Annotated in this window: 42 protein-coding genes and 1 pseudogene; 26 read left to right on the top strand and 17 right to left on the bottom strand. The window is 41.1% G+C overall.

Annotation, left to right across the window (positions count from 1 at the left end):
- Window positions 1–222: 222 nt before the first annotated feature.
- The 3 genes from FTV09_RS07585 to FTV09_RS07575 all read left to right on the top strand — a co-directional run bounded on the left by FTV09_RS07585 (window position 223) and on the right by FTV09_RS07575 (window position 5,096).
- On the top strand, window positions 223–1,422 hold the full coding sequence (locus FTV09_RS07585) for an MFS transporter (protein ID WP_180057694.1): 1,200 nt from the start codon (window positions 223–225) through the stop codon (window positions 1,420–1,422).
- A gap of 186 nt (window positions 1,423–1,608) precedes the next feature.
- Entirely contained in the window at window positions 1,609–4,017 is a 2,409-nt protein-coding gene (locus FTV09_RS07580) for a YgiQ family radical SAM protein (RefSeq protein WP_180057692.1), read from the top strand.
- Window positions 4,018–4,550: 533 nt separating this feature from the next.
- Window positions 4,551–5,096 (top strand): DUF2726 domain-containing protein, encoded by a 546-nt coding sequence (locus FTV09_RS07575; RefSeq protein WP_067763226.1) that lies wholly within the window; start codon window positions 4,551–4,553, stop codon window positions 5,094–5,096.
- Window positions 5,097–5,189: 93 nt separating this feature from the next.
- Here FTV09_RS07575 and FTV09_RS07570 read toward each other — a convergent pair whose 3' ends face one another.
- The 6 genes from FTV09_RS07570 to mdtD all read right to left on the bottom strand — a co-directional run bounded on the left by FTV09_RS07570 (window position 5,190) and on the right by mdtD (window position 11,614).
- Entirely contained in the window at window positions 5,190–5,546 is a 357-nt protein-coding gene (locus tag FTV09_RS07570; RefSeq protein WP_067763224.1) for a RidA family protein, read from the bottom strand.
- Between the two features lie 28 nt (window positions 5,547–5,574).
- Window positions 5,575–6,891: a shikimate transporter gene (gene shiA, locus FTV09_RS07565; protein WP_180057690.1), complete on the bottom strand. Its 1,317-nt coding sequence runs from the start codon at window positions 6,889–6,891 to the stop codon at window positions 5,575–5,577.
- Between the two features lie 260 nt (window positions 6,892–7,151).
- Window positions 7,152–8,207, bottom strand: a complete 1,056-nt coding sequence (gene dinB, locus FTV09_RS07560) for a DNA polymerase IV (RefSeq protein ID WP_180057687.1) — start codon at window positions 8,205–8,207, stop codon at window positions 7,152–7,154.
- A 22-nt stretch (window positions 8,208–8,229) separates the two neighbouring features.
- Window positions 8,230–9,270, bottom strand: coding sequence for an MBL fold metallo-hydrolase (locus FTV09_RS07555; protein WP_180057681.1), 1,041 nt, complete (start codon window positions 9,268–9,270; stop codon window positions 8,230–8,232).
- A gap of 91 nt (window positions 9,271–9,361) precedes the next feature.
- Window positions 9,362–10,144 (bottom strand): GH25 family lysozyme, encoded by a 783-nt coding sequence (locus FTV09_RS07550; protein WP_180057678.1) that lies wholly within the window; start codon window positions 10,142–10,144, stop codon window positions 9,362–9,364.
- A 78-nt stretch (window positions 10,145–10,222) separates the two neighbouring features.
- Window positions 10,223–11,614: a multidrug transporter subunit MdtD gene (gene mdtD / locus FTV09_RS07545; protein ID WP_180057675.1), complete on the bottom strand. Its 1,392-nt coding sequence runs from the start codon at window positions 11,612–11,614 to the stop codon at window positions 10,223–10,225.
- 174 nt (window positions 11,615–11,788) lie between these two features.
- Here mdtD and FTV09_RS07540 point away from each other — a divergent pair, with 174 nt between their 5' ends.
- The gene (locus FTV09_RS07540; protein ID WP_180057672.1) at window positions 11,789–13,690 is read left to right on the top strand and encodes a choice-of-anchor I family protein; all 1,902 of its coding nucleotides are present in this window, start codon (window positions 11,789–11,791) and stop codon (window positions 13,688–13,690) included.
- A gap of 158 nt (window positions 13,691–13,848) precedes the next feature.
- Window positions 13,849–14,823, top strand: a complete 975-nt coding sequence (locus FTV09_RS07535) for a hypothetical protein (protein WP_180057670.1) — start codon at window positions 13,849–13,851, stop codon at window positions 14,821–14,823.
- Between the two features lie 93 nt (window positions 14,824–14,916).
- Here the strand turns inward: FTV09_RS07535 and FTV09_RS07530 are convergent, their stop codons facing one another.
- Window positions 14,917–15,537 carry a TIGR00730 family Rossman fold protein gene (locus FTV09_RS07530; protein ID WP_218950155.1) on the bottom strand — a complete coding sequence of 207 codons (621 nt, stop codon included), beginning with the start codon at window positions 15,535–15,537 and terminating at the stop codon, window positions 14,917–14,919.
- Between the two features lie 317 nt (window positions 15,538–15,854).
- Here FTV09_RS07530 and FTV09_RS07525 point away from each other — a divergent pair, with 317 nt between their 5' ends.
- The 6 genes from FTV09_RS07525 to FTV09_RS07500 all read left to right on the top strand — a co-directional run bounded on the left by FTV09_RS07525 (window position 15,855) and on the right by FTV09_RS07500 (window position 24,365).
- Window positions 15,855–17,426 carry a TerC family protein gene (locus tag FTV09_RS07525; protein ID WP_067763202.1) on the top strand — a complete coding sequence of 524 codons (1,572 nt, stop codon included), beginning with the start codon at window positions 15,855–15,857 and terminating at the stop codon, window positions 17,424–17,426.
- 82 nt (window positions 17,427–17,508) lie between these two features.
- Complete coding sequence (locus tag FTV09_RS07520; protein WP_180057664.1) at window positions 17,509–17,976, top strand: YchJ family protein; 468 nt, start codon at window positions 17,509–17,511, stop codon at window positions 17,974–17,976.
- 59 nt (window positions 17,977–18,035) lie between these two features.
- A complete protein-coding gene (locus FTV09_RS07515) occupies window positions 18,036–18,680 on the top strand; it encodes a trimeric intracellular cation channel family protein (protein ID WP_067763198.1) in 645 nt (214 codons plus the stop codon).
- A gap of 150 nt (window positions 18,681–18,830) precedes the next feature.
- Window positions 18,831–20,150, top strand: a complete 1,320-nt coding sequence (locus FTV09_RS07510; RefSeq protein ID WP_180057661.1) for an MFS transporter — start codon at window positions 18,831–18,833, stop codon at window positions 20,148–20,150.
- Between the two features lie 165 nt (window positions 20,151–20,315).
- A complete protein-coding gene (gene parC / locus FTV09_RS07505; protein WP_180057660.1) occupies window positions 20,316–22,535 on the top strand; it encodes a DNA topoisomerase IV subunit A in 2,220 nt (739 codons plus the stop codon).
- A gap of 150 nt (window positions 22,536–22,685) precedes the next feature.
- Window positions 22,686–24,365, top strand: coding sequence for a long-chain-fatty-acid--CoA ligase (locus FTV09_RS07500; protein WP_180057658.1), 1,680 nt, complete (start codon window positions 22,686–22,688; stop codon window positions 24,363–24,365).
- Window positions 24,366–24,421: 56 nt separating this feature from the next.
- Here FTV09_RS07500 and FTV09_RS07495 read toward each other — a convergent pair whose 3' ends face one another.
- Entirely contained in the window at window positions 24,422–24,811 is a 390-nt protein-coding gene (locus tag FTV09_RS07495) for a hypothetical protein (protein WP_180057655.1), read from the bottom strand.
- 108 nt (window positions 24,812–24,919) lie between these two features.
- Between FTV09_RS07495 and FTV09_RS07490 the strand changes: the two genes are divergently transcribed.
- A complete protein-coding gene (locus tag FTV09_RS07490) occupies window positions 24,920–25,318 on the top strand; it encodes an MAPEG family protein (RefSeq protein WP_067763188.1) in 399 nt (132 codons plus the stop codon).
- 117 nt (window positions 25,319–25,435) lie between these two features.
- Window positions 25,436–25,972, top strand: coding sequence for an inorganic diphosphatase (ppa, locus tag FTV09_RS07485; protein ID WP_005233448.1), 537 nt, complete (start codon window positions 25,436–25,438; stop codon window positions 25,970–25,972).
- 90 nt (window positions 25,973–26,062) lie between these two features.
- On the opposite strand, the gene FTV09_RS07480 is transcribed toward ppa, so the two are convergent.
- On the bottom strand, window positions 26,063–27,403 hold the full coding sequence (locus FTV09_RS07480; protein ID WP_180057653.1) for an OprD family outer membrane porin: 1,341 nt from the start codon (window positions 27,401–27,403) through the stop codon (window positions 26,063–26,065).
- A 753-nt stretch (window positions 27,404–28,156) separates the two neighbouring features.
- Here FTV09_RS07480 and FTV09_RS07475 point away from each other — a divergent pair.
- Window positions 28,157–28,924: a TorF family putative porin gene (locus tag FTV09_RS07475; protein WP_180057651.1), complete on the top strand. Its 768-nt coding sequence runs from the start codon at window positions 28,157–28,159 to the stop codon at window positions 28,922–28,924.
- A gap of 399 nt (window positions 28,925–29,323) precedes the next feature.
- Window positions 29,324–30,061 (top strand): TorF family putative porin, encoded by a 738-nt coding sequence (locus FTV09_RS07470; protein ID WP_180057649.1) that lies wholly within the window; start codon window positions 29,324–29,326, stop codon window positions 30,059–30,061.
- A 43-nt stretch (window positions 30,062–30,104) separates the two neighbouring features.
- Here the strand turns inward: FTV09_RS07470 and FTV09_RS07465 are convergent, their stop codons facing one another.
- Together FTV09_RS07465 and FTV09_RS07460 are read right to left on the bottom strand one after the other, a co-directional pair.
- Window positions 30,105–31,595 carry a YifB family Mg chelatase-like AAA ATPase gene (locus FTV09_RS07465; RefSeq protein WP_180057646.1) on the bottom strand — a complete coding sequence of 497 codons (1,491 nt, stop codon included), beginning with the start codon at window positions 31,593–31,595 and terminating at the stop codon, window positions 30,105–30,107.
- 66 nt (window positions 31,596–31,661) lie between these two features.
- Window positions 31,662–31,889 carry an accessory factor UbiK family protein gene (locus tag FTV09_RS07460; protein WP_078189551.1) on the bottom strand — a complete coding sequence of 76 codons (228 nt, stop codon included), beginning with the start codon at window positions 31,887–31,889 and terminating at the stop codon, window positions 31,662–31,664.
- A gap of 278 nt (window positions 31,890–32,167) precedes the next feature.
- Here FTV09_RS07460 and glnK point away from each other — a divergent pair, with 278 nt between their 5' ends.
- The 7 genes from glnK to FTV09_RS07425 all read left to right on the top strand — a co-directional run bounded on the left by glnK (window position 32,168) and on the right by FTV09_RS07425 (window position 38,312).
- Complete coding sequence (gene glnK / locus FTV09_RS07455; RefSeq protein WP_067763174.1) at window positions 32,168–32,506, top strand: P-II family nitrogen regulator; 339 nt, start codon at window positions 32,168–32,170, stop codon at window positions 32,504–32,506.
- 61 nt (window positions 32,507–32,567) lie between these two features.
- On the top strand, window positions 32,568–33,944 hold the full coding sequence (locus tag FTV09_RS07450) for an ammonium transporter (RefSeq protein WP_180057643.1): 1,377 nt from the start codon (window positions 32,568–32,570) through the stop codon (window positions 33,942–33,944).
- Between the two features lie 133 nt (window positions 33,945–34,077).
- Window positions 34,078–34,536 carry a transcriptional regulator NrdR gene (gene nrdR, locus FTV09_RS07445; protein WP_067763170.1) on the top strand — a complete coding sequence of 153 codons (459 nt, stop codon included), beginning with the start codon at window positions 34,078–34,080 and terminating at the stop codon, window positions 34,534–34,536.
- Between the two features lie 35 nt (window positions 34,537–34,571).
- Window positions 34,572–35,672, top strand: a complete 1,101-nt coding sequence (ribD, locus tag FTV09_RS07440; protein ID WP_180057640.1) for a bifunctional diaminohydroxyphosphoribosylaminopyrimidine deaminase/5-amino-6-(5-phosphoribosylamino)uracil reductase RibD — start codon at window positions 34,572–34,574, stop codon at window positions 35,670–35,672.
- Window positions 35,669–36,961, top strand: a complete 1,293-nt coding sequence (locus tag FTV09_RS07435; RefSeq protein WP_067763166.1) for a DNA adenine methylase — start codon at window positions 35,669–35,671, stop codon at window positions 36,959–36,961. Before ribD ends, FTV09_RS07435 begins: the two co-directional genes overlap by 4 nt.
- 33 nt (window positions 36,962–36,994) lie before the next feature.
- Complete coding sequence (locus tag FTV09_RS07430; RefSeq protein ID WP_180057637.1) at window positions 36,995–37,654, top strand: riboflavin synthase; 660 nt, start codon at window positions 36,995–36,997, stop codon at window positions 37,652–37,654.
- Between the two features lie 112 nt (window positions 37,655–37,766).
- Window positions 37,767–38,312 carry a VTT domain-containing protein gene (locus tag FTV09_RS07425; protein WP_067763161.1) on the top strand — a complete coding sequence of 182 codons (546 nt, stop codon included), beginning with the start codon at window positions 37,767–37,769 and terminating at the stop codon, window positions 38,310–38,312.
- Window positions 38,313–38,367: 55 nt separating this feature from the next.
- Here the strand turns inward: FTV09_RS07425 and FTV09_RS07420 are convergent, their stop codons facing one another.
- The 4 genes from FTV09_RS07420 to FTV09_RS07405 form a co-directional block, all read right to left on the bottom strand.
- The gene (locus FTV09_RS07420) at window positions 38,368–38,586 is read right to left on the bottom strand and encodes a hypothetical protein (protein WP_180057634.1); all 219 of its coding nucleotides are present in this window, start codon (window positions 38,584–38,586) and stop codon (window positions 38,368–38,370) included.
- Between the two features lie 134 nt (window positions 38,587–38,720).
- Window positions 38,721–39,347 (bottom strand): hypothetical protein, encoded by a 627-nt coding sequence (locus tag FTV09_RS07415; RefSeq protein ID WP_180057631.1) that lies wholly within the window; start codon window positions 39,345–39,347, stop codon window positions 38,721–38,723.
- 37 nt (window positions 39,348–39,384) lie between these two features.
- Window positions 39,385–39,792 (bottom strand): DNA polymerase III subunit chi, encoded by a 408-nt coding sequence (locus FTV09_RS07410; protein ID WP_180057628.1) that lies wholly within the window; start codon window positions 39,790–39,792, stop codon window positions 39,385–39,387.
- On the bottom strand, window positions 39,785–41,233 hold the full coding sequence (locus FTV09_RS07405; RefSeq protein ID WP_180057625.1) for a leucyl aminopeptidase: 1,449 nt from the start codon (window positions 41,231–41,233) through the stop codon (window positions 39,785–39,787). The genes FTV09_RS07410 and FTV09_RS07405 overlap by 8 nt, the downstream gene beginning before the upstream one ends.
- A 159-nt stretch (window positions 41,234–41,392) precedes the next feature.
- Here FTV09_RS07405 and lptF point away from each other — a divergent pair, with 159 nt between their 5' ends.
- The 4 genes from lptF to FTV09_RS07385 all read left to right on the top strand — a co-directional run bounded on the left by lptF (window position 41,393) and on the right by FTV09_RS07385 (window position 46,429).
- Window positions 41,393–42,493, top strand: coding sequence for an LPS export ABC transporter permease LptF (gene lptF, locus FTV09_RS07400; protein ID WP_067763151.1), 1,101 nt, complete (start codon window positions 41,393–41,395; stop codon window positions 42,491–42,493).
- 2 nt (window positions 42,494–42,495) lie between these two features.
- A complete protein-coding gene (lptG, locus tag FTV09_RS07395) occupies window positions 42,496–43,566 on the top strand; it encodes an LPS export ABC transporter permease LptG (RefSeq protein ID WP_180057622.1) in 1,071 nt (356 codons plus the stop codon).
- Between the two features lie 122 nt (window positions 43,567–43,688).
- The gene (gpmI, locus tag FTV09_RS07390; RefSeq protein WP_180057619.1) at window positions 43,689–45,236 is read left to right on the top strand and encodes a 2,3-bisphosphoglycerate-independent phosphoglycerate mutase; all 1,548 of its coding nucleotides are present in this window, start codon (window positions 43,689–43,691) and stop codon (window positions 45,234–45,236) included.
- 17 nt (window positions 45,237–45,253) lie between these two features.
- The gene (locus FTV09_RS07385) at window positions 45,254–46,429 is read left to right on the top strand and encodes a S41 family peptidase (protein WP_180057616.1); all 1,176 of its coding nucleotides are present in this window, start codon (window positions 45,254–45,256) and stop codon (window positions 46,427–46,429) included.
- Between the two features lie 18 nt (window positions 46,430–46,447).
- On the opposite strand, the gene FTV09_RS07380 is transcribed toward FTV09_RS07385, so the two are convergent.
- On the bottom strand, window positions 46,448–47,878 hold the full coding sequence (locus tag FTV09_RS07380) for a sigma-54 dependent transcriptional regulator (RefSeq protein ID WP_067763143.1): 1,431 nt from the start codon (window positions 47,876–47,878) through the stop codon (window positions 46,448–46,450).
- A 17-nt stretch (window positions 47,879–47,895) separates the two neighbouring features.
- Window positions 47,896–48,111, bottom strand: a pseudogene (locus tag FTV09_RS07375) (ATP-binding protein); the annotation flags it as partial.
- Window positions 48,112–48,258 lie beyond the last annotated feature (147 nt).

The following is a 48,258-nucleotide window of genomic DNA, read 5'->3' as shown; positions in this document are numbered from 1 at the left end:
CCGAACTCAGAAGTGAAACCTCTTAGCGCTGATGGTAGTGTGGGGTTACCCATGTGAGAGTAAGTCATCGCCAGCTCATTATTCAAAATCCCCCTAACTCTTATGAGATAGGGGGATTTTTTTATGCCTTAAAAAAGGATAAGGGGAGTAGGCATTATACAAATACATCCTCTATTCAATTCTAGAGAGGGGTATACTGTTTCCATCTAAAATGGAAAGCTTATGTCTACTTCAGCCGATGAACAAGGCTATATTGAGTATGGTTCACGTTCATTTCTTGCTATTTTATTCTCCTTATTCTTAGCTGGTTTTGCCATTTTTTCATCTTTGTACTGTGTACAACCGATGATGCCGATTTTTGCTGACTTTTTTAAAGTGAGTCCGACCCATAGTAGTTTTCCACTCTCTTTTTCGACTATTGCACTCGCTATAGGGCTGCTATTTACGGGATTGATTTCAGATCGCTATGGAAGAAAGTCTGTAATGGTTTGTGCTTTATTTCTAGCAGCACTACTTTCAGTTTTAAGTTCGCTGCTTCCTATTTGGGAGGTGTTTTTAGCTAATCGAATCCTGATTGGTTTAAGTGTAAGTGGTGTTGCAGCTGTTGCGATGACCTATATCGGTGAAGAAATTGCACAAAAAGATATTGGTTTTGCGATGGGCTTGTATATCTCAGGAACAGCTATTGGTGGGATGGGTGGACGACTAATTGCTGGTGTATTGATTGACTATATTTCTTGGCAGTCGGCAATGATGATCATCGGTCTATTAAACCTATGTATTGCTATCGCATTTTTACGATTGCTGCCAGCTTCTAAGCACTTCATTTCCTATCCAATACGCTTAGATCGGTTCTATCATTCTTTTATAAAAAATATTCAAGATAAAAAACTCAGAATCCTATTCATGCAAGGATTCATTTTGATGGGCTGTTTTGTTTCGGTCTTTAACTATATGAGCTATCGACTCATAGATGCTCCGTTTAAATTGTCACAAACATGGATTGGTTTGATTTCAATTGCTTATTTGGCTGGTATTTATAGTTCACCACGTGCTGCACAGTGGGGAAGACGTTTTGGGCGTGAATATGTACTTATTGCAATGTTCTTTTTAATGCTAATTGGAATCAGCATTATGCTCATACCGTTATTAATATTTGTTTTAATTGGATTGTTGATATCTACATTCGCATTTTTTGCAGCGCATTCGACCTCTAGTAGTTGGGTTGCCGTGCAATCTTTGCAATATCGAGCGGTAGGTTCATCTTTGTATCTATTTAGCTATTACATGGGATCAAGTGTACTCGGTAGTGGCAGTGGAATGGTTTGGGAAAAAACAGGTTGGATTGGATTAAGCATATTTATTGGCTGTATTTTAATCATTGGTCTCTATTTAGCACTTAGACTTAAATCAATTAAATAATCTAATTTTGAAATGAATGGTATTAATTGGTCCGAATTCCAAGGTATATAAAAGATTTGAATTACTTAGTTAGATTTGTATAAATTATAATCAAGCAAGATGAATGGAATTCATGGTAAAATGATCGGCTTTCATCTTTGATCTAATTTAGATCTCCTATCATCTGCCAGCCGAGAATTGCTAGCCATGTCTACTGCTTATACTATGCAGACAGCGCCTAAAGCGTTGTTTGATTACGACAAATATTGGGCGTCATGTTTTGACCCTGCGCCATTTTTGCCGATGTCACGCGAAGAAATGGATCAACTCGGTTGGGACAGTTGTGACTTTATTTTAGTCTGTGGTGATGCGTACATCGATCATCCATCTTTTTGTTCAGGCATTATTGGTCGTACTTTAGAAGCGCAAGGCTTCCGTGTCGGTATTATCGCCCAGCCTGATTGGACTGATGTTGAAGCCTTCCGTGTATTGGGGAAACCCAATATTGCTTGGGGTGTGACCGCAGGTAACATGGATTCGATGATCAACCGTTATACGGCTGACCGTAAAATTCGTTCAGATGATGCTTATTCTCCAGATAACGTTCCAAATAAACGTCCAGACCGTGCGGCAACTGTGTACTGCCAACGTGTGCGTGAAGCCTATCCAGATGTTCCTGTATTACTTGGCGGTATTGAAGCATCACTTCGTCGTATCGCGCACTATGACTATTGGTCTGATAAAGTGCGTCGTTCAGTATTGATGGATTCTAAAGCAGATCTATTAATGTATGGTAACGGTGAGCGTTCAATCACTGAAATCATGCACCGTTTGGCACGTGGTGAAAAAATCCACGAGATCACAGATGTACGTGGTACAGCGTTTATTGTCAATAAACATAATCGTGCCTCAAAAGCGAAGTTCGTAGAAATTGCATCGAATGATGTGGATACGGTTGGTCGCGTTGATCCAATCATCAATCCATATGTAATGACTGAAGACTTAGAAGGCTGTGAAATTGAGCAAGGTAAAGACCTAAGTCAATATCAAGGTTTCCAAAAAGAGCATGTGGCGAATCCAATTGTACGTGAAGGTGACAATTTAGATAATGACACGCAAATTGTACAATTACAGCCTGCATCAAAAGCCATTAAACACAAATTACCACCACGTGAATTGGCTGTAATTCGTTTACCTGCATTTGAAGAAGTATCGCAAGATCCTGTTTTATATGCTCATGCCAACCGTATTTTGCATTTAGAAACTAATCCGGGAAATGCCCGTGCCATGGTGCAAAAGCATGGAGAACGTGATGTTTGGTTGAATGCACCGCCGATTCCGTTAACCACGGAAGAGATGGATTATGTGTTTGATTTGCCATATGCACGTCTGCCACATCCAGCTTATGGCCAAGCACGTTTCCCTGCCTTTGACATGATTAAATTCTCTGTGAACATCATGCGTGGTTGTTTCGGTGGTTGTACCTTCTGTTCGATTACGGAACACGAAGGTCGTATCATTCAAAACCGTTCAGAAGAATCAATTTTACGTGAAGTAGAAAAGATTCGTGATACTGCACCTGGCTTTACCGGTATTATTTCTGACTTAGGTGGCCCTACAGCGAACATGTACCGCTTGGCATGTAAAGATCCTGAGATTGAAAAGAACTGTCGTAAGCCATCGTGTGTATTCCCAGGTGTATGTCAAAACCTACATACCGATCATGCTCCGTTGACGCAGTTGTATCGTAAAGCACGTGCATTACCAGGTATTAAAAAGATTTTGATTGGTTCAGGTTTACGTTATGACCTTGCTGTACTTAACCCTGAATATGTGAAAGAGTTGGTAACCCATCACGTCGGTGGTTACCTCAAGATTGCACCTGAGCATACTGAGAAAGGTCCACTCAATAAAATGATGAAGCCGGGCATCGGTACATATGACCGCTTCAAACAAATGTTTGATCGCTTCAGTAAAGAAGCAGGCAAGGAACAGTACTTAATTCCTTACTTCATCGCAGCGCATCCGGGAACGACGGATTACGACATGATGAACCTTGCAATTTGGTTGAAAAAGAATGGTTTCCGTGCCGATCAGGTACAAACCTTCTACCCATCACCAATGGCTACAGCAACCACGATGTATTACACCGGTAAAAACCCACTGGCGAAAGTGGCACGTTACACCGAACAAGTGGATATTGTGAAAGGTGAGAAGCGTCGTCGTTTGCATAAAGCCTTCTTACGTTACCATGATCCAAATAACTGGCCTATGCTTCGTGAAGCTTTGAAAGAAATGGGTCGCCAAGATTTGATCGGTAACTCAAAACAGCATTTGATTCCGACTTATCAACCTGCGGGTAGTGCTGAAGGGCAGTATCAGTCTGCGCGTAAAAAGAATTCGACACTTGCAGGTGATTCTGCAAAACGTACAGGCGAACAAGGCAACCGCGGTAAAGCTGCGCAATCACGTCCTTCAAATACCAAGAAGCGTCCTGAGCGTGGTCAAACCTTAACTCAGCATACGGGTTTGCCACCGCGTGAAACTGGCGATGCTAAAAAACCATTTGGTGGCCCGAAACCCAAAGGGAAATCAAAACCGAAATCGCGTGCTTAAAAAGGCATAGAAATAGATAAAAAGAGACACTTCGGTGTCTCTTTTTTATGGTGGATATGAGTATAAAAGCTAATTGTGGTGGATTTTGTCAGCGAAAGTTCTGTATAAAACGATTTGTTGGCGAATAAACTAGATAGGTGAGTGACGAGATCATCCTGAATTTTTAGCTGAAATAATATTGTGTTACAAGGATAAATGTATATTTAATTTTAGTATCTTACTGAATTGCTAGCATAAAATTACAGCTTATCGGAATTGTCGGACAGTGATACTAAATGCACTTGCTGAGATTTTATTGAATGATCTAAAGTAACAATAAACAGGCGGGATACTGTTTTGACTCTGAACTGAAGTGGCATGAGATGTTGGCTATTAAAGCATTTGCAACTTTTTGTCAGATTAAACACGCATTGTGTGAAAGTTAGAGTTATTTTTTTTAATAGGACATTAAAAAAATAATAGAGGCTATATACTACTTCCCGATAAGAAGTATGTTTAATACCAAAAATATAAGAAATATAAAGGATTATGAGATGACTATATACATAGTAATTGGGAGTATCTTACTCTTCTGCATGCTCATAATGGCTTGGAAAAGCCTTGAGAATGATAGTAGACAACAAGATAGCGCACTCAAGCAACGTGCAATTTTCAATATTAATGAGCAGCTGACGTATACGCGTTTAAAAGAAATATTGCCGAAACATACGATATTGGCACATGTCTCATTTGATGCGTTGTTAACCACAAAGTATTACCGTACACGTAATAAATATCGCAATATGGTGGCGGATTTTGTTGTATTAGATGAACAACACCAGATTCAAGCTATTGTGGCTTTGGATGATCCAATGGTATTAAAACGCCTGCAACAATCCCAATATCAAGATGCGTTGTTGTCTTTGGCTGGTTACCGCGTGATTCGTTATGATGATGTTCCTGAGTATGTACAGCTACGTGAAGATTTCCTTCATGATCAAGCTGTAACTCGACCATTGGTTGTGGTAAATGATTTAAAAAAGTACCACTTGTATTCGGATCTTGAGCGTAAAAAAATCAAAATTATGGGTTCAAATTGATTTTTTATTCGAATATCTCTGTATGTTGAACGCATACAGCCCAAATAAAAAAAGCATGTCTTCGAGCATGCTTTTTTTATTTTAGATTTTATTTTATTCAGGTTTTATTGCGACAACGGTTAGTTCAACGAGTACACGTGGATCATATAATTTAGCTTCAACACATGTGCGTGGAAGTGCTTGAATGTCAGCCACCCAAGCGTCCCAAACTTCATTGAAAGCAGCATAGTCTTGTGTAATATCTTTGAGGTAAATCGTCACAGACATGATATGGCTTTTATCTGTTCCTGCATCGGCAAGAAATTGATCAATGATGTCTAAGGTTTGCTTCGTCTGACCGCGGATATCGAGCGCTAAGTCAGATGCTAATTGACCAGCCAAATGTACCAATTGTCCTGAAATTGCAATTTCAGAAAAGCGTTGTGAGACATGGAGGCGTTGTATGGTCATCTAAGAGATCCTGATTAGCGTTAAGTAATTAATCTTGTGTTTTAGGCATGATGGCAGCAACTGCCGCAGTCAGCAAGCAGCCAATGGCTAAATAAATAGCGACATATTGCCATGAACCATTACCCCAAATGACCAATGCTGCAGCAATCATCGGAGTAAAACCTCCCCCAATAATACTTGCGACTTGATAGCCTACACCTGCACCGCTGTAGCGATAGGCTGTACCAAACAAAGAAGTAAAAATTGGCTGATGTACACTGACTACCATATCATGAGCAATATTAGCCAATAAAATCGCGCCAATAATAATCATCCATGTATTTTGTGCATCGAGTGCCATAAAGAATGGGAAGGCCGATAAAGCACCAATTAACCCGCCTAAAACACACATTTTTCGATGGTCAAAACGGTCTGCAAGCCAAGCAAAAAGGGGAATGCTGAAACAGCTAATTGCACCCACCATTAAGGTAATATTGAGGAAGAATTGCTTGTCCATACCTAATTGGGTGGTGGAATAATTCAGTGCAAAGTTGGTGACCAAATACATGGTCAATAATTCTGTTAAACGTAGAGCAATAATGTAGAAGAACGCTTTAGGATGCTGTGTGATGGCTTGCACAATCGGCAGTTTTTTCGGCTTAGCATCAGCTTCTATCACCTGTTCTACAAATTCAGTTGATTCATCTTGATCACGTCGAATCCACATGGCAATAGCAATCAGTACAATGCTAGCAATGAACGGAATTCGCCATGCCCATTCAGCAAACGCTTGTTCACCCAGAGTGGCAATAATAAGCGATACTGCACCTGTGGCTAAAACTAGTCCTACGCCATAACCAATCTGTACGCCACTGCTATAAAATGCTTTCTTGCCTTTAGGGGCATTTTCTACTGCCATCAGGGCAGCGCCACCCCATTCACCACCTACCGCAAAGCCTTGGATTGCTCTTAGCGTGACCAGTAAAATGGGTGCCCACCAACCAATTGCATCAAAATTCGGTAATAACCCGATACCAACGGTTGAAATCCCCATAAGCACAACCGTTAACACCAACATCTTTTTACGTCCGAGTTTGTCACCGAAGTGTCCAAACACAATGCCGCCTAATGGGCGGAATAAGAAGCCGACTCCAAAAGTGGCAAGCGCAGCAAGTGTGCCCATATTGTTGCCAATACTGGGGAAAAATTGATCTTTAAAGATGAGTGCAGCAACAATGCCGTAGAGGAGAAAGTCATACCAATCAACAACAGCACCAACAAAGCTACTTAGGGCTGCTTTACGTGCACGTTGTTCTTGAGATTGTGAAGTATTTTGAGAGGGTGTAGCAGAGTTTGCAGAACGCATACAGCGGATTATTCCATGATTGACAACAGAGTTGCCCTGTAATATTCGGATTTGATCGTCACGCCAATCACAGGACAGCATGCTAAAAGTAAAGGTGATTTTTAGCATCTCAGCGCATACACGGATAATGTATTGCGCTGATAGAGTACTCTAATTTTATGTTTTGTGAATAGTAAATTGATTTAAATTTGTTCTTATGGCTAAAACTTATGCAATGTGGCGAGGCTGAACTAAATGTAGGTCAAAATAAAATGAGCCTTTCAAAGTAGTGAAAGCTGTGTTTCAGCATCATGTGCGGCCAATTGATAGACACCGACCCCAATCAGCCGAAATTGTAATTCTGGGGGAATTGACATCTCATTTAATAATTGTTGGATGACTTGTACCAAATCATCTCTTGAGGTGAGCGGGGTTTTAAAGCTTTTACTATGCTGTAGAACTTGGAAATTTTTGAGCTTTAATTTTGCAGATACCCCACGTGCAGTAAGCTGCTTTTTCTCCAAACTGTGCCAGACTTGGTCAATTAATTTAGGCCAATAGCTATGGCATTGTTCGAGAGTAAAATCATCATCGAAGGTGGTTTCTTTAGAAATTTGCTGACGTTCGCGTTCGGCTTGAACAGGGCGTTCATCTATACCTTGGGCATATAAAAACAGCTGCCGCCCATATTTACCAAAATGATGAATCAATATGGATTCATCAATTTTTTGCAAATCTCCCAATGTGGCAAGATCTAATGTTTTGAGCTTTTCTTGCATGACTTTTCCTACACCCGGTATCTTTTTTAGGGGTAAATCATGAATAAAGTTTAAAACTTGCGTGGGTTTAATCACACAGATGCCATTGGGTTTGTGCCAGTCGGAGGCCACTTTGGCTAGAAACTTATTTGGCGCAACACCGGCTGAAGCTGTTAAGCCTGTGCTTTGAAAAATTTCAGCTTGAATCCGCATTGCAACTTCTGTGGCACTCGGCACATGTTGAAAGTTTTCAGTGACATCCAAATAGGCTTCATCTAATGAAAGCGGTTCAATCGTATGTGTGTAACGGCGAAAAATTTGATGAATTTGAGCAGACACAGCCCGATATTTTTCAAAATTGGGTTCAATTACCACCACCTGTGGGCAGAGTTTGCGTGCCTGTGACATCGACATTGCAGAACGCAAACCAAATTCACGTGCAGGGTAAGATGCTGCACAAATCACTGCACGTGGATGATGTGAGGACACCACCACAGGGAGGTGTTTCAAATCAGGCCGGTCACGTAGTTCGACTGACGCAAAAAAAGCATCCATATCGATATGTATGATTTTCCTCATGCTCACTTTATGTTTGGTTTAACTAACACAATTGAGTATCGCATAGAATGATCTTGCTCAATAGCTCGTGCTTCAGCCCAAACGACACAGGTTGACTCAGTAAAACGACTTGTACATGTTGTTGTTCTGCTGCTTGAATTAATCGATTTAAACTCTTTGGCGTGTTATCGGCGAAGCGAGGTAAAAACTCAAGTTCCGGTTCAATTGGAGTAAAAAAGTTATCCCAATGTATTGGAATCACTGTTTTGGGTTGTAGCGTTGCCAAGGTTTCCTTTAAATAATTTTGTTGAAATTGTTCAGATTGCTTGGAAAGTTGCGCAATGCCTAAAAACAAGGTATCGACTTTTAAATGTTGAAATTGCTTTGGTATTGCTCCGGTACTGGCTTTGACCAAACTCACATGTTCGCCATGTTGAATTAAATAATCAAAGGAGCCACCTTCTTTAAAACTGGGAAAACGGGTCGGTAACGTTAGCGGTGTAGTAATTTCTTCTCCAAGATCATTATTTACCACTGTAGGAGGTGTGTGTTGAGACGGAATGGCAGTGACTGTGAATGCACCAAACTTCATCGGCTGCCAAGCTTGAACCCGTTGTAATTGTGTCTCGGGGATATTGGCGCCACGGGCGATATTGAGTGTACTGTTAGAGCCCACAATTTTGGCCTGACTCAGTTGATGTGCGAGAAATGGGACATCTAGCGCATGATCATAATGTGAATGTGTGACCAGAATGGCTTGCGTACGTTTTAAATTGTGTGATTGGATGATCTGATCCACTTTGGACGCATCACTGTCAATTTTTTTTAAAAAGGTTGTTGCCAAAGATGGGCGACTAAAGAAACCATCCACTAAAACCTGCTGCTTGCCATCATCAAATAATAATGTCGAAACACCGAAAAATTTAACCTGATAATGAGGCATTTTATGGTCTTGATGCGCTTGATAGATCCAAGGTTCAAAGGTCTTGAGCTGCCCTGATGGTTGAACCAAATACAGCAGTGCAAGGCTTAAACTCACGATGATGCTCAAGATGCAATAAGCCCATATTTTTCTTTTCCCCATATTGAATCGTCCTTAATTTTCTATTTTTTCTTCATTTTCGTGCTGATTTTTATGCTTTTATCTGCAGCCGTTTATTTAAACCGTCAGAGTGTTATTTTTCAGTTTGAATGGCATGCTCCAGACCATTGGCTTTTAAAAAGCTATTCCATTGGCTTTGTGAACCATAAAACACATTTAAGTCGACCGTTGTTGGGATGCCGCTGATCTCACCTTGATTGCTATGTTGCCAAAACAACCATTTTGGATTGTTTTTTAAATCTGGCAAACTCTTATATTCGCGTACCCACAACGGTGTTTTTTGAAACTCACCAGCTAAGACAATGTTATAAAATGATTTTGAGGTATAAAAAATAGGTTGCTTACCATAGTGCCGATGTAACCGGTCATGCATGTAATTAATTTCTTTGAGTAATTGTTCTTTGCTATAGGTGTTGATGCAATTGCTATCATATTCTAAGTCAATGACTGGGGGCAGGGCATCGGCTTTATTGGGGACAGAGTCAATAAAATTGTCGGCTTGAATTTTACCATCGCGACATAAGCGATAAAAATGATAGGCGCCAACAAGAAACCCTCTTTCACGTGCTTTTAGCCAATTTTCTTGAAACTTGGTGTCTTTAAAATCACCGCCTTCTGTAGCTTTTAAATAGACAAATTGATAGCGTTGCGGAGAGATCTTTGACCATTGAATCTCTTTTTGATGATGGGAAACATCAAAACCTTTGACAGGATATTCCTCAGCAGATGCAGGTCGATGAGGCATTAGCGCGAGATAACTGAGACCTGCAATCACCACGACACCCACACCGCCAATCACTGGACTGTATTTTTTCAAATCAAATTTTTTATGTTTGGCTTTGGTTTTCTTAGGCATGGAAATGTGTCCGGAACTCAGTTTTGATCATAACGCGCACCTACCTGTGTTGTCATCTAGATCGCTTCAAAGAGCAGCTTAGACGGCTACATCTTTTGGAATTTGCCAGAAAATTGCAGCAGTAATTAAATTGATACAGCCCAATAAAATCAGCGTGGTATGGAAAGCAGAGACCACCTGATCTGCACCGTAGTAAGCAGTAAATAGGTTCACCAAAGTACCTGCAAGCGCTACACCAATACTCATTGAAACCATCATAATCATGGATAAAAAACTATTGCCGCTGCTGGCATCTTGTTGCGGTAAGTCTTTCAACGTCAGCGTATTCATCGAAACAAATTGGAGGGAATTTAAGATACCAAAAATAAAGAAATGTAGAGCTCGTAACCACGTTGGCGTTTCCGCAGTAGATAAAGCAAAACTACAGATACAGGCACCCACTAAAAAGGTATTAACCAACAGGACTTTGCGATAACCAAAGCGCTGAATGATTTGGCGAATAATCGGCTTGGAGGCCAATGACCCGAGCACAGTCGGGATCATCAATAAACCGGTAATGAACGGTTCGAAGCCAAAAGCCACTTGCAGCATGAGTGGAATTAAAAAAGGCATGGCATTGCCACCGAGACGGGCAAAGAAATTGCCAACAATGCCAATGGCATAAATTTTATTCTTAAATAGTTTACTTCTAAATAGGGCATTGGCATGGGTGTGTGCATGAAAAGCATAAATGGTACATGCCGCTATGCCAGCAAAAATTAAGCTTAAACTCCACCAGAGCGGCAGGTGAGGGCTGGCAAAATTTTCAATGCCGAGAGATAAGCCCACCATGGCGACCACCAGTAGAATAAAGCCCCAGAAGTCAAAACGCTGCACACTTGGCTCGGTAACATTAGGCATGGCTTTAAAAGTAATGAGCACACCAAGAAGTCCCATCGGGATATTAATCAGGAAGATCCAGTGCCAACTTGCGACTTCGACCATCCAACCGCCGAGTGTCGGTCCAATCAAAGGCCCCATTAAACCCGCCAGACTCATCAGGCTCATCGCTGATAAAAACTGCGTGCGTGGTATGACTTTAAGCATGGCCAATCGCCCAACGGGTAAGAGCAGCGCCCCGCCAATACCTTGTATTACGCGATAAAACAGCAGTTCATTCAGGCTATTGGCCATAGCACAGCCCAATGACGCAAGGGTAAAAATAATAATGGCACTGAAATAGGTATTTCGTACCCCAAAACGATCGGCCAACCAACCACTTAAAGGAATACATGCTGCAACTGACAACACATAGGCCACCACCACACTGTGCATTTGTAGCGGATCTTCGCCTAAGCTACGTGCCATTGCTGGAATTGCAGTGTTGACAATGGTGGTGTCGAGCCCTTGCATGAAAAAACCAATGGACACCAGCAAAACCAAGAGTCTGAATTCGGGTTGTAAAGCCTGATGAGTTGGCGTGCTATTCATATATTTATAAAGTGAAGGTTTTGAAACAGTTTAAAGGAATATTCAGTTCGGGTTGTAGTAAAAGCTTTTCATCATTGCATTGATCCCTTGCAAGAAAACTGTAATGAAAGCTTCATGATGATGCAATCTAGTGTTTATAAATTGTTCATATTTTTATAAAAGATGAACTAAAACATGAAAATACAGTTTTCAGCATTGATGTTGGCAATGCTTTCGGTGGGATTGGTCGCATGTAATGATAGCAATGATGATAACAAAGTCGTCGCTCCCCCTGTAGTGGAAGAAACCACGCCAGATAGCATTGAACTAATGAAAATTGGGCGTTATGAATCTGGAGTATTTGGAGCAAGTGCGGCAGAAATTCCTGCTTATGATGCAAGTAGTCAGCGTCTATTTGTGGTAAATGCTCAAAAAGGCATGGTGGATGTTTTGGACTTAAAACAACCTTCAACACCTCAATATTTGCAGTCATTGGATGCGAAAAAATATTTAGCCAATTCTGAAGTAAATAGTGTCGCCGTACACAATGGTATTGTGGCTTTAGCAGTACAGGCAGAGGATAAAACACAAGCAGGGATCGTGGCCTTTTTCAAAGCACAGGATTTAAGCTTTATTAGCCAGGTTAACGTCGGTTCACTACCTGATATGCTGACCTTTAGTCCCGACGGCAAAAAGGTTTTAGTCGCGAATGAAGGCGAACCGAATGAAGGTTATGCAGTCGATCCTGAAGGTTCTGTGAGTATTATTAATATTCAAGACATCAATAAGCCAACCGTGAAGACAGCGAACTTTCAAGCATGGAATAGCCAAAAACAAAGTTTAATTGATGCGGGGGTACGTATTTTTGGCCCCGATACCAACAGTTATGCAGATCTAGCGACAACGGGATTGCAAACCACCAGTGTGGCACAAGATTTGGAGCCGGAATATATCGCGATTAGTGCAGATGCTAAAACCGCTTGGGTCAGTTTGCAGGAAAATAATGCCATTGCCGTTTTGGATTTAGTCAAAGATGAATTCATCGATATTTTTCCGATGGGCTATAAAGATCATGGCTTACCTGAAAATGCTCTAGATGCGAGTGATCGTGATTGCTTAGTTGGGGCGATGGATAGTCATGGTCAGACCATTACGAACTGCGACAAAGATGCAGGCATGATAAATATTAAATCTTGGCCTGGGCTGTATGGGATGTATATGCCAGATGCGATTGCTCAATATCAAGTGAACGGTAAGCCTTATTTGGTCACGGCGAATGAAGGTGATGCACGTGAATGGCTTAAAGATGAAGATGCCTATTTTAAAGGAAATGACCTCACTCAAGGCTATGCTGAAGAAATTCGGGTGAAGCACCTATTTAAAAAAGTGGGTTTTGATCTTAAAGGGGATTATGCCGCGCATTTACGTCATATCGTGCCGGGTGTAATGGGTGCAAAATTAGATTCAAGCATATTTAAGCCTTGTGTTACGACAGATGCGAACGAAGTATGTGCAGAGAATTTGATTAAAGATACACAAATTGGTCGTTTAACCATAAGTTGGACACAAGGCTTTAAACGAGATGCCTCAGGTCAGCCTTTACTTGAAGATGGTAAATTGGTGTATGACAAATTGTATGCCTATGGTGGTCGCTCATTCAGTATTGTTGACCCGACGACGCGTCAAATCATCTGGGATTCTGGTAGTGAGTTTGAACGTAAAATTGCGGAGTTATTTCCAAAGCAATTTAATAGCAACCATGAAACCTTTAAATTTGATGATCGTAGTGACAACAAAGGCCCAGAGCCTGAAGGGATTACATTAGGTCAAATTGGTAAAAAAACCTTTGCTTTTATTGGTCTTGAACGTGCTAGCGGTATTATGGTGTATGACATTAGCAACCCTCAGAATGCACAGTTTGTACAGTACTTTAATGACCGTGATAACAACCAAACAGACATCACACAACAAGGTGATTTAGGCCCTGAAGGTCTCATCTTCATTGCAGCCAAAGACTCACCAAATGGTCAGCCCTTATTGGTTGTGGGTAATGAAGTGAGCGGATCTACAGCTGTTTATCAGATCAAACTAAAATAAATAAAGATTAACTACATTGTTTTATTTAGATTTTTTATTTTAGTAAACAGAAAAGTACAGCACTAAATTGTATGAACACAAGATAAACTGTCATAATGCGGCCGAGTCCTTCAGTTACTGGGGGACTTTTTTCATTATGGCAAAGGTGTATTGTTTTCATGACAATCGAAATTTTGATGGTCATAGGCTTCTGTCTCGCGGCCTATTCAATTGTCGGTAATGACGTACCTCAGACTTTGGGTACATTTATTTCATCCAATGCGCATCGTCCATGGTGGGTATTGTGGATTTATGTCAGCAGTATTTTAGCAATTGTTTTGGTCTACGGTTGGTATGCCTCAGGGGTGGGGGACGCCTCTTATGGTCGTTTGGAAACCATTCCATTTCCAAAAGAAGGGGTAACCTGGCTGTATATTGTGCCGCCAATTCTGTTAATTATTTTGACTAAATATGGCATTCCAGTCAGTACGACCTTCTTGGTGCTTACAATTTTCTCGCCGAGTAGCTTGGGGTCGATGTTGACCAAATCCATGATGGGTTATGCGGTGGCATTTGTTGTGGCGATCGTGGTTTATCGCTTCGTCATCAAAGGAATTTCAGTTTATTTCAGTAAAACCCGTGATGAAACACCATCTAATATTTGGATTGGTTTACAGTGGGTGTCGACAGCTTTTCTATGGAGTCAGTGGCTGATTCAAGATTTGGCCAATATCTTTGTGTATGTGCCACGTCAGGTACCTTTAGAGTTTCTGATTTTTGCAATTTTGGTCTTTGTTGTACTACTTGGCTTGATTTTGTATCAACGTGGCGGCGCAATTCAGGGCATTATTGATACCAAAACCGGTGTGGCAGATATTCGCTCCGCGACCATTATTGATTTTATTTATGCCTTGATTTTATTGGTATTCAAAGAGTGGAGTAACATCCCGATGAGTACGACATGGGTATTCTTGGGCTTATTGGCAGGACGTGAATTTGCGATGTCGATGCACTTACATGAAGTGAATAAATATCGAACTTCACGTAATGTGAGTAAAGATGCCATGAAGTTGATGTTAGGTTTGTTGATGAGTATCTTCTTGGCGACCACATTGCCATGGTTCTATCGTGTGGTGTCCGGTCTCGGAAGTTAAGTTGATCGTTAGGTTTAGCTCATATTCCTGATGAAAGAAAAAACGGGGAAATGTCCCCGTTTTTTTATACTTAAAATATTTTGGCTTTAGTCGTTACACCACAAAATGTTTTGGGCAATCCAAGTTTTTCAGCGCACTAAAGATTTGTTTAGATGAATTACACACAATGAGTTTAGCGCGGTGCTGAGGTGGTAAAAAACCTTCTAACACAGCATGGTCAAGTTGGGCGATTAAGGCATCATAAAAGCCATTAACGTTATAGAGCATCATCGGTTTTTGATGTTGATTAAGTTGGCCCCAAGTCGCAATTTCTAAAATTTCTTCAAATGTACCTAATCCACCTGGTAGGGCGACAAAAGCACTCGCACGTTCAGCCATCATCGCTTTACGTTCATGCATCGTGCGTACCACATGCAGTTCAGTTAAATCATTATGGGCGATTTCATAGTCCAACATAAACTCTGGAATGACGCCGACAGCTTCACCACCATGCTGCACTACTGCATTGGCGACTTGTCCCATCAAGCCAATACTGGCGCCGCCATAGACCAGTCCAAAACCATTTTCAGCAAGACCTTGGGCTAAAGCGATGGCTTTTTCTTGATAAATTGGATTATTACCGGAACGGGAGCCACAATAGAGTGCAATGAGTGGTTGAATTGTTTGGGGAGAGGGATTGCTTAATTTTTCTGTCATTTTTAATCCGCTATTCATTCGGTTCAATTTTACCTTAGCATGTTATTTTTTATGACTCTACAGTGGCATGCAAATATGACAGTTTAATGTCTAACAATATCGCATACTGATTTTTCCAGATTGGACTTTGGTAAAAAAAGATGAATTTTTAATGCAACTTGCTATACTAAAAACCTCATTTTTAGCTAAAGAACCGTCATGGGCAGTGGTTGTTGTCACTCGGCACACATACATCTATTAGAAATAACGCCATCTCAAGCGTTGACATTTATTCCTACAATTTGCATTTCACGACACGTTAATGTGCTCACATCCACCCTTAAGGAGATACAGTCATGATCTTTGAGTGGATGTCAGATCCATCAGCATGGGTTGGCTTATTAACGCTGGTTATTTTAGAAATTGTTCTGGGTATTGATAACCTCGTATTCATTGCCATTCTTGCGGAAAAATTACCGCCGGAGAAGCGTAATACTGCTCGTATTGTCGGCCTACTTTTAGCGCTGTGTATGCGTTTGGTGCTGTTGGCTTCAATTGCATGGGTTGTTACCCTTACTAATCCGCTCTTCCATATTTTTGATCACGCCTTTTCAGGTCGAGACCTGATTCTGCTGTTTGGTGGTGTATTCCTGTTATTTAAGGGCACCATGGAACTTCGAGAGCGTCTTGAAAATAAACCAATGCTGAAGGAAGAGAACCCTGTACATGCCACTTTCTGGATGGTGATCGTACAGATTGTGGTATTGGATGCGGTGTTCTCACTGGATAGTGTCATTACTGCTGTCGGTATGGTGAAAGAGCTATCGGTCATGATGGTGGCTGTGATTATTGCAGTCGGTATTATGCTGTGGGCATCTAAACCATTGATGAACTTCGTCAACCGTCATCCGACGGTGGTGATTCTGTGTTTATGCTTCCTGATGATGATTGGTTTCTCATTATTGGTCGAAGGTTTTGGTTTCCATATTCCAAAAGGCTACTTGTATGCGGCGATTGGTTTCTCTGTACTCATCGAGTTCCTCAACCAAACTATGCGTCATAATCAGGAAAAATTAGTGACCACAACCGACTTGCGTTATCGCACAGCGTCCGCAGTGATGCGTATGTTGGGTGGGAAGAATGTGGCTGATCATCCGAATGAAAATGAAGATGTCTTAGCGACACGTGCCTTTGCTGATGAAGTCTTTGATGAAGAAAACGGGGCTTATCACAGTGTGATGGTACAAGGTGTACTTGGCTTGTCTGAGCGCCCTGTGAAGTCAGTAATGACACCGCGGCCTGAGCTTGAGTGGATTGATTTAGATGAAGAACCGGAAGCCATTCGGGCGCAATTGCTTAGTACCACACATTCACGTTTAATCGTGGCACATGGTGAGTTAGACAACATTGCAGGTGCCGTATTGACCCATAAAGTCATGAATGACTACATCGAAACAGGAGTGTTAGATTTTGAAAAACATCTACGTGAACCTGTTGTTGTACATGAAAATGCGCAAGTGTTGATGGTGATGGAGCAATTACGTCAAGCCCCATTACAAATGGCGATTGTTCTGAACGAATACGGTTCAATTGAAGGGATTGCTACCCCGATTGATGTATTAGAAGCGATTGCCGGTGAATTTCCCGATGAGGATGAACCAGAAACTGCTGCGGAAAGTTTAGATGATGGTACCTTATTGCTAGATGGATCGACTGATATTCGTCATGTATCGTTGCTGTTAGGCCGTGATCTGGTAGATGAGTCTGAACAGTACTCAACTTTGTCGGGTTATATCTTATTCCATTTAGGTCGCTTGCCAGCTAATGGCGAAAAGCTCACAGCAGATCAGCATGTCTTTGAAGTTGTTACCATGGACGGACATAAAATTGAAAAAGTGCATGTGATTCCAGTACCCAACCAAGATTAATCTGCTAAAGATTGCTTCAACATTCTGTTGATAGATCCATTAAAATAGTCCGCAATGTCGGGCTATTTTTTTTGGAATATTCATGTCGAATACAGATTGTCCTTGTGGTCAGGGAAACTATGCAAACTGCTGTCAGCCTTTGCATTTAGGTGTGGCAATAGCGGCAACAGCTGAACAATTAATGCGTTCTCGTTATAGCGCCTTTGCTCAACACGAAATTGATTATATTGTGCAAACGACAGCCAAAGGCCAACAACAGGCATTGGATGTTGCTGCTATTCGGGATTGGAGTGAGTCCAATCAATGGCTTAAATTAGAAGTAGTACAAGCACAGGAAAAGCTTGATAAAAATCATGCACAGGTTGAATTCAAAGCACATTATCACGATGGTCAGCAAGAACAGGAACATCATGAAATTTCACATTTTGTGAAGTATGCAGGGGCGTGGTATTTTCTTGATCCGACCACAGAGATGAAAATCACCATGAAGCAGCCGTGTATTTGTGGTTCTGAACGAAAATTTAAACAATGTTGTGCGCAATTTTTATAACATTTGAGCAGATTTAGCTTAGAATAGCGCGCATCTTAACCCTCAGTGGAAGAAGGGCGATGTTACTTACAGTTATTTATATTATCGCAATTACGGCAGAAGCAATGACAGGTGCATTGTCGGCGGGTCGGCGGAGTATGGATTGGTTTGGGGTAACACTGATTGCCTGTGTCACGGCACTGGGAGGTGGTTCAGTTCGTGATGTGCTACTCGGGCATTATCCACTGACTTGGGTCAAGCATCCTGAATATTTAATGCTGACCTGTTTTGCTGCATTCGTTACCATCCTGATTGCAAAATGGATGCGTCATCTTCGTAATATCTTCTTGGTACTTGATGCCCTTGGTTTGATTGGCTTTACCATTATTGGCTGTCAAATTGCCTTAGAAATGGGGCATGGCTTTGTAGTTTCTGCGGTTGCTGGCGTACTAACGGGTGTGTCTGGCGGTATTCTACGAGATATTCTCTGTAACGATGTACCTTTGGTTTTCCGTAGAGAACTGTATGCCAGTATCTCTTTTGTTTCCGTGATTTGTTATTGGATCTGCATCGAAATTGGTCTTTCGCTGGAATTGACAGTAATCGCGACACTAATTTTTGGCTTTACCTTGCGTCTGATTGCAATTTACTTTGGCTTAGAAATGCCTAAATTTATCTATAAAGATGAAGATGACCAGTCAGCATCGTCAAAAGACTTATCTTAATTTAATCGGTTGAAGACTGTTGTGTTTTGAGATGTAGATTACTGACATCATGCAAACAGTCTTTGATAATAATTGATTTTAAACGCGTAAAATTATAAATCCTGTTGGGAAAGCAGCGTGCACCCCTTTCACCAGTTCAGAGATCGTAATATGGACTTAGTCTCACGTATTCAACGCTTACCGATTGGTAAGTTCCATTACACCTTACTTTGGGTCATTGGCCTTGGCTGGATGTTTGATGCCATGGACACGGGTCTGATTTCCTTCATCTTGGCGAAGATGGCAGAAGATTGGGCAATGACACCAAACGATAAAAGTTGGGTGGTTTCGATTGGTTTCGTGGGCATGGCCATTGGTGCAGTTTGTTCGGGTGGCTTAGCCGACCGTTTTGGTCGCAAGACTGTCTTTGCTGTGACTATGGTGATTTATAGTTTGGCAACAGCAGCCTGTGCCTTTGCGCCTAACTTAACTTGGCTTTTGGTATTTCGCTTTATTGTTGGCCTAGGTTTAGGTGGACAGCTTCCTGTCGCGGTCACCTTAGTCAGCGAATATATTCCTGCCCATGTACGTGGACGATTTATTGTATTACTTGAAAGTTTTTGGGGCTTAGGTTGGCTGGTCGCAGCTCTAGTTTCACGTTTTATTATTCCTGATTTTGGTTGGCACGCGGCATTCCTCATTGGTGGTATTCCTGCTTTATATGCCATTGTAATTTGGAAAATGGTGCCTGAATCTGTACCTTATTTAATTAACCGTGGTCGCTTTGATGAAGCACATGCATTGGTGAAAAAAATTGAAGCCAAATGCGGTGTGGAAGTGATTGAAATCTTTGAAGTGAAGCCGGTTGCAGAAAAGCATAACATCAGTTTTTCACAACTTTGGTCAGGTGTTTTTGCCCGTCGTACCTTAATGTTATGGCTAATTTGGTTTGGTATCGTCTTTTCCTATTACGGCATTTTCACTTGGCTACCAAGCTTATTGGTGAAAGAAGGCTACACCATCGTACAATCTTTTGAATATGTATTGGTGATGATTTTGGCACAGTTGCCGGGCTATATTGCGGCGGCATGGTTGGTGGAAAAACTCGGTCGTAAAGCCACATTGGCTGGTTTTATTGGCATGTGTGCAGTATCGGCTTACTTCTTTGGTCAGTCAGGCAGCGTTACTGAAATTGTGATTTGGGGCTGTTTAATGTCCTTCTTCAACTTGGGTGCATGGGGGGTGTTATATACCTATACCCCAGAACAATACCCAGCCAACATTCGTGCTTTTGGTTCAGGTTGGGCAGGAGCAATTGGTCGTATTGGCGGTATTGCTGCACCATTTGCAGTAACCCATATGATGGATATGGATCAAGGTTTTAGCTATGTCTTTATGATGTTTACTGCGGTGTTAATTGCAGTGGCGCTGATAATTTTAGTGTTAGGTGAAGAAACCAAAGGTAAAACACTGGAATCGATTGGTCTGTAAAAGGCTGGTGAATTTTTAGTTGATCATGGTGGATAAAATGGATATTTTTACGCCATAAGACATAATTTGTCGCAGAGTGTGTGTTGATACCCTTGTATTAGTGAACACCTGCGACATAGCATAAGAACCCAAGAAAGAACGAACAATTTAGGATTATAGGTTGTTATGACAAGCCTTGCGCATCATGCGACAGAAAACCGTTCCGTAGCAGAATTTACCGAACAAGCATATCTCAATTACGCAATGTACGTGATCATGGATCGTGCCTTGCCTCATATCAGTGATGGTTTGAAACCCGTACAACGTCGTATTGTGTATGCGATGAGTGAATTAGGATTAAAGCCCACGGGTAAACCGAAAAAATCTGCACGTACTGTGGGTGACGTACTGGGTAAGTACCATCCGCATGGTGACTCTGCGTGTTATGAAGCGATGGTGCTCATGGCACAGCCATTTAGCTATCGCTATCCATTTATTGAAGGTCAAGGCAACTGGGGTTCTCCAGATGATCCAAAATCCTTCGCTGCTATGCGATATACCGAAGCAAAACTTTCAGCTTATAGCGATTTGTTATTGTCAGAGTTAGGCCAAGGCACTTGTGATTGGCAAGACAACTTTGATGGTTCAATGAAAGAGCCAGTCAATCTTCCTGCACGCGTACCTAATATCTTACTCAATGGTACAACCGGTATTGCGGTGGGAATGGCAACGGATATTCCACCTCATAACTTACGTGAAGTGGTGAAAGGCACGATTGCCTTAATTCGTAATCCAAATTTGACCGATGAAAAAGTTGCTGAATATATTCCTGCGCCTGATTCACCGACACGTGCTGAAATTATTACCTCACCTGAAGAGTTGCTAAAAATTCAAACTACAGGTCGTGGCAGTTATCGGACTCGTGCGGTTTATAGCATTGAAAAAAATGAAATTGTGATTACAGAATTGCCGTATCAAGTTTCTGGCTCGAAAGTCATTACCCAAATTGCAGATCAAATGCAGGCAAAAAAATTGCCTTGGGTGACAGATCTACGTGATGAATCGGATCATAAAAACCCAACGCGTTTGGTGATTGTGCTGCGTTCAAATCGTATTGATGCCGAATCTGTAATGAGTCATTTATTTGCCACGACAGATTTAGAATCGAGCTATCGTGTCAATATGAATATGATTGGTGCAGATGGTCGTCCACAAGTAAAATCGATCCGACGTATCTTGTTGGAATGGATTGAGATTCGTAAAGCAACGGTGACACGCCGTCTGAATTACCATTTATCAAAAATTGAAAAACGTTTGCATATTTTGCAAGGTTTGATTATTGCCTTTTTGAATATTGATGAAGTGATTCGTATTATTCGTGAGGAAGATCAGCCGAAGCCAGTGTTGATGTCACATTTTAATATTGATGAGATTCAAGCTGAAGCCATTTTAGAACTCAAGTTACGTCATTTGGCACGACTTGAAGAAATGGAAATGCGTCGTGAGCAAGAAGAACTTGAAGCCAAAGCAGCGATTATTCGTGAGCAATTGGCCAACCCAGAATCTTTAAAAGCACTCATCATTAGTGAATTAAAAGAAGACGCGAAAAAATTTGGTGATGATCGCCGTTCACCTATCGTGCAACGCGCAGAAGCCACTGCGATTAATGAACAGGATATGCTTCCTGCTGACCCTGTCACCGTTGTGTTGTCTGAAGCTGGCTGGATTCGTTCAGCAAAAGGCCATGAAGTTGATGCTGAAAATCTGAATTTCCGTGCAGGTGATCAATACCTCAGTCATGCACAAGGTAAATCAAACCAACGCGTTTATGTACTAGATGATTCTGGTCGTAGTTATGCCTTGGGGATTAGTACTTTGCCTTCAGCGCGAGGACTGGGTGAGCCACTTAGTTCAAAACTTTCACCAGCCAGCGGTGTCGGCTTTAAACAAGTCTTGATTGCAGAGGATGAAATTGAACTTTTAGCCATGAGTGATAAAGGTTATGGTTTCAAAACTCAGGCGAAAAATCTGGATACCAATGCCAAAGCGGGGAAAGCATTCTTAAGTTTATCTGAGGGTGCGGCGGTGATGAATCTTGAAGTCATTGACAATGCAAGTCATCTTGCACTGCTCAGTTCAGCAGGACGTTTGTTGTTGATTGACCTGGCTGAATTACCTGTACTGAATAAAGGTAAAGGTAATAAATTGATACAACTTGAAGCCAAAGATCAAATAGTATCCATGACAACTTTGAACTTAGATGAAATAATTCAAGTACTTGCAGGTAATCAACAATTAAAGCTAAAAGGGGATGACTTGCAGAAGTATGTGGGCAAGCGTGCTTCAAAAGGCGTGTTGTTGCCACGTGGATATCAAAAAGCAAATAAACTGTTCATTCAAAGATAATACTAGCATCCATGGAACGAAATACGTTATATATGCTCTTATTCGTGAAATGGATGCAATATTGAGCACCAAACAAGTTAAATAAAGACCGCTCAGTATTGAAAAAAAACAGTTAGATGATTAAGGATTACGACAGGAGAATTGGGCGTTATGGAAAAGATTTGGTTAGCTGAATACCAAAAGACAGGGATTCCCGAGACTGTAGAATTACCCGCAGAAAATACATCGCTCGTCGATATTTTTGAACGTAATTTTCAGAAGTTTGGCTCACGTGATGCCTTTATCTTTATGGATAAAGTACTTACTTTTAAAGAACTTGACGAGGCGAGCCGTAAGTTTGCAACTTATTTGCAAAGTTTAGGTTTGGCAAAAGGTTCACGTGTGGCGGTAATGATGCCTAACGTTCTTCAATATCCTGTCGTTGCATTGGGTGTATTCCGTGCAGGCCTGGTTTTGGTCAACGTGAACCCACTGTACACATCACGCGAACTTGAGCATCAATTAAATGACTCAGGTACAGAAGCACTTGTAATTATTGAAAACTTTGCATCTGTTTACCAAGCAATTATTGGTAAGACACCAGTTAAACACGTCATCGTAGCTTCTGTTGGGGATATGCTAGGTGCGTTGAAAGGCACATTGGTGAACTTTGTTTTACGTTCAGTACGTAAACAAATTCCAGCTTGGAACATTCCAGGTCATATTCGTTTTAATGCAGCAATGTCAAAAGTCAGTGCAAGCAATTACAAACGTCCAAACTTAACACTGAGCGATACCGCAGTACTTCAATATACTGGTGGTACGACAGGTGTATCGAAAGGTGCAGAACTTACACATCGCAACTTAGTATCGAACATGTTGCAGTGTGATGGTATTTTCCAAAGTAAATTTGGTCAGCAAGATGGTCAACCTGATGACCGTATCTTCTGTGCATTGCCGCTTTATCATATCTTTGCCTTCATGGTATGTGCGCTTTATGGTATGTACAAAGGTCAAGCGAACGTCCTTATTCCAAACCCACGTGACTTACCTGCGGTGATGAAAGAACTGCGTAAATACCAACCTTCATTCTTCCCAGCTGTGAACACACTGTTTAATGCTTTAGTGAACAACGAAGAGTTTAAGCAACTTGATCATAGCAAGCTGAAAATGGCGATGGGTGGCGGTATGGCTGTACTTCCATCTACAGCAGAAGCATGGAAAAAAGTGACAGGGACTAACATTATCGAAGGTTATGGTCTGTCAGAAACTTCACCAGTAGCAACTGCCAACCCACCTGCATCAATGGAGTTCAGTGGCACGATTGGTATTCCATTGCCGTTAACTGAAGTTGCGATTCTTGATGATGATGGCAATGAAGTCGCACAAGGTGAGCAAGGTGAAATCTCAATTCGTGGCCCTCAAGTCATGAAAGGCTATTGGAACCGTCCTGATGAAACTGCCAAAGTGATGACAGCAGATGGTTTCTTCCGTACGGGTGACATCGGTGTGATGGATCCACGTGGTTATGTGAAAATCGTTGACCGTAAAAAAGACATGATCTTGGTTTCTGGTTTCAACGTTTACCCTTCAGAAATTGAAGAAGTCATTGCGAAACATCCAAAAGTGTTGGAAGTTGCAGCGATTGGTGTGCCAGATGAAAAATCAGGTGAAGTACCTAAATTATTTGTGGTGAAAAAAGATCCATCTTTAACCACTGAAGAAGTTTTGGCATTTGCTAAAGAAAACCTAACAGGTTACAAGCGTCCACGTTATGTTGAATTTATGGATGAACTTCCAAAATCAAACGTTGGTAAAATTTTACGTAAAGATTTACGTAAAACGGCTTAATTTAGCTCATATAAAAAAAGCGCCTTTGGGCGCTTTTTTATTTGCTAGTGTGAAAATTATAATTTTCCTTTGTTCATTGACCAGCGATCAAAGTAACGACGCCCAACACCAAATACACCTAAGAAAATAAACATTGCCCCAAATTGACGGCTAAATCCAGATTGATTGTAGCTACCATATGTCAAAATATTGTCGATGAGGCAATATAGTGCAATGAAAATGACCCAATGCCACAGCGGAAATTGTTTGATAGATACAGCATAAAAGGCAATCCACATCATGATAAAGCTGAGTACAGTCGACCAAATATTCAGATTAGCGCAAATAACTGCCAGTAAAAATGCAGTAATTGGAATAACGATTTTTAACACGCGATCGACACGTTGCTGATGGAGTTTTTGCTGTTCAAGCACTTCAAATAATTTGTCTTGATCAGGACTGCTCATAGGGGATCCTTTCATCTGCCGATAGTAAAAACACTATATTTAACAAAATTTATTCACGAAACGCCATGCTATCATAGCAGCTATAAAAATCTTCCTGAGAAAAAACACATGCAAAGCATCAGTGGGATCATCTATCTCATTTTAGGAGCGTGTTTACTACCTTATGCTTTTACCTTTATTGCAAAAAAAGCAGCTGGCTTTAAGTCGAGTGATAATCAGCATCCTCGAGAGGTTTTAGCAAAATCGACTGGGCTTGCGAGCCGTGCTAATGCTGTTCAGCAAAACAGTTTTGAAAGCCTTCCGTTATTTATTGCGGCTATTTTAATGGCTGAATATATGGTGATTCAGCAGCAATTTATCATGACCTTTGGTATTGCCTATTTGGTTTTAAGGGTTATTTATGGCGTATGTTACTTGGCTAACTGGGCAACCTTGCGTTCAATCATTTGGACACTGTCGATGCTGTGTCCAATATGTTTACTGCTGCTGGTGATTAAACTGAGCTAATCTTATTGATGCTCTGATTAAATCATTGGCTGTCGATGTAAAATCACAAAAAAAGCTGTAAAAACGTTATAATTGTGCCGACTTAAAAAGATTTAACCTAGTTTAAAGAGTGATGCTATGAGCTACAGCAATATCCCAGCAGGTAAAGACGCACCGAACGACATCTATGTCATTATTGAAATTCCTGCAAATGCAGCACCAATCAAATACGAAATTGACAAAGATTCAGATGCATTATTCGTAGACCGTTTCATGGGTACAGCAATGTTCTACCCAGCAAACTATGGTTATGTACCGAATACTTTATCTCTAGATGGTGACCCTCTAGACGTATTGGTTGTGACTCCACACCCAGTAGAGCCAGGTTCAGTGATTCGTTGCCGTCCTGTGGGCAAACTGAACATGGAAGACGACGGTGGTGTTGATGCGAAACTGGTTGCAGTTCCACACGACAAACTGACTCCAATCTACAAAGATGTTCAAGAATATACTGACCTTCCTCCATTATTGATCAGCCAAATCGAACACTTCTTCCAACACTACAAAGACTTAGAACCAGGTAAATGGGTTAAGTTAAGTGGTTGGGAAGGTGCTGATGTTGCAAAACAAGAAGTACTAAGCTCAATTGCAGCTTATGCGGAAGCAAACAAATAGTTGCTTTGTTATTTAGGCCATAGTTTTAAGACCTGAATAAAAAAACCTGCACATTGTGCAGGTTTTTTTATGGCTTTAAATTTCTGTAAATTAGAATAATTTTACAGGAATATCTAACCAGATACGCCATTCATTGGTGTCACCAATGTAGTTACCCGCTTGGTAGTTATCACTTGCACGGTAGTATGAGTGACGAAGACGCAAGCTGGCATCTTTAGCAAAGCCAGATTGAGCAGTGTACTTAACCTGGTTAAAGAACTCACGTTCTTGTCCGTCTTTAGCTGAGTTATTTACATTGATGTCCCAGCCATAGACATAGGCAGTAGTCCAGTTTAAACCTGGTAAGCCATGGTTTTTGAAGTTGTAGCTATATTGAAGCTGAACAGATTTTTCATCATTACCAATAAAATCAGAAAGGTATGAGTTTGGTAGGTAGATACTTTGACCGCCGTCAGCATTACTACCGTAATCATAACCAACATTACCGAAGTTTTGTTGGTAGGCTAACATTACGTTATGTACATCTTTGCTATATGTAGATGAGATAGCCCAAATAGTGTTCCGAGTATCTTGTGTCTTTGGATCTGCAACAGTAGAAGAGTATGTTGTACCAGGTTCAAATTCAGTATGGTAGGCACTGAAATCATGAGTCAAAGTACTATCATTCGCTAAGGCATAGCTATAGTTCGCATTGATATAATGACGATCCAGTTTATCCTTAATATCTACACCATAATAAGATGCATTTAAGGCATCATTAAATTTATATTTTGCACCCCAAACAATAGCACGATCAAGTTCGTTACCATCACTGTTGATCTGGTCAGAATATTGGTTCTTCGTGAATTTACCAACTGTCAGAGACAAGTTTTCAATTTCATTGCTGGTAACCAGCAGGCCTTCAAAGTATTCAGGAACTAGACGAGCAGTATTTGAAGCTAATACAGGAAGATCTAAAACCTGAGTACCATATACAGCGGTCGTATTCGATACACGCGCTTTTACATAAGCACCACCACGAGCCCAGTGATCATAAGTATCGCCAATCCCTTTGGTAGGAATACCTTCATCATTTAAAGCTGTTTCACGTGGAATCATGCCATTACCAGCATGTTTATTGTCACCTAGTTTAAAAGATGCATCACCGATAATACCTGCACCAAAGCCCACAACACCTTTAGTAAAGCCAGAATCTAACTTAAACATAGCAGTTTGAGCAGCTGAGCTTGTATCAGTAACGACTTTACGTTCACCTGTCTGGTTATCAGTGTAATTCTTTTTATCACGACTTAAATAACCGGTACGAAACAGAACTGTACCTTCAGCATCTTCTACAAAGCCTTTCGCTTCACTTTGTTCGCTTGCATAAGCTGTAGAGATCAGAGCAGCGTTTACTAATACTGCAAGTGTTAGTTGTTGAGCTTTAAGCATTGGGAGAGAGCCTCATGCAAAGTTAGGTTAATGTGTAGTGCGATTGTATATTTTTTCTTAAAAAAATCACTATTTTTAATGCGCTTATTACACTAAAGTTATGACTTTTCCCGATATATTGCAATTTAAAAGCTAAGTGAAATTATGTATGTGTTTGTTGTTAAAGGAATAGTTTATAAAACATCAATATATTTATTCTTAAAGAGTTATTTATGGGGTACTTAGCATAAAAAAATATAATAAATGTTAAAAAAAGCAATTTGATTAATATACAATCAATTGATAAGTAAGTTTTTTAAAAAATGACAATTTAAAAATGTTCAAATAGTCAAACTTGGCTGACAAATTGAGTAACTGAATTTAGAAATTTGTCTAAGACGATTGAGATGAAATTTGACTATCAAAGATTAGTTTAACCAATAGGTTTAAGCAAAAAATAATAACGAAAAACCTCATATTCATTTCGTTTGGAACAAGCTGAAATAGAACGTGAAATTTTAAGGAATAGCATTTTAAGAAATAATAACAGTTGCTTATTCTTCTTATATATTTAAGTGCTTAGTAAATTGTATCCAAAATCATAGGTTTGTTTTTTACTACACTGTATAAGTATCGTGCTGTTTATTAATTAAAAAATTGATAAAAAGTTTAAATAAACAGCAAAAAAAATCTATACAGCAAGTGAAAAAGCATTAAAATCGGCGCTAATTTTTCACAAAGCCGAATCCGCTCAGGGTTTGATGTAGGCACAACATGAATCAACTCTATAAAAAAACAGTATTAGCAACATTATTTGCTTTGGGTTCAATTTCTGCATTTGCAGCTGATGAAACTCAAGCTAATGGGGCGTGGTCAGGCAGTTTGGGTGTAGTGAATAAATACATTTATCGTGGTAGCGAAGAAAATGATAAGCCTGCTGTACAGGCAGGTTTAGAGTATGGCCATAATAGTGGGTTTTTTGCAGGCTATTGGGGTTCGACATTAAATTATGACCCAACTGATGACACTCAGTCACATGGTTTTGAACATGACTTTTATGTGGGTTATGGCCGTGAATTAAATGAAAACCTGAGTTATAAATCGCAAGTTATGGCGTATGTCTACCAAGGTGGTGGCTCGATTTATAATGAAGATCGCTCTGAAAAGCGCCGTACTACGGGTGTGGAATTTTTAAATGATGTGACATACAAAGATTTAACTGTGGGTATTGGTGTGCTTTTGTCGGATGTAAGCTATGGCAATGCTGGGGATGTATATCTGAACGCAGCATATAGTTATGTACTTCCATATGATGTGTCTTTAAATAGTGCTGTCGGCGTATCAGTTTTTAATGACAGTCGTGACGACAGCTTATTAAGCACAACTGAAGATGTTGTATTTACTGAAGCACGTCTTGGTGTAAGTAAGCCTTTAGCTGATACGGGTATTGAATTTATGGCCGACTATGTTTGGGGTGGTAAAGACCGTGAAGGTGAGCGCCTCGATGATAACGTCGTGGTTGGACTTACTTATTCGTTCTAAGCAAATGATGTTTATTATTTAAAGCTAAAACTAAGATAGAAAAGTGTGCAATCCAATTGTGCACTTTTTTTATGCAATTTTCTGGGCGCTGTTGAAATAATGTACTCAAAAAAGCGCATTTTTAAAATGCTGTTACATATTGGTATGTAGCTTAGAAATTCGACTCAATAAACTAAGTTATTACTTTTTTAATGTGTAGGATGAGGATCTTTATTAATTTTTATTTTTAATAATAACTATAAAAAACAATGCAATAAAAATTTTTTTTGGCTAATTTAAATTTAAAACCATCAGATAAATGACGGGTTTTAAAAATGTTGGCACAGTGATTGCACATACCTCCATGAGTTAAACGAAATAACCAAAAATACGTCGTAGCACGATGTGGGGGAATCCATAATGAAATTTGCATTTAAAGCTTTATCTCTTGCTGTACTAGGCGCAGCTTCAACGTTCACATTTGCTGAAGCACCTGCTTCAGAGCATTCTGTATCTGGAAATATCGGCGTACTGTCTAGCTATAATTTACGTGGTATTACCAATGTGCCTGAAAATAAAGATGCGACAATCCAAGGTGGTTTGGATTATAGCCATGCATCAGGCTTCTATGCAGGTTGGTGGGGTTCAACATTAAACTATGGTGATGACCTACCGAATGGTTTTGAAAATGATTTTTATGCGGGCTATAACGGTTCAATTAATGATGATCTTGGTTACACAGCAGGTCTAACTTACTACTATTACTATGATATTGATACAAGTGATGCAAACGGTTTAGAAACAATGCTTGGGCTAAGCTATAAAGATTTTGGCTTAACAGCGCAAACTTTGCTTGAAGATGTTTCATGGGGTAATGCAGGTGATACTTATATCAAAGCATCATATAGCTATGCACTTCCTAAAGACTTCAGTCTAGATACCGCGCTTGGTTTATATGCATATCAAGATTCAGGTGATTTTGAAGATAATTTAGGAACAACAGAAAGCTTTGGTTTCCGTCACTTTGATATTGGTCTAAGCAAGCCTTTAGCAGATACAGGTGTTACCGCAAGCATGAATTACACAGTTGGTGGTTATGACCGTGCGGATGAAAAACAAAAGAATAAAGTCGTATTTGGTTTGAAATACGAATTCTAATTTTAAAGAGCATTAAAAATGGCGACCTTAGGTCGCCATTTTTTTAAGCATTGAGTTGGCTTCGATAGGACAGCGCTTCAGAAACGTGTTGAGCTTTAATGTGTTCACTTTGAGCCAAGTCGGCAATGGTTCTGGCAACACGTAACACCCGATGATAGGCACGCGCAGATAAATTCATTCTCTGCTGGGCTAACTGTAAAATATTCTGTGCAGTAGCATCCAAAACTGCTTGTTGCTCCAATTGCGTCGGCGTGAGTGCCATATTGGATTTTTGCTGACGCTCTATTTGTAATTCATAGGCACGAATGACACGTTGCCTAACCGTACTTGAGCTTTCAACCTCTTGCGAACTTTGTAATTCATGTGCTGCTAGTGGCGGGACATCTATATGTAAGTCAATACGATCTAATAATGGACCTGAAATACGGTTTTGATAGCGTTTAATACTTTCAGCACTACATTGACAGCGGCTGTCTTGATTAAAGGCATAGCCACATGGGCAAGGATTCATTGCCGCGATCAATTGAAAATTTGCGGGGAAGGTGATTTGACGAGAAGCCCGTGAAATCACAATTTCTTTGGATTCGAGTGGCTGCCGTAATACCTCCAATACCTTTCGATCAAATTCAGGCAGCTCATCTAAAAATAAAACCCCTAAATGTGCCAAGGTGATTTCACCCGGTTTAGGATTTGATCCTCCACCGACGAGGGCGATCGCAGACGCAGTATGGTGCGGCGCACGAAATGGACGCTGCCCAAAATGATGATTTGCACCTGCAATGGAATAAATACTCGCGACTTGCAAATTTTCTTGCATATCTAAGGGCGGAAGAATGCTGGCTAAACGCGAGGCGAGTAGAGTTTTACCTGTGCCTGGAGGGCCACGAAATAGCAGGGAATGACCGCCAGCCGCCGCAATTTCTAAAGCACGTCTTGGACGCAGTTGTCCTTTTACATCACTTAAATCTAAACCAGAGTGATACTGTGGATGCATGTTCGATGCTTGATGCGCCGATAAAGGTAAAGCTTGGTTTAAATGTTCACAAACTTGTTTTAAATGCTGTGCGGGAAAGACTTGGAAATCTGGTAGTTGAGCGGCTTCATCGGCATTGAGTGCCGGTAGAATCAGATGATGCCCGATATGCTGACAGGCAATGGCTATACTTAAGATGCCACTGACAGGTCGTAAATAACCATCAAGTGCCAATTCTCCAATAAATTCAAAACCATCTGCTGCATTTTCAGGAAGTTGTCCCGACGCGATCAGAATCCCTAAAGCAATGGCGAGATCTAAACGTGAACCATCTTTGGGTAAATCTGCGGGTGCTAGATTAATGGTCAGACGTTTGGTCGGAAACTGAAAGCCGCTATTAATAATCGCAGAGCGGACACGGTCTTTACTTTCACGGACGGCGGCCTCAGGTAGGCCCACAATGGTCAATGACGGTAGGCCTTGGCTGACATGAACTTCAACTTCAATTTGGGGTGCATTTAAGCCGAGCAAACCCCGAGTATAGATTTTGGCAAAAGACATATTATTGTTCCGTTATGGTGCATTATTTTTAATCGTTATGCGTCTTTTGTTGCACTAAAAAGGTGCTTATTTTTTGTTCTGAATTTTTTGTTCGAGTTCTTCGACGTGTTTTAGTAATTCATTTAAACGTAAATTGGCATTATTCAGTGCAGTACGTTGGCGTTCGATTTCTTCTTTCGACACGAGATCCATTTTGCTCACAGCTTCGTTAAGTAAGCTACGCAGGTTATGTTCGACGTCTTTTTTCGGCTGATCGATTTGTTCTAATATCGCTTGTAATAAGGTTTCAATCATTGTTTTGACCATCCTCAGTGAATTGGTGGCAGCAGTTTAACATCGCCACATTCATGACCATAGTGCTTTTATTTAAATATGCGTTTAATCGATCAGTAAAATCGTAATTCTTCTAGTAAAAACGTCTATTTTTATAAGCATACGCAAGATTATCCGTATAAAATAGGTTATAAAGAAATCTCATGCTGGGCTGACTATTTTCCCCCGACTGTAGTCATATTGGCATGAAAATTGAACATAAAACCTTACAGGTGAAATAAGCCGAAGGAAAACAAAACATGAAGCTCGTAACTGCAATTGTAAAACCTTTTAAATTAGATGACGTGCGTGAAGCACTCTCTGAAAATGGTGTTCAAGGGATCACTGTCACTGAAGTTAAAGGCTTCGGTCGCCAGAAAGGTCACACTGAACTTTATCGTGGTGCTGAATATGTGGTTGATTTCTTACCAAAAGTAAAAATCGAAATCGCAATCAGTGATGAAATGGTCGATACCGTAATTGAATCAATTACTCGTGTTGCAAGCACAGGAAAAATTGGCGACGGTAAAATTTTTGTAAGCAATCTGGAACAAGTCATCCGTATCCGTACTGGTGAAACAGGTGCAGATGCCGTTTAAAAAATTGGCATGAAGTTTGCTAAGTAGCTAATAACTCAGAAAATCAGGTCGGGGGATACGAATGAAAAAGATGCTAATTGCACTCGGCTTGTCCAGTGCACTTTTAGGTGGTTCTGTTGCGTGGGCTGAAGAAAGCGCAACAGCACCTACAGAAGAAGTCACAGTAGTTGATACTGTAAATACAACAGAAGCTGCAGTTCCAGTTGAAGCAGCGCCAGCACCTGCAGAAGAAGAGCCTAAGCTCGATACAGGTGATACAGCATGGATTTTAGTGTCCACTGCACTTGTTTTACTCATGACAATTCCCGGTTTAGCATTATTTTACGGCGGTATGGTCCGTAAGAAAAATGTACTCAGCACCATGGCACACAGTTTCGTTGCGGCAGGTGTCGTGAGCTTAACGTGGGTGATTGTGGGTTATACCTTAGCATTTGGTGAAGGTAATGCCTTTATCGGTAGCTTAGACAAATTTATGTTGTCGGGTATCACCACAGAAGCCTTGTCCGGTACGATTCCAGAGATTCTTTTTGTTATTTTCCAAATGACATTTGCCATCATTACCGTTGCCATTATTAGCGGTTCGATTGCAGAACGTATGAAATTCGGTGCTTTCGTTGCGTTCATCGCAATTTGGAGTGTCGTGGTTTATGCACCAATTACCCACTGGGTATGGGGCGGTGGTTGGTTAGGTAACGACGGTGCGCTTGATTTTGCGGGTGGTACGGTTGTTCACATCAACTCAGGTGTTGCGGGTCTCGTTGCAGCGTACATGCTTGGTAAACGTATGGGGCTTGGCCGTGAATCTATGGCACCACATAATCTAACGCTAACTGTCATCGGTGCAAGCCTTGTATGGGTAGGTTGGTTCGGTTTCAACGGTGGTTCTGCACTAGGTGCAAATGGTTCCGCTGGTTATGCATTGGTGGTAACACAAGTTGCAGCAGCAGCAGCAGCAGTGGCATGGTTAATTACTGAAAAAGTGGTTCGTGGTAAAGCGTCTGTCTTGGGCGGTGCTTCTGGTGCAGTAGCAGGTCTTGTGGTGATTACACCTGCGGCAGGTTTCGTAACAGTTGGCGGCGCTTTAGCGATGGGTCTGATTGGTGGTGTGGTTTGCTTCTGGGGTATTACTGCGCTGAAACGTGCCTTGAAAGCGGATGACTCTTTGGATGCGTTTGGTCTACATGGTGTCGGTGGTATCGTGGGTGCGATCCTTACAGCATTCTTTGCCAGCGAATTCATCATGGGTGACAATGCACCGAGTAACTTAATGCATCAATTATGGGTTCAAGTCGAAGGTGTACTAGCGACTATTGCTTACTCAGCAGTGATGACATTCATTATCTTGAAAGTGATTGATCTGGTGATTGGCATCCGTGTTGAAGCTGATGACGAACGTATGGGTCTTGACTTAAGCCAACATGGCGAACGTGTAGAATAATAAGCAATAATCAATATATTGTGTAAAACAGCCCGAAAGGGCTGTTTTTTTTCCATATCTAGCGTAAAGCTCTACAAAATTAAAAATTTTTGCTACACTCTAAATCCATTCGAATTTGTTCAATTTAACCGCTATGCATTGTCCATTTTGCAACGCTGAAGACAGTAAAGTGATTGATTCTCGCCTTGCTGCTGAAGGCTGTCAGATTCGCCGCCGCCGTGAATGTATTAGTTGCGGTGAACGTTTTACCACTTTTGAAAGTTATGAAGTGGTCATGCCTCGTGTGATTAAGTCGGATTCAAAAAGTGAACCGTTTGATGAGGCAAAACTTCGTCGTTCCTTGATGCATGCTTTGCAAAAGCGTCCAGTGACACAAGAACAAATCGAAACGGTACTCAGCGATATTCAATTACAGATTCGTCGTTTGGGTGAACGCGATGTAAAGTCTCGTACCATTGGTGAAATTGTCATGCAATCTTTGTTTGCTTTAGATCATGTCGCTTATGTACGTTTTGCTTCGGTTTATCAAGATTTCCAAGATGTTGAAGCATTTCGTCGTCAAATCGAACAGATGCAACAGCGTGAACACTAAGCTGTCTAATCCTTGTATGAATAAAGAGTGAAGTCATGTCTGAGTCAAATCTAGTGCGAGAGCAGCATGAATTTTGGATGCGACGTGCGATTCAGCTTGCATATCAAGGTCAGTATTCAACCCGCCCGAATCCCAATGTAGGCTGTGTCATTGTCAAAGATGGACAGCATGTGGGAGAAGGGTTTCATCCCAAAGCTGGTCAACCACATGCTGAAGTCTTTGCAATGCGTGATGCAGGCGAAGCTGCACGTGGTGCAACAGCGTATGTGACTTTAGAGCCGTGTGCCCATTATGGCCGGACACCGCCTTGTGCCAAAGGCTTGGTGGAAGCTGGGGTAGCGCAAGTGGTGGTTGCCTGTCCAGATCCGAATCCATTGGTGGCAGGCAAAGGTGTACAAATTCTGCGTGATGCAGGAATTGAAGTCATCACAGGGGTTTGCGAAGCAGAAGCACATCAATTAAATTTGGGCTTCCTCAAGGCAATGGCTACAAGTATGCCTCATGTGCGTCTTAAAGTTGCTTCAAGTTTGGATGGCCGTACTGCAATGGCATCCGGTGAGTCGAAATGGATTACCGGTGAATTGGCGCGTCAAGACGTTCAGCATTGGCGTGCAATTTCAGGTACTGTCATCACCGGTATTGAAACGGTTTTGGCTGATGATTGCCAACTCAATGTGCGCCAGCTAGATGGTATAGATGATTTAAGCACAATTGTTCAGCCGAAAAGAATCGTTCTCGACCGTCAAGGTCGTTTGCCACTCACAGCAAAAATGTTGGAACAGCCTGAAAGTGTTATGGTCATGGGGCCATTTCGTCAGGAACTTGCCGATTTAGGCGTGGTACAATTTGAAATACAACCATTAGTAGAACTGTTAAAAATATTAGTTCAGCAGCATCAAATTTATGATGTGATGGTGGAAGCAGGTGCGACTTTATCCACCGCTTTCTTACAAGAACAATTGGTCGATGAAATGATCAGTTATGTTGCACCGACGCTTTTGGGTCGGTCAGCTCGTGCAATGTTTACTGCGGATTTTAACCGCATGGCAGAGCAGCTTCGATTTAAGTTGAAAGACGTTACTCAATTGGGTGACGACATTCGCTTAAGGTTAATCCCTTCTCAAGAGACGCTATGAATCCAGAGTCTACGGTTTATCACAAACGTCGTCATGCGGCTCGTACCACCGACGAATATCTTTTCCATCAATTGGTTCCTTATTTGGGAAACAAGCGTCGTCTGTTACACCTGATTTTAGAAGCACTTGAGCAAACGGGAACTTTAAAACGTGAAGATGGTCGTGCCCCTATTTTCGCCGACTTTTTTGCTGGTTCCGGTGTTGTTTCACGTTTAGCCCGCCAAAATGGTTATCGTGTGATTGCCAATGACTGGGAACCGTATAGCCATGCTTTAAACAGTGCGATTCTCTCATGTACTGAAGCACCTGCGTTTAAAGAATTGGGTGGCTATCAAAAAGCCATTGATTATTTGAACCGTTTACCCGAAGTCAAAGGTTGGGTGACGCATAATTTGTGTCCACGTAATGACGAGATTTATGATCCGGCACGTGACCGTTTGTTCTTCAAACGTCGTAATGGCATGCGTATTGATGCCATTCGTCAGCAAATTGCCACATGGCAGGCGCAAGGTGCTATTGATGATGTAGAAATGAGTGCTTTGTTGGCTCCATTGCTATATTCAGCCAGTTTTGTCAGTAACACTAGTGGTGTATTTAAAAGCTTTCACCATGGCTGGGGGGGGAAGACCCAAGCCGCGTTGGATCGGATTGGCTCATTATTGTGGTTAACGCCGAGTCGCTTTTGTGAAATTGGCGATCCAAAACGCCCAGCAGCAGAAATGTGGTGTGTCGATGCACAGCACTTAGCGAATCAAATGAGTGGCTTTGAAGTCGATGTGGCCTATCTTGATCCACCGTATAACCAACATGCGTACAGCAGTAATTATCATGTTTTAAATGCTTTAACCTTATGGGATCAGGTCGATCTTCCAACCCCTGATACCAAAGGCTTTAAGAGCGGGATTGACCGTGCATGGCGTAAAGAACGTCCTAGCCCTTATAATTCTTCAAAGCATGCCAAAGAAGCGTATGAAAAATTATTAGAAACCATTAACGCACGTTATATTCTGACCAGCTATTCAACCGATGGTAATATCAGCGCGACTGATTTGTTACAAGCCAACCTTAAACGTGGTCGTGTGAGTTTATTGACGCAAGATGTGCCGCGTTATCGCGTGAGTAAACAACGTCAGTCTGAGCGTGCACGCGTACTCGAATTTATTGTGATTACTGATACGCACGCAAAATCAGGCCCACCTATTCGTCAGTTGTTGAGTCAACTTCACCATTTTGCAGAATTAGGTGGTGTAGATACCTCAGGCGTGAGTACGCAGCTTGATTTGTGGTAAAAAAACACCGCCCATTTTAATCAGGGATTGAATATGTTTACAGGCATTATCGAAAGTTTAGGCAAGGTTGAAAGCATTCAAAATGTAGGCGGTGATGTTCGCCTGCGAATTCAAACAGATCTTGATATGTCTGATGTACATTTGGGTGATTCAATTGCCACCAATGGTATCTGTCTAACGGTCATTGATTTTGGTAGTAACTGGTATGCTGCAGATGTATCTCGTGAAAGCTTAAATCGAACCACGCTTGAACATTGGAAAGCAGGGCAGTCGGTCAATGTGGAAAAAGCCATGTTACCGACCACGCGTTTCGGCGGTCACATTGTCAGTGGTCATGTCGATGCAGTTGGTGAAATTACTATTGTTCGTTCAGATGCACGCTCGATTTATTTTGAAGTCACAGCACCGGCAGAAATTGCACGTTATCTTGCAGAAAAAGGTTCAGTGACTGTGGATGGCATTAGCCTGACCATCAATCACTTACGTGGCAATGTGTTGAGCTTGAATTTGATTCCACATACGGCACACCGAACCAATATTGCTACGTGGAAAGCTGGAACTAAAGTGAACTTAGAAGTGGATGTTTTAGCTCGTTATATTGAACGTTTATTGATGGGTGACAAAGCAGCTGAAACAACACAACAGTCAAAAATTAGTATGGATTTCTTGGCCCAAAATGGTTTCTTAAAATAAGATGAAAGAAACGAAAACCAAACAGTCTGATTGAAAAATTAGACTGTTTTTTTATTTTTGGTGATAATGTGTCGCGGTATTTAAAATACGATGAATAATCAGACAGGTGACAATGATTGATTTTTTGCTGAATCTAGAGCAGTGGTTGCCATTGTTGCTGGAAAATTATGGTGTGTGGATCTATGCCATTTTATTCCTAGTGATATTCGCTGAAACAGGTTCAGTGTTCATGTTTTTTCTGCCGGGAGATAGTCTACTTCTTGCGATTGGTGCATTGTGTTCAACCACCGATGTCATTCATTTGCACACCATGGGCATTATGCTATTTGTTGCATCGGTACTCGGTTATAGCGTGAATTACTATACGGGTAGCGTGTTGGGCATTAAATATTTTAATAAGCATACGCGCTACTTTAAGCCTGAATATATGGTGAAAACCAATAAATATTTTATGAAGCATGGCGGAAAGACCATTTTAGTGGCGCGCTTTGTTCCTTTTGTTCGTTCATTTGCACCGTTTGCAGCAGGTTCAGCGCATATGAACTTAGCAAGTTTTATGTTTTATAACGTATTGGGCGGTTTTATCTGGATTGGATTACTCTTAGGAATTGGATTTTTCTTAGGTCATACTGTGTCTGCAGTTGCTGATTTGGTCTAAATTAAAGTTAATAAATAAAAAAAGCCCAAGTAGGGCTTTTTTTATTGCGTAGTTATTAGTGTTTGGTCACAGTCACGATATCAAGTGGATGGGTGAGTGCTGTTTGAACTGGTAGATTGATAGAAAATTGACCTTTTTCAGATTCACGACTTAAGTACACGGAAATACTGTGAAAATCTGAATGACTCAGCCATAAATCTTTAGCACTAATCTTCCAAGTTTCGCCTACAGCTAAAGCGGATATCTTCTGATTAATCTGTTGGATAATGTCCATGTTTCAGTCCCGTCTGGATGCATGATTATTTTGTTCCCCAAAGTCGATGCCCGCTTCAGGGATATGAACATCATGTTGCAGAAAGATGTCAATTTGATGACAGCTTAGTCAAGGACTGAAAATATGGAGTTCACTTATTCAGTGCTTTGTGTAGAAAAACTTGAATTTTCTAAGATATATTCAATTTCTTCTTGGGCAGCGACTTTTAATTTTTCACGGAAGTCGCGCACGGCTTGTTCAATCTGCGTTTCAGCTTCGAGTTCTAAACGCACCCGTACACTTTCGAGTTCAGACAGGATTTGTCCTTCGCTCACAGAAAGGTGTTGTGATAAACCGGCTAAACCTGTTTCAGGGTTTTTGTGGTAGCGCGAAGCATAGTGCTGTACGTCACGATCTAAATTGACTTGCATCATGGCCAAGGCTTGGGTTTGTGCAGCGAAACGAACTTCTTCATCACGTTTCAGTTGTTCTGCATAAGCCTGTTCAGCCGCACGTTTTTCTTCCAATGCTTTTTCTAAGGCCAATTGTTTACGAATGCGAGCATCTTCAATCAATTGTGCTTTCAGGTCTGCATAAGCAGTTTCAATTTTTTCAAATGAAACTTTCTGCTGCTGTTGATCGTGCGTCAACCACTGTTGAATATCTGTGCTGGGATTCAACACATCGCAAATGCGACCGAGGTCATCAATAAAGGTCTGGCGTACAGCTTCAGGCACATTTAACCAACGCTGTTTAAATTCGGGACCTACATTTAATGCCATGGTGCATCTCCTTGTTCTAGCGGTATCGCATTTCGAATTAAAGTTTATGGGTGTTTGGTTGCACGCCTAATTTTCGATAATGCTTATACTTTTCACGGCCAATGATTTTGGCAGCTTCGTTATTTTCAATAATTTCGATAATGTGACTAAAACTTGCGAACTGTTCAAGTGCTTGATCGTTAAAATTAAACACAATCCAATCCGATTGTTCAGGCAGCTGCGCGGATATACACACGGTTGCATCAACTTGGTCGATACCATGTGGAATGAAGCCTGTGGGATCAAAACTCCACAGGCGTTCATCTAATTGTTGCTGCAAGTCTGCATCAGCACAGTACAACCAAATACGTTCAGGTTGACGCAGAATCTTACGGCATAAACGACAAGCACTTTCGACTTGTCGTTCAGGACTTTTTTCAAATAAATAAAAGCTAACTCTAGCCATTCGCTTGTGCACGATTCGCTAAGAATTGCATCAATAAGGGTACTGGACGACCCGTTGCGCCTTTATTTGCACCTGAATTCCATGCTGTACCGGCAATATCTAAATGCGCCCAACGGTATTCACGTGTGAAGCGCTGTAAGAAACATGCAGCAGTTACTGAGCCTGCTTTAGGACCACCAATGTTTGCGATATCTGCAAATGGAGAGTCCAATTGTTCTTGGTAATCTTCAATCACAGGCATGCGCCATACACGGTCAAAACTGTGTTGACCGGCAGCAGTTAACTCTGCAGCAAGTTCATCATCTGGTGTGAACATCCCTGTCAGCACTGATCCAAGCGCTACCACGCATGCACCTGTTAAGGTTGCAATATCAATAACGAGGGCAGGGTTAAAACGTTTAACATAAGTCAACGTGTCACACAGCACTAAACGACCTTCGGCATCAGTATTTAGAATTTCAACCGTTTGACCGCTCATCGTAGTTACAATATCACCCGGACGTGTTGCATGACCTGAAGGCATGTTTTCGGCAGCAGCAATTGCACCGACAACATGAATCGGTAATTTTGCTTCACAGAGTGCGCGAATGGTACCCAACACAGATGCTGAACCACACATGTCGTATTTCATTTCGTCCATGCCAGCGCCTGGTTTTAATGAAATACCGCCTGTATCAAAAGTTACACCTTTACCAACCAATACAACTGGTGCTTCTTCGCGGTTCGATAAATATTCAATAGTGATAATGCGGCCTGGACGGTCTGAACCTTTGCTGACAGCAAGGAATGCACCCATACCTAAGTCAGCCATTTGCTGTTCATCAAGTACGGTCACTTTTAGTTGCTCTGGGAACTCTGCTGCCAATGCTAGAGCTTGTTCAGCTAGATATTCAGGGAAACAAATATTGCCCGGACGGTTACCTAGATCACGTGTATAGCTTTGACCTAATTGAACTGCTTCAATTAAATCTAACTGTGCTGTGCTGAGTGATGTTTTAGCGGCAATTAAATCAATTTGTGTTAAAGCAAATTCATTTTTCTTTGATTTGTATTCATCAAAGGCATATGCAGCTTGAGTTAAGCTGAGTGCAAACAAGTAATGTTGCTCTTGCGGTAATGCAGAGATGTCTACACTAATATGCTGGAATTTTTTTTGTGATGCTTTAATAATGGTTTGTGCAATTTTTGCAAGTTTATTTACTTGTAATTCAGATACTTTGCCTAGACCCAAAAGTGCACTATTACGACAAGCGGCAACGCTACCGACCAGTGCTAAACTTTCATTTAAAGCAGCTTTAAATTGTGTTGCTTCAATATGGCTATCTAAATCATTGATTTGATAAGTAGTTGCTGCATTTTGAACGTGCTCAGAATCTACTAAAATCAACAAATATTGGCTGGCAGCATTCGGTTGGACAGATGTATTTATAGCAAGTTTCATGTGCGGTATTCATGCCTTTTTAAATTTATAAACCATTAAACCATTGAAACATTTATCTGAATAGAGTTTCAATGCGTAACAAGGGTATAGGTTTTATATTTTTAACATTCGGGTAAACTATCGCTAGTTTTTATTTGCCCTATTTTTGGAAGAATTGAATTGATTATTCGGCGTTATCTGGTCAAGCAAGTGGTGTCAACATCACTCGTCGTGATTTCCTTACTGACCTTGATCATGATGGGTGGCCGTTTGATCAAGTACTTTGGGGTTGCGGCTCAGGGTCGCTTAGATGCAAGTATTTTATTTAGCATCATTGGTTATCGTTTGCCTGAATTCTTAACTTTGATTCTTCCATTGGGTTTCTTTATTGGTTTGATGCTGGTGTTTGGTCGTTTGTACGTTGACCATGAAATGGCAGTATTGAATAGTAGTGGTGTGAGTCGCAATCGATTAGCACGTTTATTGGTGCCGATGGCTGTGGTATTTATGGCGGTTCAAGCCTTCTTAATGTTATGGGCATCACCATGGGGCATCCGTCAATACGAAGCGTTGACTACTTCGCAAGCAGTCCGTACAGGCTTTGACCTCGTACGTCCCAAAGAGTTTATTTCTTCTGGCCCCTATACCATCTATGCAGGTGATTTATCTGAAGATCGTAAAAATCTCAAAGATATTTTCTTCTATCAACGCGCAGAAAAAGATGGTAAGCCAGATGTGATTATCTTGGCGAAAGAAGCTACGCGTGTTGAAGTGCCGGATGATAATGCTAATGTGGTGGATTTGGTTGAAGGACGTCGTTATGAAATCTATCCAGGTCAACCACGTTATACACAAGCAGAATTTCAAAGTTATCGTTTACGTTTAGAAAATGATAAAGAAGCGAAATTTGAAAGTACTGAAGTTGAAGCATTAGCGACGACTAAACTTTGGGAAAATCGCCATGACCCTGTCGTTGCAAGTGAATTGGGTTGGCGTATCTTTGTACCGTTTACCATTATTGTGGCATTGATGTTGGCAACGGCATTGTCTGAAGTGAGCCCGCGTCAAGGCCGTTACTTAAAATTATTCCCAGCTTTATTGATCTTCGCCAGCCTAATTGTGGCTTTAATGGCGATTAAAACTCGTATCAGTAAAGATGAAATGGGTATTGCTGCTTATCCACTTGTTTTGGTGATTTATGCAATCGCGGCAGCACTGTTTTCGCGTAAACAAAAGTTGGCACCCAAGATTAAGAAACAAATTCAGCGAGTGAGGTCTTAACAATGTTGGCACGTCGTATAGTTGCAAAACATGTGACCAAAACCACTGCTTTAGCCATGTTAGGTGCGACAGCAGTCTTGGCTGGTTTACAGGTGCTATTTACCTATTTAGGTGAATTGGGCTCATTGAAAGAAGGCTACAATGCATGGAATGCTTTGCAATATGTGTTGTGGAACTCACCAAATTATTTATATGAAATATTACCCATATCCGCTTTGATTGGTGCGGTTTTAGGTCTAGGAACTTTAGCGTCTAACAGTGAATTGATTGTCATGCGTTCTGTGGGCATTAGTCTGTGGCGTATTGTAGGTTGGGTGATTCGCTCAGCGTTAATTCTGGTGGTACTGTCTTTTGCTTTAAGTGAGTGGGTTATTCCACATACCAATGAGCAAGCAAAAAGTGTCAAGAGTCATCGCACTGCGGCTGAATTGGGTGAGGTAAAAGGCTATTGGTCTCGTGAAGGGCAGCGTTTTATTTACATTGATTATGCTAATTCGCAAGGTCAGATCAAAGATGTACAAGTGGTCGATTTTGATGATAACTATCGTCTACGTGGGACCTTGGATGCAGATCAGGGGAACTTCATTAAAGATGGGGCTTGGACACTGCAAAATGCAATTCAAATGGATATGCTAAATACGGGTGATGCAGTAACAAAACAAAATGCAGAGCAGCCTTTATCTTTGGCTTTACAGCCGAAATATGTACATATGGTGACGATCGATCCTGAAGATTTGTCTCCTAGTCAATTGGTCAGCTTCATGAGCTATATGAACGAGTACAGCCAAGTGCCTAAAACCTACCAATTGGCCTTTTGGCAAAAATTCGGTTCACCATTTGCATTGATTGCCTTGGTGGTGATTGCCTGTTCATTTATTTTTGGGCCATTACGTCAACAATCGATGGGTTTTCGCCTGGTCATTGCATTGTTTGCTGGGCTTGGCTTCTTCTACCTTCAAGATTTCCTCGGCTATGCAAGTTTGGTGTATTCGCCATCTCCAGCATGGTTCGTTTTTGTACCGATTATTCTCATGTTTGCAGTAGGTGGTTATCTGCTGCATCGTGCCCGCTAAGTCGGCACAACATTGGGTAAAACAATGCTGCTGACCAAGATTAACTATGGTCGCAACATAGAGTCTTCACCGAAAGTTCGGTAAGATATGATGATTAATTTATAAACGAAAGAGTATTCATTATGACGGATGCAACTGCTGGCAAAATCCCACACGTATTGGTAATTATGGATGGTGTGGGTCATCGCGAAGCGGTCGAAGATAATGCTTTTTTAGCAGCGAAGCGACCAAACTTAACAGCAATGCAAGAAAAACATCCGCATGGATTAATCTCAGGTTCTGGTGAAGACGTTGGTCTTCCAGATGGACAAATGGGTAACTCAGAAGTAGGCCACATGAACCTTGGCGCAGGTCGTGTACTGTATCAAGACTTCACTCGTATTACCAAAGACATTCGTACAGGTGCTTTCTTTGAACAAGAAGTATTAGTCGATGCTGTTGAAAAAGCCAAAGCTGCCAATGGTGCAGTGCATATCATGGGCTTATTGTCTGAAGGCGGTGTTCATTCACATGAAGATCATATCGTCGCTATGGCTGAGCTTGCTTTGAAACGTGGCGCGAAAGTTTATCTACATGCTTTCCTTGATGGTCGTGATACACCACCAAAAAGTGCTCAGCCTTCATTAGAAAAATTAGATGCATTATTTGCGCAATATCCAGGTCAAGGTCGTATTGCGACAATGATTGGTCGCTACTTTGCAATGGACCGTGACAATCGTTGGGACCGTGTAGAACAAGCGTATCGTCTACTGACTGAAGGCGAAGCTGCACGTACAGCACAAACTGCTGTTGAAGGTTTAGAGTTGGCTTATGCAGCAGATGAGAAAGATGAATTTGTAACCGCAACACGTATTGGTGAACTTGCAAAAATTCAAGATGGCGACAGTGTTGTCTTCATGAATTTCCGCGCTGACCGTGCACGCGAAATTACCAAAGCTTTTGTGGAAAAAGACTTTGCGGGCTTTGAGCGTAAAGTTGTTCCAAACTTGTCTAAATTTGTGATGTTGACACGTTATCAAGCAACGATTGATGCGCCTGTGGCATACATGCCAGAAGAATTACACAACTCAATTGGTGAATATCTATCTAACTTGGGTAAAACACAATTACGTATTGCTGAAACTGAAAAATATGCACATGTGACATTTTTCTTCAGTGGTGGTCGTGAAGATGAATATCCGGGTGAAAAACGTATTTTAATTCCATCACCAAGTGTTGCAACTTATGACCTAAAACCGGAAATGAGTGCTTATGAAGTGACGGATGAGTTGGTTGCAGCAATTAACTCAGGTGAATTTGATCTATTGGTTGTGAACTTTGCTAATGGTGATATGGTCGGCCATACAGGTGTGTTTGATGCTGCAGTTAAGGCGGTTGAAGCGGTGGATACGTGCTTAGGTCGAGTATACGAAGCGGTGATGGCAAATAAAGGTCACATGTTGGTTACAGCCGATCACGGTAATGTTGAACAAATGCAAGATTACCAAAGTGGTCAGGTGCATACTCAACATACTACTGAACTTGTTCCGTTCATTTATGTTGGTCCTACTTCAGCAACGATTGCAGAAGGCGGTGTATTAGCAGACGTTGCACCAACGCTATTAACGTTGATGAATGTTCCTGTCCCTGCAGAAATGCAAGGTCGCAATTTAATTACACTGGATGCTTAATTAGCAAAGGATTGGGAATGGCTAGAGCACATTGGACGTCTATTGTAAGCGCTACAGCACTACTGCTGTGCTCAAGTCATTTCGCATGGGGAGCCGACAAAGCAAAGTCGACTTTCGATGAGTTTGATGGAAGTTATGAACAAAGCTATGCCGAAGTACCTGTTGAATCGATTCAACAGTTTGTGCAAATTTATGGCGTGGTTAAAGAAAATTATTTAGTTGAAAAAAATGACGATGCTTTATTTCAGCAAGCCATACAGGGCTTGGTGGGAGGGCTAGACCGTTATTCGCGTTATCTTTCTGCTGAAGACTATAAACAACTATTGCAATATACCGAAGGTGATTTGGCGAGTGTAGATTTTAGTTTGCGCTACGATAATCCCTTACAACAGTGGGTCATTTATAATTTAAAAGCTGATGCTGACTCTGCGAAGCAAGGGCTAAAAAATGGCTTAGCTGTATTTAAAATAGATGATCAAGAACTCAAAAAACTTAATCAAGATCAAGTTCGACATTTGCTCGCCGGTGCAATTGGCTCGACTTTAAATTTGCAATTACTCACTTTGAATCAGCCACTGAATATTGTGCGTAATACCAAAATTGAAACGGATATCGAATCCAAACTCTTGAGTAATCAAGTTTTGGTGTTGAGTGTGCATGTTTTTCAGCAAGACACCGCCAATGAGATTAAACGCTTGATTGAAAGTCATGGGCCGCGTGTAAAAGCAGTATTGTTTGATTTAAGAAATAACCCTGGTGGTTTGCTTTCTGCAGCTGTAGAAAGTGCCGATTTATTTTTAAACCAAGGCATTATTGTTTCGACTAGAAGTCGTTCGGAAGGTGACCAAGAGTTTCAGGCACTCCCGAGTTTTGAGTTTCAAAATTTAAAAGTAGGGATTTTAATTAATAACCGTTCTGCATCAGCGGCTGAAGTATTTACTGCGGCAATGAAAGAGCATAAACGTGCTTGGGTGGCGGGTGAAAAAAGTTATGGCAAAGGTGTGGTACAAAAACTTTTTCCACTAAATAACGGTGCAGCGCTGCAAATGACCGTCTCTCAATATTTAACGCCTAATGGCAAAATGATTGAGGGTATTGGCGTACAGCCTGATTTTAATTACCCACTACAACATGACGCGCGTGACGACAATTATGTCGAGCATGTTGCAGATTTATTATTAACCCAAAAATAAAAAAGAATAAGCCGAGGCTTATTCTTCATCTTCGGTATCCAAACCAAATTTTTTCAAGCGGTAACGTAAAGAGCGAAATGACATTCCCAGTTTTTTTGCTGCCAAAGTACGATTCCAATGGGTTAAATTCAGCGCATTGAGTAATATGTCTTTCTCAATATTTTCCAAATAAAGCTCTAAGCCTTCTTCTGGTAATTTTTTAGGCAAGGCTGTGATATCCGCTGAACCTTGTGATGATACATTGGACTCAGGGTTATTTAGGGCCGAGGTATTTAAGGCACTGTTAGGATGGCGTAATGGTGCACTCTGCAAATGTTGTAAATCAATCTGCTCGTCATCACATAAAGTCATGGCGCGTTCAATAATATTGCGCAGTTCACGAACATTACCTGGATAATATTGACTCAATAAAAAATGCTGAGCGCGAGGGGTTAAGGCTTTTGCTGCAATTTCCCATTCATTGCTAATTTTTTGAATAAAATATTTTGCCAATAATAAAATGTCATCACCACGTTCTCTAAGTGCGGGTAGGGCTAAATCCATGACATGAATGCGGAAATATAGATCCTGACGGAAGCGGCCTTGTTGCACTAAAGCATCTAGGTCTTGATGACTGGCACTGATCACACGGAAATCCACATCGATTTCACAGTCTGAACCTACAGGGCGAATCCGCTTTTCTTGTACAGCACGCAATAATTTGACCTGCATGGACAAAGGCAATTCGGCAATTTCATCTAAAAATAAGCTACCGCCATGAGCAGATTGGATCAGACCTTGTTTGTCTTGGATCGCACCACTAAAGCTGCCTTTTTTATGTCCAAAAAGTTCACTTTCCATTAATTCAGATGGAATTGCACCACAGTTAATGGCAATAAATGGTCCTTCATTACGATTACTGAGACGATGTACTAGATTCGCTACCACTTCTTTGCCTGTACCTGATTCACCGGTAATAAATACTGGTGCTTGTGAACGAGCTAATTTTTTAAGCGTGGTACGTAGTTGTTGAATGGGTAAAGACTGCCCAATCAACATTTTATGTTCAAGACTGTCTTGTTGCGGTTGATTAGAATTAACCGGTTTATTGAGTGCTTTTTGCAACAATTGTTCTAAATGTTTGGTATTGACTGGTTTACTGACAAAGTCAAATGCGCCTGCCTTTAACGCTGCAATGGCAATTTCCATGTTGCCATAGGCAGTCAGTACTGCAACGGGCAGGTTTGGACAGTGTTCATTGATCCAATCCAAAAGCTGCAGCCCATTGCCATCGGGAAGGTTAAGGTCAGTTAAACAGGCATCATACACATGGTTAGATAGTGCTTTTTTTGCATCTTCAATGCGATGAGCAATATGTGTATTGACTCCCATCCGTGACAATGACATTTGCATGAGGGTACATAAATCTTCCTCATCATCGACTAATAATACCAGTGGTTGAGAATCCACATTTCACCCCAAAAAAATTAAAGAACAGCTTGTTGACTGACAATCCTAAAACACGCTCCCTGTTTTTGTTCTACATAGGAAAGCTGCGCTTGGTTCGCTTCACAGAAGCTATGTGCCAAATATAATCCTAAACCAGTTCCAGTAATTTCGGTACTAAAAAATGGTTGAAACAGTTGTGCTTGGTCTTGTGTTGCCACGCCTTGACCAAAATCACGGACATCAATTTGTACTTTTTTGAGTTCGGAACGTACATTAGACTTCCGTCATAAATCAAAAAACGTACAATTTATTTGATCTTAAATTAATCAGCAAAATTATTTAATTCAAGAGATAATCCTTGGATGAAATTCAAAGATATTCAAAAATTATCAGACGTTAAG

The sequence above is a fragment of the Acinetobacter sp. YH12227 genome, assembly GCF_013417785.1.
Lineage (GTDB): Bacteria > Pseudomonadota > Gammaproteobacteria > Pseudomonadales > Moraxellaceae > Acinetobacter > Acinetobacter gandensis.
This window is presented reverse-complemented; position numbering and strand designations above follow the sequence as displayed.

Excerpts from the sequence above, each read along its gene's own strand:
- FTV09_RS07585 (WP_180057694.1), top strand. The coding sequence starts at position 223 with ATGTCTACTTCAGCCGATGAACAAGGCTATATTGAGTATGGTTCACGT.
- FTV09_RS07580 (WP_180057692.1), top strand. The coding sequence starts at position 1,609 with ATGTCTACTGCTTATACTATGCAGACAGCGCCTAAAGCGTTGTTTGAT.
- FTV09_RS07575 (WP_067763226.1), top strand. The coding sequence starts at position 4,551 with ATGACTATATACATAGTAATTGGGAGTATCTTACTCTTCTGCATGCTC.
- FTV09_RS07570 (WP_067763224.1), bottom strand. The coding sequence starts at position 5,546 with ATGACCATACAACGCCTCCATGTCTCACAACGCTTTTCTGAAATTGCA.
- shiA (WP_180057690.1), bottom strand. The coding sequence starts at position 6,891 with ATGCGTTCTGCAAACTCTGCTACACCCTCTCAAAATACTTCACAATCT.
- dinB (WP_180057687.1), bottom strand. The coding sequence starts at position 8,207 with ATGAGGAAAATCATACATATCGATATGGATGCTTTTTTTGCGTCAGTC.
- FTV09_RS07555 (WP_180057681.1), bottom strand. The coding sequence starts at position 9,270 with ATGGGGAAAAGAAAAATATGGGCTTATTGCATCTTGAGCATCATCGTG.
- FTV09_RS07550 (WP_180057678.1), bottom strand. The coding sequence starts at position 10,144 with ATGCCTAAGAAAACCAAAGCCAAACATAAAAAATTTGATTTGAAAAAA.
- mdtD (WP_180057675.1), bottom strand. The coding sequence starts at position 11,614 with ATGAATAGCACGCCAACTCATCAGGCTTTACAACCCGAATTCAGACTC.
- FTV09_RS07540 (WP_180057672.1), top strand. The coding sequence starts at position 11,789 with ATGAAAATACAGTTTTCAGCATTGATGTTGGCAATGCTTTCGGTGGGA.
- FTV09_RS07535 (WP_180057670.1), top strand. The coding sequence starts at position 13,849 with ATGACAATCGAAATTTTGATGGTCATAGGCTTCTGTCTCGCGGCCTAT.
- FTV09_RS07530 (WP_218950155.1), bottom strand. The coding sequence starts at position 15,537 with ATGAATAGCGGATTAAAAATGACAGAAAAATTAAGCAATCCCTCTCCC.
- FTV09_RS07525 (WP_067763202.1), top strand. The coding sequence starts at position 15,855 with ATGATCTTTGAGTGGATGTCAGATCCATCAGCATGGGTTGGCTTATTA.
- FTV09_RS07520 (WP_180057664.1), top strand. The coding sequence starts at position 17,509 with ATGTCGAATACAGATTGTCCTTGTGGTCAGGGAAACTATGCAAACTGC.
- FTV09_RS07515 (WP_067763198.1), top strand. The coding sequence starts at position 18,036 with ATGTTACTTACAGTTATTTATATTATCGCAATTACGGCAGAAGCAATG.
- FTV09_RS07510 (WP_180057661.1), top strand. The coding sequence starts at position 18,831 with ATGGACTTAGTCTCACGTATTCAACGCTTACCGATTGGTAAGTTCCAT.
- parC (WP_180057660.1), top strand. The coding sequence starts at position 20,316 with ATGACAAGCCTTGCGCATCATGCGACAGAAAACCGTTCCGTAGCAGAA.
- FTV09_RS07500 (WP_180057658.1), top strand. The coding sequence starts at position 22,686 with ATGGAAAAGATTTGGTTAGCTGAATACCAAAAGACAGGGATTCCCGAG.
- FTV09_RS07495 (WP_180057655.1), bottom strand. The coding sequence starts at position 24,811 with ATGAGCAGTCCTGATCAAGACAAATTATTTGAAGTGCTTGAACAGCAA.
- FTV09_RS07490 (WP_067763188.1), top strand. The coding sequence starts at position 24,920 with ATGCAAAGCATCAGTGGGATCATCTATCTCATTTTAGGAGCGTGTTTA.
- ppa (WP_005233448.1), top strand. The coding sequence starts at position 25,436 with ATGAGCTACAGCAATATCCCAGCAGGTAAAGACGCACCGAACGACATC.
- FTV09_RS07480 (WP_180057653.1), bottom strand. The coding sequence starts at position 27,403 with ATGCTTAAAGCTCAACAACTAACACTTGCAGTATTAGTAAACGCTGCT.
- FTV09_RS07475 (WP_180057651.1), top strand. The coding sequence starts at position 28,157 with ATGAATCAACTCTATAAAAAAACAGTATTAGCAACATTATTTGCTTTG.
- FTV09_RS07470 (WP_180057649.1), top strand. The coding sequence starts at position 29,324 with ATGAAATTTGCATTTAAAGCTTTATCTCTTGCTGTACTAGGCGCAGCT.
- FTV09_RS07465 (WP_180057646.1), bottom strand. The coding sequence starts at position 31,595 with ATGTCTTTTGCCAAAATCTATACTCGGGGTTTGCTCGGCTTAAATGCA.
- FTV09_RS07460 (WP_078189551.1), bottom strand. The coding sequence starts at position 31,889 with ATGATTGAAACCTTATTACAAGCGATATTAGAACAAATCGATCAGCCG.
- glnK (WP_067763174.1), top strand. The coding sequence starts at position 32,168 with ATGAAGCTCGTAACTGCAATTGTAAAACCTTTTAAATTAGATGACGTG.
- FTV09_RS07450 (WP_180057643.1), top strand. The coding sequence starts at position 32,568 with ATGAAAAAGATGCTAATTGCACTCGGCTTGTCCAGTGCACTTTTAGGT.
- nrdR (WP_067763170.1), top strand. The coding sequence starts at position 34,078 with ATGCATTGTCCATTTTGCAACGCTGAAGACAGTAAAGTGATTGATTCT.
- ribD (WP_180057640.1), top strand. The coding sequence starts at position 34,572 with ATGTCTGAGTCAAATCTAGTGCGAGAGCAGCATGAATTTTGGATGCGA.
- FTV09_RS07435 (WP_067763166.1), top strand. The coding sequence starts at position 35,669 with ATGAATCCAGAGTCTACGGTTTATCACAAACGTCGTCATGCGGCTCGT.
- FTV09_RS07430 (WP_180057637.1), top strand. The coding sequence starts at position 36,995 with ATGTTTACAGGCATTATCGAAAGTTTAGGCAAGGTTGAAAGCATTCAA.
- FTV09_RS07425 (WP_067763161.1), top strand. The coding sequence starts at position 37,767 with ATGATTGATTTTTTGCTGAATCTAGAGCAGTGGTTGCCATTGTTGCTG.
- FTV09_RS07420 (WP_180057634.1), bottom strand. The coding sequence starts at position 38,586 with ATGGACATTATCCAACAGATTAATCAGAAGATATCCGCTTTAGCTGTA.
- FTV09_RS07415 (WP_180057631.1), bottom strand. The coding sequence starts at position 39,347 with ATGGCATTAAATGTAGGTCCCGAATTTAAACAGCGTTGGTTAAATGTG.
- FTV09_RS07410 (WP_180057628.1), bottom strand. The coding sequence starts at position 39,792 with ATGGCTAGAGTTAGCTTTTATTTATTTGAAAAAAGTCCTGAACGACAA.
- FTV09_RS07405 (WP_180057625.1), bottom strand. The coding sequence starts at position 41,233 with ATGAAACTTGCTATAAATACATCTGTCCAACCGAATGCTGCCAGCCAA.
- lptG (WP_180057622.1), top strand. The coding sequence starts at position 42,496 with ATGTTGGCACGTCGTATAGTTGCAAAACATGTGACCAAAACCACTGCT.
- gpmI (WP_180057619.1), top strand. The coding sequence starts at position 43,689 with ATGACGGATGCAACTGCTGGCAAAATCCCACACGTATTGGTAATTATG.
- FTV09_RS07385 (WP_180057616.1), top strand. The coding sequence starts at position 45,254 with ATGGCTAGAGCACATTGGACGTCTATTGTAAGCGCTACAGCACTACTG.